Genomic DNA, 53,262 nt, shown 5'->3' on the forward strand with positions numbered 1-53,262 from the left:
CTCCAGATACGCCTCGAACCGCTCCACGGACAGCTCCCGCGACCGGAAGGTATGCGTCCACCGGGCGTCCTCGAAGACGTACTCCACGCGCACCTCGTCCACCCCGTCACCCACGGCGTCCGACGAGAGGATCCGGATGGTGCAGCCCGCGGCCCGGTCCTCCCTCTCCCGGGGCACATCGGAGTGGTAGTCGGCACCTTCGCGCTGGATGAGCACGGCCCCGTCGTCCTTCACATACCTGCGGCAGGTCCCGAGGAGCCCTTCCCTGACCCGGTGATCGCTCGTGTGCACCAGGAACGACCCGAGCACCACGGCGTCGAACCGCTCCTCGCCGAGGTCCAGCGCCTCGATGGGGCTCCGGACCGTGCGCGCTCCGTGGACACGCTCCAGCATCTGCGCGGACTCGTCCACCGCGGTCACGTCGAAGCCCAGGTCGACCAGGGGGTGCGTCACCCTGCCCGCCCCGCAGCCCAGTTCGAGCACGCTCGCCCCCGGGCGCAGCACCGAGGCGATCACGTCGGGTTCACTGCCGGCGGACATGCGTGCGTACAGCTCGACCGCACAGCCGTCCGGTGTGATCGCGCCTGGCCCCGTCCCCGTGTGTCCTTCACGTACCAGTTGTCCGCTCATAGCCGCCAGAACGTACGGACGCGGGGCGGGGTTCCCAGTCGCGCCGCGGACGGCGGCCGTCGGGTTTCCGTCCGCCGCGCCGCGGGGTCATCCTGGAGAGGAGGCGATGCAGATGCGTACCGGAAGTGAACCGTCCACCGCGCGGAGCCCCCTGCGGATGCGGCTCTGGCTGAGTGTCTGGGGCATGATCTGGGCCGTGATCGGCCTGGTGGCCTTCGTGGCGACCGGACGCGTCGGCTGGGCGACGGCCTGCGGCGTGCTGCTGGTGGTCACGGTCACGGACTTCTGCCTGGTCGTCCGCCATATGCGGCAGGGCCCGCACTATCAGCCGGGCAAAGACGTCCCTCCGTACGAACCCGACCGGGGTGGCCGGGGCCGGTGAGGCCCGATGAGCCCCGCCGCCCGGGACCGTCAGGAAGGTTCGTCGAAGCGGGCCGCCCGCAGGTACTCCGGGTTCGGGTCGAGCGCGGCGGCCAGCCGGAAGTGGCGGGTGGCCTGTTCGGGCCGGCCGGCGCGCTGGAAGGTGCGGGCCAGGGCGAAGTGCGCGAAGGCGTTGTCCGGCTCACGCTCCAGGACCAGCTCGAACTCCAGCTCGGCGGGGCGCAGTTGGGCGGCGGCGAAGAAGGCCCTGGCACGCAGCAGCCGGGCAGCCGTGTTCTCCGGGTGGGCCGCTATCACCGAGTCGAGCAGCTTGACCGCACCCCGCGGGTCACGCGCCGCGAGCAGCTGCTCCGCCGCGCGGAAGTCGATCACATGCGTTTCCGGGTTGCTCTCGGGCACGGCCATATCCTTCCCATCGCCTGGCGCTCTTCAACATCCGGCAGGGTGCGCGTATTCCGCCGCACGCCGGGTCAGCCGGTGGCGGCCCGCGCCGTGAGCTCCGACCACACGCCGCGGACCTGGGGTTCCAGATCCTCGAGGGGGCCGTCGTTGTCGACGACGATGTCGGCGACGGCCAGCCGCTCCTCGCGCGTGGCCTGCGCCGCCATGCGGGCGCGGGCGTCGGACTCCGTCATGCCGCGCAGCCGTACGAGCCGGTCGAGCTGGGTGCCGGGAGCGGCGTCGACGACCACGACGAGGTCGTAGACCGGGGCGAGGCCGTTCTCCGTGAGCAGCGGGACGTCGTGGACGACGACCGCGCCGGTCCCGGCGGCCCGTTCCAGCTCGGTGGAGCGGGCCCCGACGAGGGGGTGGACGATGGCGTTGAGCGTGGCCAGGCGTGCGGGGTCGGCGAAGACGATCGAGCCGAGCGCCGGCCGGTTCAGGGCTCCGTCGGGGCCGAGGATTCCGGGACCGAAGGCCTCGACGACGGCGGTGAGCCCGGGGGTGCCGGGCTCGACGACCTCGCGGGCGATCCGGTCGGCGTCGATCAGTACGGCTCCGTAGCGTGCGAGCAGCCGGGACACTTCGCTCTTGCCGGCGCCGATTCCGCCGGTCAGGCCCACTTTCAGCATGTGCCGACCCTAGCCTCCGGCCGGGGCGCGGCCGGAGGTCCCCTCAGGAATCACCCTCACGTTCCGCGAGGAAGCGTTCGAATTCGCGGCCGATCTCGTCCGCCGACGGCAGGTCGGCCGGCTCCGCCACGAGGTTGCCCCGCGTCTCGGAACCCGCGATCGCGTCGTACTGGTGCTCCAGCCCTTCGACGAGCGTGACGAGCTCCTCGTCACCCTGGCCGACCTGCCGGTCGATCTCCGTCTGGGTGCGGTGCGCCTCCGTGCGCAGCGTGTGCGCGACGCTCGGCAGGACCAGCCCGGTCGCCGCGGTGACCGCTTCCAGGGCGGTGAGCGCGGCGTCCGGATAGGCGGACCTGGCGACGTAGTGCGGCACGTGGGCCGCGACGCCGAGGACGTCGTGCCCGGCCTCCATCAGCCGGTACTCGACGAGCGCCTCGACGGAGCCGGGGACCTGGGCCTCGTCGAAGGGGCTGCGGTGTCCGGGCATCAGGTCGACGCGGTTGCCGTGCGGGGTGAGGCCTACGGGGCGGGTGTGCGGGACACCCATGGGGATGCCGTGGAAGCTGACGGCGAGGCGCACACCGAGCCGCTCCACGATCTGTTCCACGGCGGCCGCGAACCGCTCCCACTCGACGTCGGGCTCCGGCCCGGAGAACAGCAGGAACGGGGCGCCCGTGGCGTCCTGGACGACCTTCACGTCCAGGGTGGGTGCCTCGAACGCCGTGTACCGGTCACGCCTGAAGGTCAGCAGGGGGCGGCGTGCCCGGTAGTCGACGAGCCGGTCGTGGTCGAAGCGGGCCACGGTCTGGTGCGGCAGCGTCTCGAGCAGGCCGTCGACGATCTGCTCGCCGGTCTCGCCCGCGTCGATGTAGCCGTCGAAGTGGTAGAGCATGACCAGTCCGGCCGACTCCTGGGCGAGCGCCATGTCGACGACGGCCAGCCCCTTCGGCTCCCATTCGTACAAACTCTGCGGATCAGGCACGGTTACCGCTCCTCCTCGTGTTCCTCGACAAGAACACCCCTCCCGGCCACGGCATTCCCGTCCGCGCCCCCGTCCTCGCGGTTACGCGAGGACCCGGCTGTGCAGAGCCGTGACCGCCTTCCGTGCCGAGGTGAACGCCCCGTGCTGCCAGGCGTCGGTGTGACTGAGGTAGTCACCGGCGAAGTACACATGCCCGGCGGGGCTGTTGAGCGGCGCGAAGGCGGGAGCGTCGGGCCCGCCGGACATGGAGTGCCAGGAGGCCTCGAGGTACGGGGTCTGGCGCCAGTGGTGGGAGAACGACGTGGCGAGTTCCGTGCGGTACTTGTCGCCGTGGATCTTCACACCCTGGGCGACCGCCCGCGCTTCCCTCTCGCGCGGCGTGAGGGCGCCGTAGGCGTCGGCGTTCGAACCGGTGTTGTAGTAGCCGATGATGGTGCCGCGTTCGCCGAGGTGCCCGTAGGACGGGTACCAGATGTGGGAGAGGTCCATGTCCGTCTCGGTGATGCCCCCGAAGATCCGGTGGTCGCTCTCCCACCAGCGGCTCCTGTACTCCAGCCCGATCTTGCCGGCCGAGGACGGCTTGCAGGACTCCAGGGCGCTCTGGACGGCCGGGCCGAGGTTGTGGGGCGTCCTGGCCAGGATGTTGGGCGGGAGTGCGGCGATGCAGTAGTCGGCCTCGATGCGGCGCGTGCGGCCCGCCTGGGTGTAGGTGACGGAGACGCCGTGCGCCGTGTCCGTGATGCCGGTGACGGCCGCTCCGGTCCGGACACGCCGCTCGCCCACCGCCCGGGTGAGCGCCGCGGGTATCCGGTCCATGCCGCCCACCGGCTGGAACATCAGCATTGCCTGGTCGTACTCGAATTCGAAGGAGAAGTAGCGTCCGACGCCGCTGGCGAAGACCTCGGACGCGGTGGGCACGGGGCCGAGTTCCTCACCGGGGGTCCCGGCGGCGGCCGGGTCGACGCGGTAGCCGCGCCGGGAGCTGCCGGTGTAGTCGAGCGTGTCGCCGATGTCACCGAAGTCCTTGAGGAACTCCAGGAGCCGCTCCTGGTCGTCGGCGGTGATCTGCCGGTCGAGGGCGCCCTTGTCGCCGGCCTTGGCGAGGAGTTCGGCGACGTAGCCGTACATGTCGGCCTTGGCGGTGCGGTAGCGCACCGGTGCCTTCATACCGGCCTTCTCGTTGAAGAGGTAGGCGTTGGCGTTCTCGTTGGTGAACACTTCGACGGGTACGCCGAGTTCCCGGCAGTAGTCGAGGGTGACCATCCACTGCGGGATCCGGCCGGGCCCGGCGTTCATGTACTGGCCGTCGCTGAAGCGGGCGGTCTGCCTGTTGCCGTGGGTGTCGGTGGTGGTGTCGCCGCCCCGGACGGTGAAGTTGCGCCCGCCGGTGCGGCCGCGGGCCTCCAGGACCGTACAGTCGTAGCCGGCTTTGCCCAGCTCGTACGCGGCGGCGAGGCCGGCGATGCCTCCGCCGACGACCACGACCTTGGCGGCGGCCTTCCCCTTCAGCGAGAAGTCACCCGGACTCGGCGCCCGGAAGGCGGGTTCGCGGCCCGCCGCGGCGGCGGTGGGCGCGAGCCCGAGAGCGCCCATCGTGGCGAACATGGCACCGGCGCCGCCGGTGAGACCCACGTTGCGCAGAAAGCTTCGGCGGCTGGCGCCTGCCGCCACAGGAGAGTCCTGCGAGACGCGTGAGGTGCTCGACGTGTGTGTCATTCCCTGGCTCCCCTGGTGATCCGGACGTTGCGCGGATCCTGGCAAGCGCTTGTTACGGGCCGTCAGCTACTCGTGTATCCCACACGTTTCTTCCGTCCACCGACCCCGGGACACATTGGTCCAGACCTTGACATGCTCACGCGCCGCCTTTACGGTCACGGGCAGATTCAGCGACTCGCCCGGCATTCACGTACGAGAACGCCTGAACCTCTTCGACGGGAAGGCACCCCATGCGCACCCGCACACTGCTCCCCGCCCTGCTGACAGCCGCACTCGCCGCCGCTGCTCCGCCCCTCGCCGTGGCCGGCCCCGCGCGGGCGGCCGCGGTCGTCGACGTGAGCACCGCGGCGCAGCTCAAGGCCGCACTCGCCGCCGCGGCCCCGGGCGACACCATCCGGCTCGCCGACGGCACGTACACCGGAAACTTCAAGGCGACCGTCCCGGCCACCTCCGCCGCACGGATCACCCTCACCGGATCCCCGGCGGCGGTCCTGACGGCCGGCGGCGGCTACGGGCTGCACCTGGACGGAGCGTCGTACTGGACGGTGTACGGCGTCACCGTCACCGGCGGCCAGAAGGGCATCGTGACCGACGCGGCGAACGGCGTCGTCATCGACTCGGTGACCGTGCACGGCCTCGACATGGAGGGCGTCCACTTCCGCACGTCCAGCCGCGACGGCGTCCTGAAGAACTCCCGGATACACGACACGGGCCGGAACGGCCGGGGCATGGGCGAGGGCGTGTACGTGGGCTCGGCGGGCGACCTCACCGACCGGAGTGACGACGCGCGGATCATCGGCAACACGATCGGCCCGGGGGTCGGCGGCGAGAACATAGACATCAAGGAAGGCACCACCGGCGCGGAGATCATCGGGAACACCTTCGACGGCAGCGGCCTGACCGGCGCCAACTACGACGACTCCTGGGTCGACGTGAAGGGCAACGACGTGCTGGTGGAGAACAACAAGGGCGCCCGCACCACGAACAACGGCTACGAGACACACACCCAGCAGAGCGGCTGGGGCTGCGGCACCGTCTTCCGCGACAACGCCTCGGACCTGACCGGCGCGACCGGTGGCGGGCAGCTCGCCGTCAACGTGACCAACGCGAGCACGAGCTGCCGCACCACCGTGTACGCCTCCAACACGGTCACCGGCGGCAAGGGGCTGACGAACATCGCCGTCACGCCCTGAGGTGCGCGCCGGGGCACGAGTGAAGCCGCGTCCGGACATGAGTGAGACCGTCCGGACATGAGTGAGGCCCGCCCCCGGGAGGGGACGGGCCTCACCTACAGCTCTACAGCCGATGAGCGACTGGGGTCAGAGCGTCAGCTCTGGCCGCCGGCCAGCTTCTCGCGCAGGGCAGCCAGGGCCTCGTCCGACGCCAGGGCGCCGGAGTTGTCCGCGGACTCCGAGGAGTACGAGCCGCCGCCACCGCCACCGCTGCCGCCGGAGGCAGCCGGGGCAGCGCCGGCCGGGGCAGCAGCGCCCTCGGCAGCGGCAGCCTCGTCGGCCTCGCGGGACTTGATGACCTGGGCCTGGTGCTGCTCGAAGCGCGTCTGCGCCTCGGCGTACTGCGTCTCCCAGACCTCGCGCTGAGCCTCGAAGCCCTCGAGCCAGTCGTTGGTCTCGGGGTCGAAGCCCTCGGGGTAGATGTAGTTCCCCTGGTCGTCGTACGACGCGGCCATGCCGTACAGCGTCGGGTCGAACTCGACCGAAGCCGGGTCGCCACCGAAGGCCTCGTTGGCCTGCTTCAGCGAGAGGCTGATGCGACGGCGCTCGAGGTCGATGTCGATGACCTTGACGAAGATCTCGTCGTTGACCTGGACGACCTGCTCCGGGATCTCCACGTGGCGCTCGGCCAGCTCGGAGATGTGGACCAGGCCCTCGATGCCCTCGTCGACGCGCACGAACGCACCGAACGGAACGAGCTTGGTGACCTTACCGGGAACGACCTGCCCGATCTGGTGCGTACGGGCGAACTGCTGCCACGGGTCTTCCTGCGTCGCCTTGAGCGACAGCGACACGCGCTCGCGGTCCATGTCGACGTCGAGGACCTCGACGGTGACTTCCTGGCCGACCTCGACAACCTCGGAGGGGTGGTCGATGTGCTTCCAGGAGAGCTCGGAGACGTGCACGAGACCGTCGACGCCACCCAGGTCCACGAAGGCACCGAAGTTGACGATCGAGGAGACGACGCCGGAGCGGACCTGACCCTTCTGCAGGGTCGTGAGGAACGTCTGGCGGACCTCGGACTGGGTCTGCTCGAGCCAGGCACGGCGGGACAGGACCACGTTGTTGCGGTTCTTGTCCAGCTCGATGATCTTGGCCTCGAGCTCCTTGCCCACGTAGGGCTGGAGGTCGCGGACACGACGCATCTCGACGAGCGACGCCGGGAGGAAGCCACGGAGGCCGATGTCGAGGATGAGACCACCCTTGACGACCTCGATGACGGTACCGGTGACGATGCCGTCTTCTTCCTTGATCTTCTCGATGGTGCCCCAGGCACGCTCGTACTGAGCGCGCTTCTTCGAGAGGATCAGGCGGCCTTCCTTGTCCTCCTTCTGGAGAACCAGGGCCTCGATCTCGTCGCCGACCTTGACGACCTCGTTCGGGTCGACGTCGTGCTTGATCGAGAGCTCGCGGCTCGGGATGACACCTTCGGTCTTGTAACCGATGTCGAGGAGGACCTCGTCGCGGTCAACCTTGACGATGACACCGTCAACGATGTCGCCGTCGTTGAAGTACTTGATCGTCTCGTCGATCGCCGCGAGGAACGCGTCCGCGTCGCCGATGTCGTTGACCGCAACCTGCGGAGTGGTGGCGGTGGTCTCGGTGCTGCTCGTCATGTGGGTAAGGGCTCCGGTACGGACAGTGAGTCGTAGGTACTGCTACGCCGAGAGCCCGTATCGCCTCTGCAGAAGCCGGACAGCCTGGAAAGCACCGATCCGTCAACCGGAAGGTGCCTCGACAACCGAGGGGACATGCAACAGACGCGAGCGCGGCCTGCTAGGTCTGAGGCGCGCAGGCTCGCGACGCAACTTGTAGCATACGGGGGCAGCCGGACAGGGTCAATGCGCGAAGGCGCACACCCGGGGCACAACACCCCAATCCCGGCACAACTCACGTTCACCGAGGCCACATCGGTCGCAGCGGCGTGTCGTGCGCGCACAGGCGCACTCATCCCTGCGGCCCGTGGACCCGCCCGCGCGAGGCGGGTGAAGGCAAACTACAACGACGGGCACGATGAGCCAAGAGATCTACGGGTCCGAACCCGAAGCGACCCGGCGGGAAGCCGGGGAGGCGGAGAGCAGCCGGGCGAGCCGCGGCTGGTGGGACCGGAACGCCGACGAGTACCAGAGCGACCACGGGGCGTTCCTCGGGGACGACCGCTTCGTCTGGGGCCCGGAGGGGCTGGACGAGGCCGAGGCCGCCCTGCTGGGCCCGGCGGCGGAGCTGAAGGGCCTGGACGTCCTGGAGATCGGGGCCGGCGCCGCCCAGTGCTCGCGCTGGCTCGCCGCCCGGGGCGCCCGCCCGGTGGCCCTGGACCTCTCCCACCGCCAGCTCCAGCATGCCCTGCGGATCGGCGACGGCGTCCCCCTCGTGGAGGCCGACGCCGGACGGCTCCCCTTCGGGGACGGCTCCTTCGACCTGGCCTGTTCCGCCTACGGCGCGGTGCCCTTCGTCGCCGACCCCGTGCAGGTGTTCCGCGAGGTGCACCGGGTGCTGCGGCCCGGGGGCCGCTGGGTCTTCTCGGTGACGCACCCGATCCGCTGGGCGTTCCCGGACGAGCCGGGACCCGAGGGCCTCTCCGTCTCCGCGTCGTACTTCGACCGCGTGCCGTACGTGGAGCAGGACGGGAGCGGCGACGCGGTGTACGTGGAGCATCACAGGACGCTGGGCGACCGGGTGCGGGACGTGGTGGCGGGCGGCTTCCGCCTGATCGATCTCGTGGAGCCGGAGTGGCCGGCCTGGAACAACCAGGAGTGGGGCGGCTGGTCCCCGCTGCGCGGCAACCTGATCCCCGGCACCGCGATCTTCGTCTGCGAGCGGGACCACCGGGCCGCGTGAGGGACCACCGGTCCGCCTGAACGGCGGGCGTACGAGACTGGGGGCGTGATCCGTACCGACGCCCTGGACCAGTTGCCCGTACGCACCGCTGTGCCCGCCCTGGAGCGCGCGCTCGACGAGCGGGGGGCCGCGGTGCTGTGCGCGCCGCCCGGGACCGGCAAGACGACCCTCGTGCCCCTGGTCCTCGCCGGGCTGACCGGCGGCGGTCCGGCGCGCCGGGTGCTCGTCGCCGAGCCCCGCAGGATCGCCGCCCGGGCCGCGGCACGGCGGATGGCGTGGCTGCTCGGGGAGCGGCCCGGGGAACGGGTGGGCTTCACGGTGCGCGGGGAGCGCGTGATGGGGCGCGGCACCGTGGTGGAGGTCGTGACCACCGGGGTGCTGCTCCAGCGGCTGCAGCGCGACCAGGAGCTGGCCGGCGTCGACGTGGTGATCATCGACGAGTGCCACGAGCGCCATCTGGACGCGGACACGGCCGCGGCGTTCCTCCTCGACGTACGGGGGACGATCAGGCCCGACCTGCGTCTGGTGGCGGCGTCGGCGACGACGGACGCGGCGGGCTGGGCACGGCTGCTGGGCGACGCCCCGGTGGTCGAGGCGCAGGGGGTGTCCCATCCGGTCGAGGTGGTGTGGGCGCCGCCGGCCGGGCCGGTACGCCCGCCGCACGGCATGAGGGTCGATCCGGCGCTGCTGACGCATGTGGCCGCCGTGGTGCGCCGGGCACTCGCCGAGCACGACGGTGACGTCCTGTGCTTCCTGCCCGGTGTCGGCGAGATCGGCCGGGTGGCCGGTCAGCTCACGGGCGTCGGCGCCGAGGTCCTCCAGGTGCACGGGCGCGCCCCGGCGGCCGTGCAGGACGCGGTGCTGGCGGGACCGTCGGGCGGGCGCCGGGTGGTGCTGGCGACGTCCGTGGCGGAGTCGTCCCTGACGGTGCCCGGGGTGCGGATCGTCGTGGATTCCGGCCTCTCCAGGGAGCCGCGTACCGACCACGCGCGAGGGCTGGGCGCCCTGGCGACCGTACGGGCGTCACGGGCGGCGGGACGCCAGCGTGCGGGCCGTGCGGGGCGCGAGGCCCCGGGCACGGTGTACCGCTGCTGGGAGGAGGCCGAGGACGGGCGCCTGGCCGCGTTCCCCTCCCCCGAGATCAAGGTGGCCGACCTCGCGGCGTTCGCGCTGCAGGCGGCCTGCTGGGGCGACCCGGACGCATCGGGGCTCGCGCTGCTGGACCCGCCGCCCGCCGGCGCCATGGGCGCGGCCCGGGAGGTGCTGACGGCGGTCGGCGCGGTGGACGCCGCGGGGCGCGCGACCGGCCGGGGCGTACGGATGTCCCGGCTGGGCCTGCACCCCCGGCTGGCCCGTGCCCTCCTGGACGGCGCGGACGAGGTCGGAGGCCGCCGCGCCGCGGAGGTCGTGGCGCTGATCGGTGAGGAGCCGCCACGGGAGTACGGCGACGACCTGGCGCACGCGCTGCGCACGGCACGGCGCGGCGGGGACGGTTACGCGGCGCGCTGGCGGCAGGAGGTGCGGCGGCTCTCGCAGTCGCTGGGCTCATCGGCGGACACCGGTACCGGTCCGGACGACGCGGCCGTGGGGCTGGTGGCGGCGCTGGCGTTCCCGGAGCGGGTGGCGCGGGCCCGGGGCGAGGGGGCGTTCCTGATGGTGTCGGGCACGGGCGCGGAGCTGCGGGACAGCTCACGGCTGCGCAGCGCGCCATGGCTCGCGGTCGCCGTCGCGGACCGGCCCGCCCATGCCGCGTCCGCCCGGGTGCGGCTGGCGGCCGTCGTCGACGAGGACACCGCGCGGCTGGCCGCGGGGCATCTGCGGTTCTCCGGGGAGGAGGTCCGGTGGGCTGACGGCGACGTGGTGGCCCGTTCCGTGGAGCGCCTGGGGGCCGTCGAGCTGTCCGTACGCGCGCTGCGCAGGCCGGCCCCGGAGCTGGTGCGCGGGGCGCTGCTGGAGGGGCTGCGCCGGGAGGGCCCGGGGCTGCTGCGGTGGACTCGCGACAGCGAGCAGCTGCGGCTGCGGCTCGCGTTCCTGCACCGGGTGCTGGGCGCGCCGTGGCCCGATGTGTCGGACGGCGCGCTCCTGGCCCGCGCCGACGAGTGGCTGGAGCCCGAGCTGTCCCGCGCCGGCCGCCGCGCGGATCTGGCCCGGATCGACGCCGGGCAGGCGGTGCGGCGGCTGCTGCCGTGGGCGACGGGCGAGGCGGCCCGGCTCGACGAGCTCGCCCCGGAGCGGATCGAGGTGCCGAGCGGGTCCCGGATCCGGGTGGAGTACGGCGGGGAGCAGCCCGTGCTCGCGGTGAAGCTCCAGGAGCTCTTCGGGCTGAGCGAGACGCCCCGGGTGGCGGGGGTGCCCGTCCTGGTCCATCTGCTGTCCCCGGCCGGACGCCCGGCCGCGGTCACGGCGGACCTGGCGTCGTTCTGGCAGGAGGGGTACCGGGGCGTGCGGGCGGAGCTGCGCGGCCGCTACCCGAAGCACCCGTGGCCGGAGGACCCGACGACTGTGGAGGCCACGCGCTACACCTCGGCGCGGCTGCGCCGGGACTGACGAGGTGTCCGGGCCAGGGCTTCCGGCCGGTGCCGGAAGCCCTGGTCCCGTGCGGGTCAGGCCGCGGGGGCCTCGATCTTCAGCTCGACGGTCAGCGTGGCGCCGCTCGCGGTGGTGAGCCGCAGCCTGTAGGTGCCCGCCGTGTCGTCGGCGTAGATCGTCGGGAGTTCGAGGAGTCCGTCGGCACCGGTCCTCAGGGTCAGGACGCGGACGGGAAGGCCGAGCGCGTCCTTGAAGTACGGACCCTTGTCGTTCGCGGTGGGCGTCTCCGCGTCGGTGATCATCGTGGCGGTGACGGCGGTGTCCGCCACCCCCGTGCCCTTGTACGCCGCCTTGACCTCGGGCCGGTCGGCGAACTCGGCGCCGGGGGCGGCCATCAGGACCTTGTCGTCGGTACGGACGAGGGTGTCCGCGATCCGGACCGTGACGCTCGCGAGGTAGCTGACGGTGCGCGGCGTGGTGGCGCCCGCGACCGCGGTCACCCTGAAGGGGCCCGTCTTCTCACCGGCCGTCAGGACGGGGGCGGTGACGGTGCCGTCGGCCCCGGTGGCCAGGGTCACGGTGCGCTTCCCGCCGGTGAAGCGGGTGTCCGTGTCGCCGACGACGGTGAAGGTGACCGGCGTCTTGGCGAGCGGCGCGCCCAGCTTGTTCCTCGCCCGGACCTTGACGCGCTCGGCGAACGCGTCTCCTGCCGTGGCGGTGAGGGCGCCGGTGCCCGCGTTCTCGAGGCTCCCGAAGGTCGCGCCGGGCGGCGGTGTGGTGGGCGGGGGCGTGGTCGGCGGAGTCGTCGGCCCGGTGGACGGAGGCGTCGTGGACGGAGGCGTCGTGGACGGGGGTGTCGTGGCCGGCGGCGTGGTGGCGGGCGGTGTGCTCGGCGACGAGGTGGCCGGCGCAGTGGGCGTGGGGGACGGCGAGGGTGTGCCGGTGTCCGTGTCCTCGGGGAGGACGCCCGTGCCGTCCGGGACCTCGTGGATACCGCGCTTGTAGTAGTCGAACCAGGAGCGCACCGTGCGCAGGTACTCGGTGGAGTGGTTGTAGCTCAGCACCGCCCGGTCGAGGTCCGTGGCGAGCGACAGGTCGCGGGTGCCGGCGCAGAGGTAGCGGCCGGCGGCCAGCGCCGCGTCGTAGACGTTGTTGGGGTCCTTGCGCCCGTCGCCGTTCGCGTCCTGGCCCCAGGTCGCCCAGGTCGACGGGATGAACTGCATCGGGCCGACCGCGCGGTCGTGGGTCGAGTCCCCGTCGTACGCCCCGCCGTCGGTGTCCTTGATCAGCGCGAAACCCTGGCCGTTGAGCGCCGGGCCGAGGATCGGGGAGAAGGTGGTGCCGTTGGCGTCGACCTTGCCGCCGCGGGCCTGGCCTGACTCGACCTTGCCGATCGCGGCGAGGAGCTGCCACGGCAGGCGGCACGCGGCGTCGGTGCTCGCGAGGTCCTGCTCGGCCCTCTTGTACGCGGACAGGACGGTGGCCGGTATGCCCGCCTCGGCACTGCCGGTCACCGGTAGATTCACGGACGTACCGGGCTTGTTGGGCGTATCGAGCGGCGGGAGGTCCGTGTGGTAGGGCGAGTTGCCCGTGGCCGCACTGTCGCCGGGCGGTGTCAGACCGGCCGCGGTCCGGTCGTCCGCGGCACTGTCGGGGTGCGGTGCCGCCGGAGCCTGAGAGGCGGAGAGGGCTGCTACGGCAGCGGCGGCCACCGCGGTGGTGGTGGCCCCCCTGCGCAGCCTGCGGCCGAATTGCGCTGCCATACGTGTCGGTTCCTCCCCGTCGACGGCTGTCCGCGCTCCCCGCGCGAGAACTCAGGCGACCCTACGACAACTCCCGCCGCCCGAACACTGGTCCCGCCCGGTTCTTACCGCTTTCTCAGCTTCACGGCCGTCAAGTCACCTGGGCGCCCCTGCGGATGACACGGGCTCACGCATACTTGCCGCCATGCCGTTCACGCTCAGCCACGCCGCAGCCGTGCTCCCGGGAATCCGCAGGTCCGGCACAGGCCGTGGGCCCCTCGTCGCCTCCGCGCTCGTCGCCGGGTCGTTCGCTTCCGACCTCACCTACTACGCGGACACGGTCGTGCCGGGGGCGATGGAGTTCGGCGAGGTGACACACGCCGTGTGGGGAGTGTTCACCGTGGATGTCCTCATCACCGGCGCCCTGCTGGCACTCTGGCTGCTGCTGCGCGAACCGCTCGTCGCGCTGCTGCCCGTGGCGGCGCGGGGGCGCGCGCACACCTTCGTACGGGGGCGCCGCCGTGAGCCGGGCCGCCCGGCCCTCCCCGAGGCGGTGTGGTTCGTCGTGTCCGCCGTCATCGGCTCGGGGACCCACGTCGTGTGGGACGCCTTCACGCATCACGACCGGTGGGGCACGGAGCTGATCCCCGTCCTCGGCCGGAGCGTCGGCGGCCACCCGGTGTTCCAGATCGTCCAGTACGGCAGCTCGGCCGTGGCCCTGGTGCTCCTGGCCTGGTTCACGTACACGGGCCTGCGGCGCACCGGGCCCGCCCCGGTCCCGGCGTCCGTGCCGGTGCTGAACCGCGCCGAACGCGGGTGGGCCGGTGCGCTCCTGGTGCTCTGCGCCCTCCTGAGCGTCGTCCACCGGTGTGCCCGCTGGTACGCCTACTTCGGGCGCGTCGACACGCCCCTCGACATCATCCCGACCGCGTGCTTCGGCGCCGGGGCGGGCCTGGCCGCCGGCCTGGTGCTGTACGGGGCGTGGGCGCGGCTGCTGCGGAGACCGCCCGGGCCCCGGCCGGCGGACGGGCCCCGTGCGGACACCGCAGGGGGCCGCCCGGCCGGCCGGGAAGCCGGCTGAGCACGGCTCCCGGGAAGGAACTCAGTGCGCGGCCGTCTCCCAGTCCTTGCCGACGCCGACCGAGACGTCCAGCGGCGCACGGAGCTCGACCGCCGAGGACATCTCCCGGCGGAGGATCTCCTCGACCTGATCCCGCTCGCCCTTCGCGATCTCCAGGACGATTTCGTCGTGGACCTGGAGCAGCATCCGTGACGTCAGCTCCGCCTCCCGCAGCGCCCGGTCCACGTGCAGCATCGCGACCTTCACGATGTCGGCGGCCGTCCCCTGGATCGGGGCGTTGAGCGCCATCCGCTCGGCGGCCTCGCGCCGCTGGCGGTTGTCACTGTTCAGGTCCGGGAGGTAGCGGCGGCGGCCGAGGATCGTCTCCGTGTACCCGGTGGCCCTGGCCTCCTCCACGACCCGGTGCAGATAGTCGCGCACCCCGCCGAACCGCAGGAAGTAGGTGTCCATCAGCCCGCGCGCCTCGCCGGCCTCGATGTTCAGCTGCTGGGAGAGACCGAACGCGGAGAGCCCGTAGGCCAGCCCGTACGACATCGCCTTGATCTTGCGGCGCATCTCCGCGTCGACGGCCGACTTCTCGACGCCGAACACCTGCGAGGCGACCGTCGTGTGCAGGTCCTCCCCGGAGGTGAACGCCTCGATCAGGCCGGCGTCCTCCGAGAGGTGGGCCATCACACGGAGCTCGATCTGGCTGTAGTCGGCCGTCATCAGCGTCTCGAAGCCCTCGCCCACCACGAAGCCCCGGCGGATCGCCCGCCCCTCGTCCGTACGCACGGGGATGTTCTGCAGGTTCGGGTCGGTGGACGAGAGCCGGCCCGTCGCCGCGACCGTCTGGTTGAACGTGGTGTGGATACGGCCGTCCCCACCGATCGTCTTGATCAGGCCCTCGACCGTGACCCGCAGCTTCGCCTGCTCCCGGTGGCGCAGCATGATGACCGGCAGCTCGTGCTCGGTCTGCGCGGCCAGCCAGGCCAGCGCGTCCGCGTCGGTCGTGTAGCCCGTCTTCGTCTTCTTCGTCTTCGGCAGGGCCAGCTCACCGAAGAGCACTTCCTGGAGCTGCTTGGGCGAGCCGAGGTTGAACTCACGGCCCACCGCGGCGTGCGCCTCCTTCACCGCCTGCTGCACCGCACCGGCGAACTGCTGCTCCATGCCCTCCAGATGCGCCCGGTCGGCGGCGATGCCGTGCCGCTCCAGACGGGCCAGCATGATCGAAGTCGGCAGCTCCATGTCGTGCAGCAGTCCGGTGGCGCCGACCTCCTTCAGACGCGTCGTGAACGCGTCCCCCAGGTCCAGCACCGCGCGGGCCTGCGCCATCAGGGCGTCGGCCTCCGCACGGTCGTCCGCGCCGAAGGCCAGCTGCCCGTCGGACGCGGGGGCCGGGGCCAGCTCACGGCCGAGGTACTCCACGGCCAGGGCGTCCAGGGCGAAGGAACGACGGCCCGGCTTGACGAGGTAGGCGGCGAGCGCGGTGTCCATGGTGATGCCCTCCAGCCGCCAGCCCTGCTCGGGGAAGACCCGCAGGGCGTTCTTGGCGTTGTGCAGGACCTTGGGCCGCTCCGGGTCCGCGAGCCAGGCCGCGAGAGCCTGCTCGTCGGCCTCGTCGAGCTCGGCCGGGTCCAGCCAGGCGGCGGCCCCGTCGGCGGCGGCGAGCGCGATCTCCGCGACCGTGCCCGTCCCCAGCGACCAGGTGTCGACGGTCATCACACCGAGCGGCTGCCCGCCGTGGGCCTCCAGCCACGGAGCGACCTCGCCCGACCCCAGCACCGAGCCGTCCAGCTCGATACCGGCCAGGGGCTCCGGCGGACCGGCCTCCTCCGCACCCGGGTCGACGGCGAGCAGCCGCTCGCGCAGGCTCGGGTTACGGATCTCCAGGATGTCCAGCACACCCGTGACCGCCGTGCGGTCGTACGGAGCGCGCTCGAGCTCTGCCGGGGCCTTCGGCAGCTCCACGTCACGGACCATCTCGGTCAGCACACGGTTCATCTTCACCGCGTCCAGGTGGTCCCGGAAATTCTGGCCGGCCTTGCCCTTGACCTCGTCGGCCCGCTCGATCAGCTCCGCGAACGAACCGAACTGGTTGATCCACTTCGCCGCCGTCTTCTCACCCACACCGGGGATACCCGGAAGGTTGTCCGACGGGTCGCCCCGCAGCGCCGCGAAGTCCGGATACTGCGCGGGCGTGAGCCCGTACTTCTCCTGGACCTTCTCCGGGGTGAAGCGCGTCAGCTCCGAGACGCCCTTCGTCGGGTAGAGCACCGTCACGTTCTCCGTGATCAGCTGGAACGAGTCCCGGTCGCCCGTGACGATCAGCACCTCGTAACCCGCCGCCTCGGCCTGCGTGGCCAGCGTCGCGATGACGTCGTCGGCCTCGAAACCGTCCACCGCGAACCGGTCCGCGTGCATCGCGTCCAGAAGCTCGCCGATCAGCTCGACCTGCCCCTTGAACTCGTCAGGGGTCTTCGAACGATTCGCCTTGTACTCGGGGAACTCCTGCGCACGCCACGTCTTGCGGGACACGTCGAACGCCACCGCGAAATGAGTGGGCGCCTCGTCGCGCAGCGTGTTCGCCAGCATCGACATGAAGCCGTACACGGCATTCGTCGGCTGCCCCGTCGCCGTCGTGAAATTCTCCGCGGGCAGGGCGAAGAACGCCCTGTACGCCAGGGAGTGCCCGTCCATCAGGAGCAGGCGCGGTCGGTTGTCTGCCGTCTTCTTCGATGCCGTCTCAGCCACGCCCCCGATCCTGCCACGGACCACCGACAATCCGGACCGGCCGCCGCCACCGCCCCGGCCCGGGACACCCCTACCACACCCTCCGGAGCGGCCTCCCCGCCCCCGCGCTTCCCGCGGAGGGACCCGGAACGCGTGCGTGACAGGATCGAAGGGCTGTCAAGGCGCAAGAAGAAGACACAGGACGCCACGGGCCCCGCCGGACGCGACACACGCGCCCGCACGGCACCCGGAGGCGGCCGAAGGCTCGAAGGGGAGCACCATGGCCACCAAGCCCCCGACCGGTGACCCGGTCCAGGACGCCCCGCGGATCGACGCGGTCCAGCACGCCGCCGCCGGACTGCCCGCCGTCGCCCACACCCTGCGCGTCGCCCAGCAGCAGATGGGCGTCCGGCGCACCGCGCAGACCCTCCTCAAGGTCAACCAGAAGGACGGCTTCGACTGCCCCGGCTGCGCCTGGCCCGAGGGCGACAAGCGCCACACCGCCGAATTCTGCGAGAACGGCGCCAAGGCCGTCGCAGAGGAAGCGACCCTGCGCCGCGTCACCCCCGACTTCTTCGCCGCCCACCCCGTCGCCGACCTCGGCACCCGCAGCGGCTACTGGCTCGGCCAGCAGGGACGCATCACGCAACCTGTGTATCTGCCCGAGGGCGCCGACCGGTACGAGGCCGTGACCTGGGAACGCGCCTTCGAGATCATCGCCGAGGAGCTGACCGCGCTCGCCTCCCCCGACGAGGCCCTCTTCTACACCTCCGGACGCACCAGCAACGAGGCGGCCTTCCTCCTCCAGCTCTTCGCCCGCGAGTTCGGCACCAACAACCTGCCCGACTGCTCCAACATGTGCCACGAGTCGTCCGGCTCCGCCCTCACCGAGACCATCGGGATCGGGAAGGGGAGCGTCAGCCTGGAGGACCTCCACCAAGCCGACCTGATCATCGTCGCCGGACAGAACCCCGGCACGAACCACCCCCGGATGCTCTCCGCCCTCGAACAGGCCAAGAACGCCGGGGCGAAGATCATCTCCGTGAACCCGCTGCCCGAAGCCGGCCTCGAACGGTTCAAGAACCCCCAGACCGCCCACGGCATGCTCAAGGGCGCCGCCCTCACCGACCTCTTCCTCCAGATCCGCATCGGCGGCGACCAGGCACTCTTCCGCCTCCTCAACAAAATGATCATCGAGGCCGACGGCGCCGTCGACACCGCCTTCATCGCCGAACACACCCACGGCTACGAGGAATTCGCCCAGACCGCCCGCGCGGCCGACTGGGACGACACCCTCACCGCCACCGGCCTCGACCGCGACGCCATCGAACAGGCACTCGCCATGATCCTCGCGTCGGAACGCACCATCGTGTGCTGGGCCATGGGCCTCACCCAGCACAAGCACTCCGTGCCGACCATCCGCGAAGTCGTCAACCTCCTCCTCCTGCGCGGCAACATCGGCAGGCCGGGCGCCGGCGTCTGCCCCGTACGCGGCCACTCCAACGTCCAGGGCGACCGCACCATGGGCATCTTCGAACGGCCCTCCACCGCCTTCCTCGACGCCCTCGACCAGGAATTCGGCATCACCTCACCCCGGCACCACGGCTACGACGTCGTACGGTCCATCCAGGCACTCCGCGACGGCGACGCCAAGGTCTTCTTCGCCATGGGCGGCAACTTCGTCGGCGCCACCCCCGACACCGCCGTCACCGAAGCCGCCATGCGCCGCGCCCGGCTCACCGTCCACGTCTCGACCAAACTCAACCGCTCCCACGCCGTCACCGGCACCCGCGCCCTGATCCTTCCCACCCTCGGCCGCACCGACAAGGACGTCCAGGCCGGCCGGAAGCAGTTCGTCACCGTCGAGGACTCCATGGGCAAGGTCCACTCCTCACGCGGCAACCTCACCCCCGCGAGCCCCCACCTGCTCTCCGAACCCGCGATCGTCGCCCGCCTCGCCCGCGCCGTCCTCGGCCCCGCCTCCACCACCCCCTGGGAGGACTTCGAGAAGGACTACGGCACGATCCGCGACCGCATCTCCCGCGTCGTCCCCGGCTTCGAGGACTTCAACACCCGCGTCGCGCACCCCGACGGCTTCACACTCCCCCACGCCCCCCGCGACGAACGCCGCTTCCCCACCACCACCGGCAAGGCCAACTTCACCGCCGCCCCCGTCGAATACCCCGCACTCCCCGAAGGCAGGCTGCTGCTCCAGACCCTGCGCTCCCACGACCAGTACAACACCACGATCTACGGCCTCGACGACCGCTACCGCGGCATCAAGGGCGGCCGCCGCATCGTCATGGTCAACCCCGACGACGCCCACGCCCTCGGCCTCACCGACGGCGCCTACACCGACCTCATCAGCGAATGGAAGGACGGCGTCGAACGCCGCGCCCCCGGCTTCCGCGTCGTCCACTACCCCACCGCCCGCGGCTGCGCCGCCGCGTACTACCCGGAGACCAACGTGCTCGTCCCCCTAGACGCCACCGCGGACACCAGCAACACCCCCGCCAGCAAATCGGTCGTCGTCCGGTTCGAAACGGCCTGAGCGCCCCTAAGCGCACGCTCAGCCGTCTGATAAGAACAGTGCACACAGCAACGAACGACCGCACACGATCGGAGCCGGACCCCATGGGCGAGCACACCGCACCCACGTTCCCCCAGGAGATCATCGACGAGTACGCGGCACTCGGCGTCGACCTCCCCGCACTCTTCTCCGCCGGACACCTCGGCGAGCGCATGGGCGTCACGATCGTCGAGGCCTCCGCCGACCGCGTCGTGGGCACCATGCCCGTCGAGGGCAACACCCAGCCCTACGGACTCCTCCACGGCGGCGCCTCCGCCGTCCTCGCCGAGACCCTCGGCTCCATCGGCTCCATGCTCCACGGCGGCGCCTCCAAGCTCGCCGTCGGCGTCGACCTGAACTGCACCCACCACCGCGGCGCCCGCAACGGCCTCGTCACGGGCGTCGCCACTCCCGTGCACCGCGGCCGCTCCACCGCCACGTACGAGATCGTCATCACCGACGAGCACGACAAGCGGGTCTGCACCGCCCGCCTCACCTGCCTGCTCCGCGACGCACCCGGCACCGCCGCCGGCTGACCCTCACTCCTCAACACCCCCTGCCCGGCCGGAAAGCACACCGCTATCCGGACCGGGCAGACCCATATCCGAAGCCCGAGCGGGAAGTTGACGGACACGGAGGGTCAACACCCTTGACCGTCACTCCCGTTCCATGAGCCACTTCAACAGCAACACCACTCTCACGACGCATCACACATATCCCACACATGTAACACTGCGTAACATGTGTGCAATACACGAAAAACGTCGCCCGACCCACCCCACGCCCCCGGCCGGCATCCCCGCATGCCCCTTGCGCCCCGATTCGCGCGACAGCACCAAGATCACCCCAAGCCCCTTAGCAGAGCTGCGGGTTCTCACCATGCGGTCACTTCACCGCCCGGGCAAAAGCCGTACACCTCCACACTGCGGCCAACAAGCCTTCCCCACGGCATAACAAGACAGTCACATCATCACCGGACCCATCCCGCACCCCCTCACCTGCCCTTAGAGTCACGGCCAGTCACCGCGCCGCCGGGCGCGTCTGCTGCACGGCCCTGTATCGACCAGTACGGCCCGGCGATCGTCACGGCACCTCAGCAGAGGAGGCCGCGCCAGGGAAAGGACCTTTCGTGCGACACCGTTCTTTGCTCATACTCACCACAGTGCTCACCACAGGCGCACTGACTCTCACCGCCTGCGGATCGCGCGACGACGACTCCAAGAGCAGCGGCGGCGGCGACACCCAGACCGTCGTCATCGGTGTCGACGCACCCCTGACCGGCGACCTCTCCGCCCTCGGTCTCGGCATCAAGAACTCCGCCGACCTCGCCGTGAAGACCGCCAACGCGGACAAGACCGTCCCCGGCATCAAATTCGAACTCCAGGCGCTCGACGACCAGGCCCAGCCCTCCGTCGGCCAGCAGAACGCCCAGAAGTTCATCGGCAACAAGGACCTCCTCGGCGTCGTCGGCCCCCTGAACTCCGGCGTCTCCCAGTCGATGCAGAAGCCGCTCAACGACGCCAACCTCACCCAGGTCTCCCCCGCCAACACCGGCACCGAGCTGACCCAGGGCAACAACTGGAAGACCGGCGACAAGAAGCGCCCCTTCAAGACCTACTTCCGCACCGCCACCACGGACGCGATCCAGGGCGCCTTCGCCGCGAACTACCTCTTCAAGAACGCCAAGGTCAAGGACGTCTACCTCATCGACGACCAGAAGCCCTACGGCGCAGGCCTCGCCGCCTCCTTCAAGACGACCTTCACCGAGCTCGGCGGCAAGATCGTCGGAACCGACCACATCAACCCCGACGACCGCGACTTCAACTCCGTCGTCACCAAGGTCAAGCGCTCCGGCGCCAAGGCCGTCTACTACGGCGGTGAGTACCCCGCCGGCGCCCCCCTGAGCCAGCAGCTCAAGGACAGCGTCCAGATCCCCCTCATGGGCGGCGACGGCATGTACAGCGCCGACTTCATCAGCCTCAACAAGAAGGCCGAAGGCGACATCGCCACCTCCGTCGGCAAGCCCGTCGAGGAACTCGACTCCGCCAAGAAGTTCATCGCCGACTACAAGACGGCCGGATACAAGGACGCCTACGAGGCCTACGGCGGCGGCACCTACGACGCCACCTGGTCCATCATCGAGGCCGTCAAGGCCGTCGCCGCCGACAACGACGGCAAGCTCCCCGAGGACGCCCGCATCCAGGTCCTCGAAGCCATGAGCCAGGTCAAGTTCGACGGTGTCACCGGCCCCGTCTCCTTCGACGAGTACGGCGACACCACCAACACCATGATGACCGCATACCAGGTCACCAGCGGCAAGTGGGCCTCCAAGCTCAGCGAGGCCGTCAAGTAGGTCTTTCGTTTGGGTCAGGCTGGATCAGGGTGCGGTGCCAGGGCACGCGAGCCCAGCCTGACCCAAACGAGAGGCCCTAGGTCCACCACGGACCCCACGGCCACAGCGCACTCACACAAGACCGCGCGGGAGCGCTACGAGCACTCCCGCGCGGTGCCATATCCGAACCACTCCACGGAGGCCCTGCGGTGCACGAACTGCCGCAACAGCTGGCCAATGGACTCATCCTCGGCGCGATGTACGGTCTCATCGCGATCGGATACACGATGGTCTACGGAATCATCCAGCTCATCAACTTCGCACACGGCGAGATCTTCATGATCGGGGGCTTCGGAGCCCTCACGGTCTACCTCGGGCTTCCGTCCGGACTCTCCCTGCTCGCTGCGATACCCCTCATGATCGCCGGCGGAGTCATCTGCTCCGTCGCCGTCAGCGTCGCCGCCGAACGCTTCGCCTACCGGCCACTGCGCACGGCGCCACGCCTCGCCCCCCTCATCACCGCCATCGGCCTCTCCCTCGCACTCCAGCAGGCCGTATGGATGTGGTACCCCGACGCCACCAAGGACCGCTCCTTCCCCCAGTTCAAGGGTGAGGCGATCGACATCTTCGGCGCCCACATCCAGCGCGGCGACCTCTTCGTCCTCATCGCCGCACCCATCTGCATGCTCGCCCTCGGCCTCTTCGTCTCCAAGACACGCGCCGGCCGCGGCATGCAGGCCACCTCCCAGGACCCCGACACCGCCAAGCTCATGGGCATCAACACCGACCGCATCATCGTCATGGCCTTCGCCATCGGTGCCGCGTTCGCCGCCGTCGCCGCCGTCGCCTACGGGCTCAAGAACGGCCAGATCGGCTTCCGCATGGGCTTCATCATGGGCCTCAAGGCCTTCACCGCAGCCGTCCTCGGCGGCATCGGCAACATCTACGGCGCCATGCTCGGCGGAGTCGTCCTCGGCGTCGCCGAAGCCCTCGCCACCGGCTACATGAGCGACGTACCCGGCATGGAACTCTTCGGAGGCGGCGCCTGGAAGGACGTATGGGCCTTCGTGCTCCTCATCCTCGTCCTCCTCATACGCCCGCAAGGCCTGCTGGGCGAACGCGTCGCGGACAGGGCGTGATACCGATGACCACCAACAACGCCCTGATCCCCCTGCCCACCGCGGCAGCACGCGCCGCCACCACCACCGGCGCCGCACTCGCCCTCATCGGCACCTTCCTCGCCTGGACCTACACCGACACCTTCCCCGGCGACCTCACCGTCACCGGATACCCCGGCGGACTCCAGGTCCTCACCCTCATCAGCGCAGCACTCACCCTCCTCTTCGCCCTCTCCGGATACGGCGTCAAGGGCCTGCGCTGGCTCACCCCCGGCGGCACCAACAGCCCCACCAGGCTCCTCGCCCTCGGCACCCTCCTCACCACCGCCTACACCGTCATCGCCGTCATCGTCACCAAGGACGACAACGGCAACCTCCTCGGACTGATCGAGCTCGAACCCGGAGCCTGGGTCAGCCTCGCCGGCGCGATCATCGCCACCATCGCCGCCCTCGGCCTCCCCAACGACAAGCCTTTCGACGACCCCACACCCAGCGCACTCAACCGCTTCCTCCACAGCCTCCGCGCACCGGCACCCGCCCGCACCAAGGCACTCCCCGCCTGGGCCGAAATCCTCATCATCGCCGCCGCCTTCGGCGTCGCCCTCGAGGTCTTCACCTACGGCATCGACACCGAATACGCCGAACTCTTCATCGGCTACGTCATCGCCGTCGCCTTCGGATTCACCGCACTCACCCGGGCCGGACTCATCGCCCGCGTCACCGCGCTGACCTCCAAGCACCGCAACGTCACCCTGTGCGCCGCACTCGTCGCAGCCTTCTGCTTCCCCTTCACCCAGCAGAACGAGGAATACGCCCTCATCGGCGCCAACATCCTCATCTTCGCGACCGTCGCACTCGGCCTCAACGTCGTCGTCGGCCTCGCCGGCCTCCTCGACCTCGGCTACGTCGCCTTCCTCGGCGTCGGCGCCTACGCCGCAGCACTCGTCTCCGGCAGCCCCCTCTCCCCCGTCGGCGTCCAGTTCCCCTTCTGGGCCGCCGTCCTCACCGGAGCCGCGGTCTCACTCGTCTTCGGCGTCGTCATCGGCGCCCCGACACTCCGCCTCCGCGGCGACTACCTCGCCATCGTCACCCTCGGATTCGGTGAGATCTTCCGCCTCACCGTCAACGCCCTCAACGGCGTCAGCGGCCCCGACCTCACCAACGGCTCCCAGGGCATCCCCAGCATCCCCGACCTCAACCTCTTCGGCTTCGACTTCGGACTCAGCCACGACCTCGGCGGCATCACCCTCGGCAGGTCCGCCAACTACTACCTGCTGATGCTCCTCTTCACCGCCGTCGTCGTCCTCGTCTTCCGACGCTCCGGAGAATCCCGCATCGGCCGAGCCTGGGTCGCCATCCGCGAGGACGAAACAGCGGCCACCGCCATGGGCATCAACGCCTTCCGGCTCAAACTGCTCGCCTTCGCCCTCGGCGCCACCCTCGCCGGCCTCGCCGGAACCGTGCAGGCACACGTCTCCTACACGGTCACCCCCGAGCAGTACCAGTTCGCCGGATCCGTACCCCCGAACTCCGTGTTCCTCCTCGCCGCCGTCGTCCTCGGCGGCATGGGAACCCTCAGCGGACCCCTCGTCGGCGCCGCACTGCTCTACCTCATCCCGGCCAAACTGCAGTTCATGCAGGACTACCAGCTCTTCCTCTTCGGACTCGCACTCATCCTCCTGATGCGCTTCCGCCCCGAAGGGCTCGTCGCCGACCGCAGGAAGCAGCTCGAATTCCACGAGACCGGCCAACTCGACGTACCACCGGACACACCACTCACCGACACAGCCGCCGGCACCACGAAGGCGGGGGCGTGACCACCATGACCAAGACAGACGCACCCACCGGCACCACCGTCCTCGACGCCAGCGGCGTCACCATGCGCTTCGGCGGCCTCACCGCCGTACGAGGCGTCGACCTCACCGTCAACGCCGGCGAGATCGTCGGACTCATCGGACCCAACGGCGCCGGCAAGACCACCTTCTTCAACTGCCTCACCGGCCTCTACGTCCCCACCGAAGGCAAGGTCAGCTACAAGGGCACCGTCCTGCCGCCCAAGCCCCACCTCGTCACCCAGGCAGGCATCGCCCGCACCTTCCAGAACATCCGCCTCTTCGCCAACATGACCGTCCTGGAAAACGTCCTCGTCGGACGCCACACCAGGACCGAAGAAGGCCTCTGGTCCGCCCTCCTGCGCCTCCCCGGCTACAAGAAGGCGGAGAACGCCAGCCGCGAACGCTGCATGGAACTCCTCGAGTTCATCGGCCTCGCCGACAAGGCCGACCACCTCGCGCGCAACCTCCCCTACGGAGACCAGCGCAAGCTGGAAATCGCCCGCGCCCTCGCCAGCGACCCCGGCCTCCTCCTCCTGGACGAGCCCACCGCCGGCATGAACCCCCAGGAAACCCGCGTCACCGAAGAACTCATCTTCGCCATCCGGGACCAGGGCATCGCCGTACTCGTCATCGAGCACGACATGCGGTTCATCTTCAACCTCTGCGACCGCGTCGCCGTCCTCGTCCAGGGCGAAAAACTCGTCGAGGGCACCGCCCCCGTCGTCCAGGGCGACGAACGCGTCGTCGCCGCCTACCTCGGCACCCCCTTCGAAGGCGCCCCCGGCGCCGAGGAAGCCGCCGAGGTCGCAGCCGCCGAAGCCACGGCAGCCGGCACAGCCAAGCCCACCACCACCGAGGAGGAGGACCCCCGATGACCGCACTGCTCGAGGTCGAAGACCTCCGCGTCGCCTACGGCAAGATCGAAGCCGTCAAGGGGATCTCCTTCAGCGTCGAAGCCGGCCAGGTCGTCACCCTCATCGGCACCAACGGCGCGGGCAAGACCACCACCCTGCGCACCCTCTCCGGACTGCTCAAGCCCGCCGGCGGCCGCATCCTCTTCGAGGGCAAGCCACTGACAGGCATCCCGGCACACAAGATCGTCTCCCTGGGCATCGCCCACTCCCCCGAGGGACGCCACATCTTCCCCCGGCTGACGATCGCCGAGAACCTCCTCCTCGGCGCCTACCTCCGCAACGACAAGGCAGGCATCGAGAAGGACATCCAGCGCGCCTACGACCTCTTCCCCATCCTCGGGGAACGACGAAAGCAGGCCGCCGGAACGCTCTCCGGAGGCGAGCAGCAGATGCTCGCCATGGGACGCGCACTCATGTCCCAGCCCAAGCTGCTCATGCTCGACGAGCCCTCCATGGGCCTCTCCCCGATCATGATGCAGAAGATCATGGAGACCATCGTCGAGCTCAAGGCGTCGGGCACCACGATCCTGCTCGTCGAGCAGAACGCCCAGGCCGCGCTCTCCCTCGCGGACCACGGCCACGTCATGGAGGTCGGCAAGGTCGTCCTCTCCGGCACCGGCGCCGACCTCCTCCACGACGAGTCGGTCCGCAAGGCCTACCTCGGCGAGGACTGAGCACCCCGGCACACGGGAAGGGCCCGCCTCCGGATGATCCGGAGGCGGGCCCTTCCCGTACGTGCGTACCGGCTACTCCGCAGCCTTCTTCTTCTCCTCGGCGTCCTCGATCAGCGCCTCCGCCAGCTGCTGCATCGACATCCGGCGGTCCATCGACGTCTTCTGGATCCAGCGGAACGCCGCCGGCTCGGAGAGCCCGTAATCCGTCTGCAGAATGCTCTTCGCCCGGTCCACCAGCTTCCGGGTCTCCAGCCGCTGCGAGAGATCCGCGATCTCGCTCTCCAGCGCCTTCAGCTCCGCGAACCGGGACACGGCCATCTCGATGGCCGGGACCACGTCGCTCTTGCTGAACGGCTTCACCAGATACGCCATCGCACCGGCGTCCCGGGCCCGCTCGACCAGATCCCGCTGCGAGAACGCCGTCAGCATCAGGACCGGGGCGATGGACTCCTCGGTGATCTTCTCGGCCGCCGAGATCCCGTCGAGTACCGGCATCTTCACATCGAGGATCACGAGGTCCGGGCGGTGCTCCCGGGCCAGCTCGACGGCCTGCTGCCCGTCCCCGGCCTCGCCGACGACCGAGTAGCCCTCTTCCTCCAGCATCTCTTTGAGGTCGAGGCGGATCAGCGCCTCGTCCTCGGCGATGACGACGCGGGTCGTCAGCGGCGGGACGTGCGACTTGTCGTCGTCGACGGCGTCTACGGGCTGGGGCGACTCGGGGGTGGTCACGGGGCTCCTTGGTCAAGACAGGGGTGCAGCTCCCAAGAGCCTACCTAGTTACGGTATGTTTGAGGCACGGAGGGTCTTCCGCGTCCTTCGTTTCGAAGGAGCCCCGGTAGCCCAGTGGCAGAGGCGATGGATTCAAAACCCATTCAGCGTCGGTTCGAATCCGACTCGGGGCACTTCTCCTTCATTTCCAAGGTTGGATCGCTCATTGGCGATCTTCATCCTTGCCGGTGAAGGCTCCTTCGAACCTGCCAGATTTCTGCGAAGGTCGCACAAGACTTCGCCTCATGGGACAGCACAATCCATCGATACGCGACGAAGCTCTCGCGCTCCTGCGGAGCGGGATCACCAATCGAGCAGCTTCCGAGCTTCTCAACGTTCCGCGCGGAACAATCGGCTGGTGGCTGTACGAGGACCGCAAAAGCCGCGGAGTCCAGTACACCCAGCCCACCGACTGTCCGGTCTGCAGCGACCGCGATTTCGATCGCGTCGCCTATGCATATCTGCTAGGGCTGTACCTGGGCGACGGCCACATCATCTCCAAGCCAAAGCAGCACCACCTGTCGATCTTCTGCGGGGACGACTGGCCCGGGCTGATCGACGAGGCTGAATCAGTGATGCGCAGGGTGATGCCCATGCCACGCACCGGGCGGCGACACAAGCGCGGATGTGTCGAGGTCAAGTCCTTCACCAAACACTGGACATGTCTCTTCCCGCAGCACGGCCCGGGCAAGAAGCATGAGCGTCCGATCATCCTCGAAGCCTGGCAGCAGGAGATCGTGGACACTCATGCATGGGAATTCATCCGGGGACTCATCCACTCCGACGGCTGCCGAACCATGAATTGGACCACGCGCACGGTGGGCGGAAACCGAAAGCGGTACGAGTACCCCCGGTATTGGTTCACCAATGTCTCCGACGACATCCGCCGGCTCTACACCGACACCTTGGACAAGCTCGGCGTCGAGTGGACGCACTGCACCCGTGCAGGCAAGGAGTACAACATCTCCGTAGCCCGACGGGCGTCCGTCGCCCTCATGGACGCTCACGTCGGGCCGAAGTACTGACGACCGTTACTGCTCCGGGCTGTCGTCCTCGCCGATGTGGTGCACCCGTACCAGGTTCGTCGAGCCCGCCACCCCGGGCGGTGAGCCGGCCGTGATGACCACGATGTCGCCCTTCTGGCAGCGCCCGATCCGCAGCAACTCCTCGTCCACCTGCGCCACCATCGCGTCCGTCGACTCCACGTGCGGCCCGAGGAACGTCTCGACGCCCCACGTCAGGTTCAGCTGCGCGCGGGTGGCCTGGTCCGGGGTGAAGGCGAGGAGCGGGATCGGGGAGCGGTAGCGGGAGAGGCGCTTGACGGTGTCGCCGCTCTGGGTGAAGGCCACCAGGAACTTGGCCCCGAGGAAGTCGCCCATCTCGGCTGCCGCGCGGGCGACCGCGCCGCCCTGGGTGCGGGGCTTGTTCCGATCGGTGAGGGGCGGGAGGCCCTTGGCGAGGATGTCCTCCTCGGCCGCTTCGACGATGCGCGCCATGGTGCGGACGGTCTCGACGGGGTACTTGCCGACGCTGGTCTCGCCGGAGAGCATCACGGCGTCCGTGCCGTCGATGACGGCGTTGGCGACGTCGGAGGCTTCGGCGCGGGTGGGGCGGGAGTTGTCGATCATCGAGTCGAGCATCTGGGTGGCGACGATGACCGGCTTGGCGTTGCGCTTGGCGAGTTTGATGGCGCGCTTCTGGACGATCGGGACCTGTTCCAGGGGCATTTCGACGCCGAGGTCGCCGCGGGCGACCATGATGCCGTCGAAGGCGGCGACGATGTCGTCGATGTTGTCGACGGCCTGGGGCTTCTCGACCTTGGCGATGACGGGGAGGCGGCGGTCCTCCTCGTCCATGATGCGGTGGACGTCGTCGATGTCGCGTCCGCTGCGCACGAAGGAGAGGGCGATGACGTCGGCGCCGGTGCGGAGGGCCCAGCGGAGGTCTTCGATGTCCTTTTCGCTGAGCGCGGGGACGGAGACGGCGACGCCGGGCAGGTTGAGTCCCTTGTGGTCGGAGACCATGCCACCTTCGATGACGGTGGTGTGGACGCGGGGTCCGTCGACTTCGGTGACTTCGAGGGTGACGCGGCCGTCGTCGATGAGGATGCGTTCGCCGGCGGTGACGTCGGAGGCGAGGCCGTCGTAGGTGGTGCCGCAGGTGGTGCGGTCGCCTTCCATGGGTTCGACGGTGATGGTGAAGTCGTCGCCGCGTTCAAGGAGTACGGGGCCTTCGGCGAAGCGGCCGAGGCGGATCTTCGGGCCTTGAAGGTCGGCGAGGATTCCTACGCTGCGGCCGGTTTCTTCGGAGGCTTTGCGTACGCGGTGGTAGCGCTCTTCGTGTTCGGCGTAGGTGCCGTGGCTGAGGTTGAGGCGGGCGATGTCCATTCCCGCTTCGACGAGTGCCTTGATCTGCTCGTATGTGTCGGTTGCGGGGCCCAGGGTACAAACGATTTTTGCTCGGCGCATGGTTCGAGCCTAGACCTTACCTGCGGGTAGGTAATTGTCTCTGCATGACTGTCCAACAGCCTTTCGGTGAAGGGTTATTGACAAGTGTTGAATTGTGCGGCGGGCCGCTCCGATGAGCGTCCGGGGGTGTGTGCCGACGGGGTGGCGGGCGTGGGGGTGGAGCCGCTGGTCACCAGATCGAAACCTGTTGGGGGTGTTGCGGAGCGTGGTGCCTGGGCCAGAATCTACGCGCGTTGTTCGCTCGAACGAGGAGTCAAGGATGCCGTTGAACCGTAGGACGTTTCTGGGCCGTTCGGCTGTCGCCGGTGCGGGTGTGGCACTGGCGGGAGGGGTCGGCGCGGGTCCTGCTGCGGCCTCCGAGTCGAAGGGGCACGGTCACGGCCGTCCGCCGAGGCGGTACTCGTTCACGGTGATGGGGACGACGGACCTGCATGGGAACGTCTTCAACTGGGACTACTTCACGGACAAGGAGTTCGACGACTCGGCGCACAACGATGTCGGGCTGGCGAAGATCTCGACGCTGGTGGACCGGATCCGTGAGGACCGGGGCCGTGGGAACACCCTGTTGATCGATGCGGGTGACACGATCCAGGGCACGCAGTTGTCGTATTACTACGCGAAGATCGATCCGATCACGGCGAAGCGTGGTCCGGTGCATCCGATGGCGCAGGCGATGAACAAGATCGGTTATGACGCGGCGGCGCTCGGGAATCATGAGTTCAACTACGGCATTCCGGTGTTGCGGAAGTTCGAGCAGCAGTGTGATTTTCCGCTGCTGGGTGCGAATGCGCTGGATGCGAAGACGTTGCGGCCGGCGTTCGCTCCGTATGTGATCAAGCGGGTGCGTACGCCGCATGGCCGTGATGTGCGGGTGGCGGTGCTGGGGTTGACGAATCCTGGTATCGCGATCTGGGACAAGGCGAATGTGGGCGGGAAGATGGTGTTCCCGGGTCTTGAGGAGCAGGCGGCGAAGTGGGTGCCGAAGCTTCGTTCGATGGGTGCGGATGTGGTGATCGTTTCGGCGCATTCGGGTTCGTCGGGTACGTCGTCGTACGGGGATCAGTTGCCGTATGTGGAGAATGCGGCGGGTCTGGTGGCGGAGCAGGTGCCGGGGATCGATGCGATTCTGGTGGGTCACGCGCACTCGGAGGTTCCTGAGTATTTCGTGACGAACAAGGAGACGGGGAAGAAGGTTGTTCTCTCGGAGCCGTTGAAGTGGGGGCAGCGGTTGACGCTGTTCGACTTCGACCTGGTGTGGGAGAAGGGCCGCTGGGTGGTCGAGAAGGTCGGCGCTTCGGTGCTGAACTCGAACACCGTGCCGGAGGACCCGCGGATCACGTCGTTGCTCGGGGACGAGCACACGAAGGTCGTGGCGTATGTGAACCAGGTGATCGGTACGTCGGTGGCGGCGATGTCGACGGCGGAGGCGCCGTGGAAGGACGAGCCGGTCATCGATCTGATCAATCTGGTGCAGGCGGAGACGGTGAAGGAGGCGCTGGCGGGTGGTGAGTATGCGGCGTTGCCGGTGCTGTCGCAGGCGGCGTGCTTCTCGCGTACGGCGTCGATCCCTGCGGGTGAGGTGACGATCAAGGATGCTGCGGGGCTGTATCCGTTCGAGAACACGCTGGAGGCGCGGCTTCTGACGGGTGCGCAGCTGAAGGATTATCTGGAGTACTCGGTGAGGTACTACGTGCAGACGGCTGCGGGGACGCCGGTGGATACGTCGAAGTTGACGAATGCGGAGAATATTCCGGATTACAACTATGACGTGGTGTCGGGCGTGACGTATGACGTCGATATCGCGAAGCCGGTGGGTTCGCGGATCGTGGGGTTGTCGTTCGAGGGGGCGCCGGTGGATCCGGCGGCGCAGTTCGTGTTCGCGGTGAACAATTATCGGGCCAGTGGTGGCGGTAACTTCCCGCATGTGCCGGGTGCGAAGCAGTTGTGGGCGAATTCGGATGAGATCCGGAACACGATCATCGGGTGGGTTCGGGCGAAGGGTTCGGTGGATCCGGCGGAGTTCGCGTCGGTGGACTGGCGTCTGACGCGGGATGGTGTGCCGGTGTTCTAACTGGTGGTGGCGTGTGGGGCGGCCGTTCTCCTTGGGGAGGGCGGCCGCTTTCGTGTGGTCAGTGGTCCTGGGTTAGGGGGGTGAGTGTGGTGCTTTGTCCGGGGACGGCGGGGGTGGGGTGGGGGGTGAGGCCGAAGGTGGTGAAGGCGGTGCGTTGTGGGAGGGGGTAGGGGGTGGTGGCGGTGAGGTTGTTGAGGATGGTGGCGCTGCGCCAGGCGGCGAGTCCGAGGTCGGGGGCGCCGACTCCGTGGGTGTGGCGTTCGGCGTTCTGTACGTAGATGTTGCCTGTGATGGTGGGGTCGAGGTCGAGGCGGAAGTCGGTGTGGATGCGGGGGCGTCCTTGGGTGTCGCGGTTGATGTGGGGGGCGATGCCGGTGAGGAGGGTGTCGAGGGGGCGTTCGCGGTAGCCGGTGGCGAGGACGACGGCGTCGGTGGTGAGGCGGCTTCGGGTGGTTTGTTGGGTGTGTTCGAGGTGGAGTTCGATGCGGTTGCCGCTGCCGGAGAGGCGGCCTGCGGTGCGGACGCTGACGCCGGGGGTGAGGGTGGCGTCGGGCCAGCCGCCGTGGAGGGTGCGGCGGTAGAGCTCGTCGTGGATGGCGGCGATGGTGTCGGTGTCGATGCCTTTGTGGAGTTGCCATTGCTGGGGGACGAGGGTGTCGCGTACGTGTTCGGGGAGTGCGTGGAAGTAGTGGGTGTAGTCGGGGGTGAAGTGTTCGAGGCCGAGTTTTGAGTACTCCATGGGTGCGAAGGCCTGGGTGCGGGCGAGCCAGTGGATCTTTTCGATGCCGCGGGGGCGGGCGCGGAGGAGGTCGAGGAAGATTTCGGCGCCTGACTGGCCTGAGCCGATGACGGTGATGTGGTCGGCGCGGAGGAGGTCTTCGCGGTGGTGGAGGTAGTCGGCGGAGTGGATGACGGGGGTGCCGGGGGCTTCTGCGAGGGGGCGGAGGGGTTCGGGGATGAAGGGGGCGGTGCCGACGCCGAGGGCGATGTGGCGGGTGTGGGTGTGGCCGAGTGCTTGGGCTTCGCCGTCGGGGTCGAGTTGGGTGTAGTCGACTTCGAAGTGGGAGTGGTCGGTGTTCCAGCGGATGGCGTCGACCTGGTGGTTGAAGTGGATGGTGGGGAGTTGTTCGCTGACCCAGCGGCAGTAGGCGTCGTATTCGGCGCGGTGGATGTGGAATTGCTCGGCGAAGTAGAAGGGGTAGAGGCGGTCGCGGGTGCGGAGGTAGTTGAGGAAGGTCCAGGGGCTGGTGGGGTCGGCGAGGGTGGTGAGGTCGGCGAGGAAGGGGACTTGGAGGGTAGCGCCGTCGATGAGGAGGCCGGGGTGCCAGTGGAAGGCGGGGCGTTGTTCGTAGAAGGCGGTGGTGAGGGGGGTGTGGCCGGGGGTGGTGGGGATGCCGTCGGCGAGGGCGGCGAGGGAGAGGTTGAAGGGGCCGAGGCCGATGCCGAGGAGGTCGTGGGTCCGGGCGCCGGCGGGGGTGGTCCGGTCGGTCATCGGGGGGTGCTGCCTTCCGTGGTGGCGTGGGCGTGGGTGATGAGGGTGAGGAGCTGTTGGAGGTCGTCGGGGGTGGTGTGGGGGTTGAGGAGGGTGGCTTTGAGCCAGAGGCGGTCGTCGGCGCGGGCGCGGCCGAGTACGGCGTGGCCTTGGTCGAGGAGGGTGCGGCGGATGGTGGCGACGGTGGTGTCGTCGGTGTGGGTGGGGCGGAAGAGGACGGTGCTGATGGTGGGGCGGTCGTAGAGCTCGAGTGCTGGGTCCTGGTCGATGAGGTCGGCGAGGTGGTGGGCGGTGGCGATGGTGCGGTCGATGAGGTCGGCGAGTCCGTCGCGGCCGAGTGCTTGGAGGGTGACGGCGATTTTGAGGGCGTCGGGTCGGCGGGTGGTGCGGAGGGAGCGGCCGAGGAGGTCGGGGAGGCCTGCTTCGGTGTCGTCGTCGGCGTTGAGGTAGGGGGCGTGGTGGTGGAGGGGGTTGAGGTCGTGGTGGTGGGGGACGGCGAGGATGCCGGCTGATGCGGGTTGCCAGCCGAGTTTGTGCAGGTCGAGGGTGACGCTGTGGGCGCGGTGGAGGCTGCGGAGGGTGTGGCGGTGGGTGGGGCTGAAGAGGAGGGGGCCGCCGTAGGCGGCGTCGATGTGTAGGTCGGCGCCGTGGGTGGTGGTGAGGTCGGCGATGTCGGTGAGGGGGTCGATCTGGCCGCTGTCGGTGGTGCCTGCGGTGGCGGTGACGAGGAGGGGGCCGTCGTTGCGGATGAGGGCGTCGCGGAGTGCGTTGGGGTCCATGACGCCGGTGGGGGCGGGGATGACGACGGGTTGTGGGAGGCCGAGGAGCCAGGCGGCGCGGGTGATGCTGTGGTGGGCGTTGGCGGCGCAGATGGTCTGTACGGGGCCGTGGCGTTCGCGGGCGAGGAGGAGGGCGAGTTGGTTGGCTTCGGTGCCGCCGGTGGTGATGAGTGCGTCGGGGTGGGGGCGGTGGGGGTAGATCTCGGCGGCGAGGGCGGTGGTGAGGACGGCTTCGAGGGCGGAGGCGGCGGGGGCCTGGTCCCAGGAGTCCATGGAGGGGTTGAGGGCTGATGCGGCGAGGTCGGCTGCTGCGGCGAGTGCGAGGGGCGGGGTGTGGAGGTGGGCGGCGCAGTGGGGGTGTGCGGGGTCGGCGGCGCCTTCTGTGAGTGCGGTGACGAGGGTGCGGAGGGCGTGGTGGGCGCCGGTGCCGTGGTCGGGGATGAGGGGGCCGGTGGTGTGGTGGAGTTTCGCGGTGACGGTGTCGGGGCCGCCGGCGGGGAGGGGGCCGTTGCGGCGGGTGGCGCCGTCGTGGAGTGCGGTGAGGACGGTGTCGATGAGGGGCCGCAGGTGGGCGGGGCCTGCGGTGCCTCCGGCGAGGGGCGGGGTGGGCATGGGTGGTGTGGTCCTTCGGGTGCGCGGGGGCGGTCGTGCCAGCTTGTCCGGATTGCGGAGGAGGCGGCCGAAGAGCCCAACGATCTCAACCCGAAAGGGGTACTGCGGTCCGGTGCGGGGGTGTTGGGGTCGCCCGGCCTGGTATAGGCGTTCGTTGTTCGCATGACTGTGCCCGGCTCCTGCGGTGAGGGGCCGGGCACGGTGGTGGCGGGTGGTGCGCGTGGGGTGTGGGGCCCCTGGGGGCGTGGGTCAAAGGGCGTTGCGTACGGCGAGGGCGCGGCGGACGTCGTCGAGCTGGTCGGTGAGTTTGCGGCGGAGGGCGGGGGTGAGTGCGGGGTTGGTGAGGGCCTGGTCGCCGAGGTGGATGCTGTCGGGGTCGATGGCGTGGGCGGGGAAGGCGTGGCGTCCGGCGGCTTCGGCGATGGCGGGGCCGCGGCGTGCGGCGAGTGCGATGGCGTCGGGGTAGTAGCGGGCGATGTAGGGGTGGGTGAGTTCGCTCTGTTCGGGTTGCCAGAAGCCTTGGGCGGTGGCGGTGAAGAGGTAGTTCGACAGGTTGTCGTCGGTGAACATGGTGTGCCAGGCGGCTGCTTTGGCTTCGGGGGTGGGGAGGGCGGCGCGGCAGCGGGCGGCGCCTTCCTGTCCGGTGGCGCTGGGGTCCTTGGCGAGTTCGTGTTCGATGGCGGTCTCGTCGGTGGCGCCGAGGATGGCGAGGCGGGTGAGGATGCGCCAGCGGAGTTCGGGGTCGAGTTCGGGTCCGCCCGGGACGGTGCCTTCGCGGAGCCAGTCCTGGATGGTGTCGGGCTGGGTGGCGGCGTCGATGAACTGGCGTACGGCGGTGAGGCGGAGGCCGGGGTCGGGGCTCCCGGGTGTGGTGGTGCCGGGGCTCCGGTCCCAGTCCTTGGCGGTGAGGCCTTCGGTGCGGCGGAGGAGGTCGCGGCAGAGGGAGGTGAGGGTGGCGAGGGCGGTGGGCCGGTCCTCGGGTGTGAGGTAGCGGTCGGCGATGTGGGTGGCGGCGAAGCCGAGGACGCCGTGGACGAGGGCGAGGTCGGTTTCGTAGGGGAGGTGGGTGCGGGCGGCGGTGAGGTGGACGGAGGGGTGGAGTGCGCCGTCGCGGACCATGTCGCGGGCGGTGTTCCAGATGACGGCGCGGGTGAGGGGGTCGGGGATGCCGGAGAGGTGGGTGAGGGCGGTGTTCCAGGAGTCGGGGTCGAGGCGGATCTTGGCGTAGGTGAGGTCGTGGTCGTTGAGGACGACGAGGTCGGGGCGGTGGCCGGGCTGGGTGGTGGGGGTGCCGTCCTGGGGGATGTCGAGTTCGAAGCGGTTGCGCAGGGTGAGCTGGTCGGTGCCGGTCTGGGTGTCGAGGCTGTGGTCGTAGGTGCCGACGGTGATGCGGTGGGGGCGGGTGCCGGCGCGGTCGACGGTGAGGTTCCAGCTGTTGCCGGTGGTTTCGGTGTGGGCGGTGAGGGTGTCGATGCCGGTGGTGCGGAGCCAGGTGGCGGCCCAGGCGTGGACGTCGCGGTCGGTGGCGGTGGCGAGGTTGTCGATGAAGTCGGCGAGGGTGGCGTTGGCGAATTTATGGCGGGCGAAGTGGGTGTTGATTCCGGCGAGGAAGTCCTTTTCGCCGAGCCAGGCGACGAGTTGGCGGAGTGCGGAGGCGCCCTTGGCGTAGGAGATGCCGTCGAAGTTGAGGAGGGCGGATTCGGTGTCGGGGACGGCGTCGGGGTCGGGGGCGACGGGGTGGGTGGTGGGGCGCTGGTCGGCGTCGTAGCCCCAGCCCTTTCGGGAGACGCCGAATTCGACCCAGGTGTCGGGGTATGGGGTCTCCCCTGCTCGAACGGAGTTGAGAGCTCGGGGAAGGGTGGCTTCGGTGAGGGTCTGGTAGCCCATGTATTCAGCGAAGGACTCGTTGAGCCAGATGTCGTCCCACCAGGTGAGGGTGACGAGGTCGCCGAACCACATGTGGGCCATTTCGTGGGCGATGACCATGGCGCGGGTCTGGCGTTCGGTGTCGGTGACGGCGGAGCGGTAGATGAATTCGTCGCGGAAGGTGACGAGTCCGGGGTTCTCCATGGCGCCGGCGTTGAATTCGGGGACGAAGGCCTGGTCGTAGGAGTCGAAGGGGTAGGGCTCGTCGAATTTCTCGTGGTAGCGGTCGTAGCAGGCGCGGGTGATGTCGAGGATCTCGTCGGCGTCGGCGTCGAGGTGGGGGGCGAGGGAGCGGCGGCAGTGGATGCCGAAGGGGAGGCCGGCGTGGTGGGTGGTGACCGAGTGCCAGGGGCCTGCGGCGACGGCGACGAGGTAGGTGGAGATGGGTGGGGTGGGGGCGATGGTCCAGCGGCCTTCGGTGGCCTGGGTGGTGGTGCCGTTGCCGAGGATGGTCCAGCCGGTGGGTGCGGTGACGGTGAGGTCGAACACGGATTTGAGGTCGGGCTGGTCGAAGGCGGCGAAGACGCGTTGGACGTCTTCCATGAAGAGCTGGGTGTAGACGTAGGTCTCGCCGTCGGCGGGGTCGGTGAAGCGGTGCATGCCTTCGCCGGTGCGGGAGTAGCGCATGGTGGCGTCGACGGTGAGTTCGTGGGGGCCTGCGGTGAGGCCGTCCAGGGGGTAGCGGTTCTGGTCGAGGCGCTCGGGGTCCAGGGGCTGTCCGTCGAGGCTGAGTGAGCGCAGGGTTTCCGGCTTGATCTCGACGAAGGTGTCTCCGGCCGTGTGGGCGGTGAACCGGATGGCGGTGCGGGAGCCGAAGGTCTCCTCGCCCATGGTGAGGTCGAGGTCGACCGTGTACCGGTGTACGTCGAGGAGCTGGGCGCGGGTCTGCGCTTCGTTGCGCGTCAGTACGGACATGGCGCCCATGCTGCCGTACGGGTCCGGGGCTGTGCAGCGGGGTTCTCGCAGGGCTGACGGCGCGTGGCGGGGGCTCTGCGGCGCGCTGCCGCGCGGCCCCGCGCCGGCCCTGGGGCGGCGCGGGGCCGGGGGCGATGGCGGGGTCAGGTGGTGGGGCCCGCGGTTTCCTCGGCGATGCGCTCGTGGTGGCGGATGACCTCGGCGACGATGAAGTTCAGCAGCTTCTCGGCGAAGGCCGGGTCGAGCTTGGCGCTCTCGGCGAGCTGCCGCAGCCGGGCGATCTGGCGGGCCTCGCGGGCGGGGTCGGCGGGCGGCAGGTGGTGTTCGGCCTTGAGGTGGCCCACCTGCTGGGTGGCCTTGAAGCGCTCGGCGAGCATGTGGACGACCGCGGCGTCGATGTTGTCGATGCTCTCGCGCAGGCGGTTCAGTTCGGTGGTGACGTACTCGTCGATGTCGCTCGTGGTCATGGTCAGCGAGCTTAGACGCACCGGTCGTGGGGTGGTCGACGGTGGGTGGCCGGCGGCTTCGTGGTAACCGGGCCCGGGGGCTCCCGTTGCGGCGGGAGCCCCCGGGGCCGGTGCGTAGGTGGGTGGTGTCAGAGGGTGGCGGCGGCCGCGGCGATGGCGGAGGCGAAGGTCGACACCTGGGTGTAGACGCCGGGGTAGCCGGCCCGTGCGCAGCCCTCGCCCCAGCTGACGATGCCGACCTGGGTCCAGGCTCCGGCGTTGTCCTTGCGGAACATGGGGCCGCCGGAGTCGCCCTGGCAGGTGTCGACGCCGCCGGTGCTGACGTATCCGGCGCAGATCTCCTCGCTGGGGACGAGGTCGCTGCCGTAGGCCTGCCGGCAGGTGGTGTCGGAGACGTAGGGGACGGTGGCCTTGAGGAGGTAGCGCTGCTGGCCGCCGCCCTCGGTTGCGGCGCCCCAGCCGGCGATGGTGAAGGTGCCGGTGTCGTAGGCGGTGGTGGTGGCGATCTTCAGGGTGGGCTGGTTGATGGGCTGGGCGAGTTTGATCAGTGCCCAGTCCTTGCCGACGCCGTTGTAGCCGGGTGCCTGGAGGACCTTGGTGGAGCGGACCTTGACCGCGGAGGACGACTGGAGGTCGACGGCTCCCGCGGTGGCGGTGATGGAGGTGTTGTTGCCGGATCCGTCGACGCAGTGTGCGGCGGTGAGCACGACGGTCTGGCTGTAGAGGGCGCCGCCGCAGCCCATGGAGAGCCGGACCATGAAGGGGAATTCGCCCTGGGCGGCGCGGGTTCCGCCGACGACGGGTGCGGGGGCGGCGGAGGCGTTCGACGGCTGGAGGCTGATGGTGGCGAGGGCTACCGCGGCTATGACGGAGCATCTCTTGAGGGCGCGCAGGAGCTGTTTCACGGGTGTGCCTGCTTTCGTGTGGGGGGTGACGGGGAGGGGTGCTGGGTGCAGGCGTGCGGGCGTGCGTGTCCTGGTCAGGGGCACGGAACCAGCAATTCTCGGCATGCCCGCGACAAGAACGATCCGATTATCGGGAAGCGATCACCGCTGTCACAAGGTGGAGTTTCCGGCCAAGATCATCGGTTGTCCCCGGCCGGTTCCCGTCGGATCGGCCTAGAGTGAGGGTCCGTTGAGCGCCATTGATGGGGGTTCGGTCGTGAGCGACGGCAGTAACGGAAGCGGCGGCGGTCCGGTCGTCCACGGGTTCCCGCATCTCGACGCCGTCCGGTCCGCCATCACCGCGCTCTACCGGCGGGTCTCCCCCGACGGTGTGCGCGCCTACGCCACGAGCCTCGCCCCGGCCGACGCCGCCTTCTCCGATGTGGACGATCTGCATCTGGGCGCCCAGCGGGTGGCCGGTGCCCTGGTGCAGCATCTGCGTCTGCCACAGGCCCGTATCGTCGTCGGCTTCCGGCGGATGGAGCACGCCGCGAGCGTCGAACTCACCGCCGGCCCGGAGTACTTCATCGAGCTCAACGACCGTTTCCGAACGCACCGCAGGGACATCGGGGCGGCCCTGGCGCACGAGATCACGCATGTGCTGCTGCACCGGCTGGGGCTGGAGCTCCCCGGCACCCGCGACAACGAGATCCTCACGGACACGGTGACGGCCTATCTCGGCGCGGGGTGGCTCCTGCTGGACGCCTTCCGTCAGGACGCGGTCTCCAGTCAGAAACTCGGCTATCTCACGCCTGAGGAGTTCGGGTACGTACTCGCCAAGCGCGCGCTGGTCTTCGACGAGGACCCGTCGGTGTGGTTCACCAGCCCTCAGGCGTACACGGCGTACACCAAGGGGCGGGCCGAGGCCCTGCGCGACCTGCAGCGTCCTCCGCTGACGGCCGCGGGGTGGGCGGGCAGGCGCCGTTACGCCAAGGACCGCCGCCACGCCGGGGACCACCCGGGAGCCGCCCCCGACCCGTCCGTCCCGTACGCCTTCGAGGGCGGCGCGGACGGGCTGCGGGTCTCGTTCGCCTGCCCCACCTGCCACCAGCGGGTCCGGGTCCCGGTCAGGGGCCGGACGCGGGCCCGGTGCGGCCTGTGCCGCACGGTCCTGGAGTGCGACACCTGAGAAACCGTCCCGGTCCGGGCGCGTCGTAGGGTCGGTGTATGACGAATGGTCCGGTTGGGGGTGCCAGCAGCCTCTTCGAGGCGTTGTACACCGATGAGGACGCCGTCGTACGGGCGCTCCGTGCGTGCGCGTCCGCCGAGTCGAGCGACGAGGAGGGGACGACCGCGCTCTATCTGGCGTCCGTGCAGGACCTGCCCGGCGCGGTCCGGCTGCTCCTGGCGGCGGGCGCGGACCCGAACAGGGCCAGCGGCCCGGAGGCCGGCGATCTGCCGCTCTGCGGGGCGGCGTGCGGCGGGCACGCGGAGGTCGTCGGAGCGCTCCTGTCTGCCGGGGCCGAGCCGGATCTGAGCGAGGAGTTCGGCTTCACGGCGCTGCGCTGGGCGGCGGGCCTGGGTCACGCCCGGGTCGCGGAGACGCTCCTGGCCCATGGCGCCGACCCGGACCTGCCCGGCCCGCAGGGTGAGACGCCGCTGGTGGTGGCGGCCCGGCGGGGGTCGGTGCACACCGTAAGGGCCCTGCTCCGGCACGGCGCCCGCGACCTGTCCCCCGCTCTGGAGGAGGCCAGGCGCATGCTCACGCTGGACGTGGAGCGGGAGTTGCGTGACGCGCTGCGGCGTATGTACGGGGACGAGGGCCACGAGAGCGCGGTGCGCCGCGCACCGGTGGACGGCGGGGCGACCGTCACGGTCGAACTGCTGCGGGGCGGGGAGCTGTTCGCGTCCCAGGACCTGCAGACGGGGCACGGGGCGATCGCGACGCTCCTGGAGAGCGAACTGGGCCTGCGGGCCCCGTTCGAGGAGCTGGCCGCCCGGGCGCTGCGGGAGGGTGACCCCGGGCTGGACAACTGGCTGATGGCCGTGGGGGTGCTGTGCCGGCGCGGCGACGAGGAGACGTTCCAGGCGGCGGCAGCGTGGACGGCGAGCGAGGATCCGCTGCGGCAGGCGTTCGGTGTGGAGGTGATGGCGCGGCTCGGATTCCGTGGCGGCGACAGGCCGTTCGCCGACCGGGCGGTGCCGCTGCTGCGGGAGCTGGCCAGGACGGCGGCCCCGGCGCCGGCCGAGGCGGCCGTGCGGGCGCTCGACGAGTACGAGGGCGGGCCCGGAACCGCGCGCGACCAGTACGAGGGCGGGCCCGGGGTCTGAGGCCCGGGCACCACTGCGGTGAGGCCGGGCGACGGGTGCGGTGACCGGCAGGACCGGTCACCGCACCCTGTGGTTACGCCGCCCTGCGGCCACGGCCGGGAGCGCTGCCGCGCCCGGTGGAGCCGGCCCGGCCGGCACCGGCACCGCGCGCGGATCCGCCCGCGCCGCCCGCACCACCACGGGCCGCACCGCCGGCGGAGCCGCCACGCGCGCCGCCGGCGCCGCCCTGTGCGGCGCCGGAGCCCGCGCCCGTTCCGCCGCGCCGGCCGCGTCCGCGGCTGCCCGAGCGGAACGATCCGCCGGCTGCCGAACCGGTGCCGCGCGTACGGGGCTTGGGCTGGGTCGGCTGCGGCACCTCGATGACGATCGCGACGCCGGACGGCTCACGGGCACCCGTGATCCGGCTGAGCTCGTCGTCGCCGGACTTGATCCGGGTGGTGCGCGGCGCGATGCCCGCGTCCTGCATCAGCCGGGTCATCTCGCGCTTCTCCTCAGGCAGCACGAGCGTGACGACGCTGCCGGACTCCCCGGCGCGCGCGGTGCGCCCGCCACGGTGGAGGTAGTCCTTGTGGTCGGTCGGCGGGTCCACGTTGACGACCAGGTCGAGGTCGTCGATGTGGATGCCACGGGCCGCCACGTTCGTCGCGACGAGCGCGGTGACCTGCCCGTTCTTGAACTGGTCCAGCGTCCTGTTGCGCTGCGGCTGGGACCGGCCGCCGTGCAGGGCCGCGGCCCGCACGCCGCTGGCGAGGAGCCGCTTGGCGAAGCGGTCGGCGGCACGCTTGGTGTCGACGAACATGATCACGCGGCCCTCACGGGCTGCGATCTTCGTGGCGACGGCCTTCTTGTCCGTCTCGTCCAGCACGTGGAGCACGTGGTGCTCCATCGTGGTGACCGCGCCGGCGGACGGGTCCACGGAGTGCACGACCGGGTCGGTGAGGAACATCTTGACCAGCCGGTCGATGTTCTTGTCGAGGGTCGCGGAGAACAGCATCCGCTGGCCGTCCGGCTCGACCTGCTTGAGCAGCGCGACGACCTGCGGCATGAAGCCCATGTCGGCCATCTGGTCGGCCTCGTCGAGGACCGTGATCGCGACCTGGTCGAGCCGGCAGTCGCCGCGCTCGATGAGGTCCTTGAGCCGGCCCGGAGTGGCGACGAGTACCTCTGCACCGCGGCGCAGCGCGCCGGACTGCCTGCTGATCGACATGCCGCCGACGACGGTGGCGACACGCAGGTTGACGGAGGTGGCGTACGGGGTCAGCGCGTCGGTGACCTGCTGGGCGAGCTCGCGGGTGGGGACGAGGACGAGTGCCAGCGGTGCGTGCGGCTCGGAGCGGCGTCCGGCGGTGCGGGCGAGGAGTGCCAGGCCGAAGGCCAGGGTCTTGCCCGAGCCGGTGCGGCCGCGGCCGAGGATGTCCCGGCCGGCCAGCGAGTTCGGCAGGGTGGCGCCCTGGATGGGGAAGGGGTCGGTCACGCCCTGTGCGGCGAGGGTCTTCAGCAGCGCGGCGGGCATGTCCAGGTCGGCGAAGGCGTCGACGGCGGGCAGCGCGGGGGTCAGGGTCTCCGGCAGGGCGAACTCGCCGCCCTGGGCGGGCGCGGTCCTGCGGCGGGCCGGTGCCTTGCCGGATCCACGGGTGTTCGCCTGCGGCCGGTCCGTGCCGCGGCCCCTTATCGGGCGGTTGCGGGCGGGTCGGTCCTGGCGTTCGGAGCGGGTCATACGGAATTGCCCTCCTGGGGGATTCCTGGGGTTACTGCCGACTGCTGTGGACTGCTTGATGTGCGCCCCAGGATGCAAGCACAGAGCAGGTGTCCCGGTTGCGGAACCGAACCGGGAAAGGATGAGTCGGAAACAGCACAAACCGGGGCCCGCACCTTCACGGTGCGGGCCCCGGTTGCGAGGTACGCGTCCGGCAATTAGGCCGGGACGATGTTCTCCGCCTGCGGGCCCTTCTGGCCCTGCGTGACGTCGAAGGAGACCTTCTGGCCCTCCTGGAGCTCACGGAAGCCCTGGGTGGCGATGTTCGAGTAGTGGGCGAAGACGTCGGCGCCGCCGCCGTCCTGCTCGATGAAGCCGAAGCCCTTTTCCGAGTTGAACCACTTCACGGTTCCAGTAGCCATGTCATTCTCCTAAAAGAGGTGCAGTGCCGGAAATCCGCACTTTACGAATTCCAAGTCGCCGCATTGAGCCCCATCCGGAGAAAGCCGGAAAACAATAAAGCGCCTGAGGAGGGTTCCCGTCAGGCGCACATAAAGTTCATGGGTACCAAAACTGCAACTCGGCAACCGTAGCACGTTCTGTCGGCGGGCGGCAGATCCCTCCGCCCCCGACGCGCCGGAAGATCTGCTGACCAGCAGGGTGGCGGGGACCGTTCATGACCGGTTCCGGAATCGTTCCCGGTTGCTTCCTGCCCCGTTCCCCCAAGGGCGGGGCGCCCTCCGGCGGGCATCGGAAGGCGCCGTTCGGCCGGCGGTCCGTGAGGTGCCCGGCGCTCCCGGCCGGGAGTGGGGGTTTCACCCGGATGCCGTAGCGGCGCGCTTCGGGCCCGCGCGTCGCCCGGCAGCCGGATCCGTGGCCGGGGGTTACGCCGAACGGGTAGCCGCCCCGTGGTGAGCCGCGTCAGCCCTCTCGTACCGGACTGTCGTCGTTGCCCCTGCGCAGGGTGCGCAGGGGGTGGCCGGGGCGCCAGACCTGTACGACGATGTCGTCGCCGTCGATCGCGGTGCGGACCACCTCGGTGGGTTCGGCGCGGAAGAGGAGGAAGGGCTCGGGCGGGGCCGCCTCCTCGACGAAACTTGCCAGCACGGCGGCGTCGGTGATCTCCACGGCCCGCCCGGAGATACGGACGTCACCGTCGGCCATCTCCGCGTCGGGCCCCGGATTGGCATGGACGGCGAAGCGCGGGTCCCGCCGCAGGTCCAGTGCCTTGCGGGAGCCGGGCATCATGCCCAGCCACAGGGCGTCCATGCGGAAATCCACCTCCAGGCCGGTGACCCGGGGGGAGCCGTCCACGCGCAGGGTCGCCAGGACGTGGTGCTTGTACAGCTGGAACCGGTTCCGCACGGTGTCGGCGAAGGCCGGTTCCGCCGTGCGGAAGTCCTGCCACGAAGCGGGTGTCACGTTCGGTGTCATGGGTTCCATCGAACCCCGTAACGCGGACATCCTCTGTCGTGTTTTTTCGCGTGTCACCGGATCGGACGCCGCCCGGCCCGGCTGCACCGCCGGGGGGGGCACCGGGTGCGGGTCCCCCGGCCCCAGGTGTGCCCCCACTCACCCGCGTTCGCTATCTTGAGCGCCGCCGCCCCCCTGCGGCCCTCCGTCCACGAATGAAGGAGCCGGCCATGACGGCCGCCGCCACCACGTGTTATCGCCACCCGTCGAACGAGACGTACGTGCGCTGCACGCGTTGCGACCGGTACATCTGCCCCGACTGCATGCGTGAGGCGTCCGTGGGGCACCACTGCGTGGAGTGCGTGAAGGAGGGGCAGCGTTCGGTCCGGCAGGCCCGCTCGCCGTTCGGCGGGGCGGTGCCGAGCGCCGCGACGCCGGTCGTGACGTACGTGCTGATGGTGCTGAACATCGCGGCGTACGTCGTCGAGGTCGTGCGGTCCGGGACGGTGGACCGGTTCGGGATGCTCGGGGCGGCGCTGGTCGGGCCGGACGGCGAGCTGTACGTCTACGGGGGCTGGACCGCTCCCGGCTTCGAACTGACAGGGGTGGCGGACGGGGAGTGGTACCGGCTGCTGACGGGCGCCTTCCTGCACCTCCCGCCCGACGCGTCGTTCGGTGTGATGCACCTGGTCTTCAACATGCTCGCGCTGTGGAATCTGGGCCGGGTCGTGGAGGGGCAGCTCGGCCGGGCACGGTATCTGGCGTTGTATCTGCTGTCCGCGGTGGGCGGTTCGGTGCTGGTGTACCTGATCTCGCCGGAGACACCGGCGGTCGGCGCGTCGGGCGCGATCTTCGGCCTGGCGGCGTCCTTCTACGTCATCAGCCGGCGTCTGGGCAGGGACATGCGGGCGGTCAACCGCTTCATGGCGGGGTTCCTGCTCTGGATGGTGATCTCCGCCGTGTTCACCTCGTGGGAGGGCCACCTGGGCGGGCTGCTGACCGGCGGTCTGGTGACCTACGGGCTCGCGTACGCGCCGGCGAAGCTGCGGACGTCCGCGACGCAGCTGGCCGGCGGGGCGGTCCTGGTCGTACTGCTGGCGGCGGTGGTGGCCGTACGCACAGCCGCTCTGACGGGCGCCGGCTGACGGGTACGGGCTGACGCGAACTCGCCGGTCCATGAACTGATTCCACTTTCTGAGACCATCGTCCCATGATGAGAGAGGTGTCCGGGGGGTCCGCGCAGGCAGGGGACGACGGGCCGGCTGAAGGCCCCGGTGGCGGCCTCAGGCGGCTGCACCCGCTCGACTGGCTCGCGGGCGCTCTGCTGGTCCTGGGGCTCCTCGCGGTGGTGACGGGGCTGCTGCCCTCGGAGCCCGCCGCGGAGGAGATGCGGCGTGTCGGTCCGCTGGTGGTGTTCCTGGGCACCGTGATCGTGATGGCCGAACTGACGGGCCGGGCCCAGGTCTTCGATGTGGTGGCGGCCTGGGTGGCCCGGGCGGGGCGGGGACGCTATCCGCTGCTCTTCGGGCTGTGCGTGGCGTTCGCCTCGCTCACCACGATCGCGCTGAATCTGGACACGACGGCGGTGCTGCTCACCCCGGTCATGCTGGCGCTGGCCGCCCGGGTGGGGATCGCGGCGGTGCCCCTTGCGATGACGACGGTGTGGCTGGCCAACACGGCGAGTCTGCTGCTGCCGGTCTCGAACCTGACGAACCTGCTGGCGGCGGACCGGGTGGCGCTCTCGCCGTCCGGCCTCGCCGCGGTGATGTGGCTGCCCCAGCTCGCCTCGATCGCTGTGACGGCGGCCTGCCTGTGGGTCTTCTACTGGCGGCGTGGCCGGCGCGGCGAGGGCCAGGACCGGTACACCCCGCCGGAAGCGCCGGTGGCCGGGGATCCCGTCCTGCTGCGGATCTGCGCGGTGGCCTGTGGGGGTTTCCTGCTGGCGATCCTGGTGGCGGACGTTCCGCTCTGGTCGGTGTCGCTGACGGGCATGGTGGTGGTCGTGGTGGCGTTCGCCGTGCGGCGCAGGCAGGAGCTGCGGCTGTCGCTGGTGCCGTGGCGGCTGCTGGTGCTGGTCCCGGGGATGTTCCTGGTCGTGGAGACGGTCGACGCGCACGGCCTGCACGAGCTGCTGGAGTCGGCGCTGGGCTCCGACAACGGCTTCCTGGGAATGTTGCGGTCGGCGGCGGTGGGGGCGGGGCTGTCGAACGTCCTGAACAACCTGCCGGCCTATCTGGCGGGCGAGGCCGTCGTCCCGGCGGAGAACCACGAGCAGTTGCTGGCCCTGCTGATCGGCGTCAATGTGGGGCCGCTTGTCACCCCGTGGGCGTCCCTGGCGACGCTGCTGTGGTTCGAGCGGTGCCGCCGGCACGGGACGCGGATCGCCATGGGCCGTTTCGTGGGGACCGGTCTGCTGCTGTCGGTGACGGGCACACTGGCCGCCGTGTCCGCGCTGGCGCTGGTCGGCTGAGCCCGGCGGCGTGCGGACGCGCCGCGGCGCCCGCCCTTGTCCGGTCGGGGACGGGGGCGGGCGCCGCGTTCAGTTCCGTACGCCGTTGTACGGGACGTCTGTGTGCCGCGGTCAGACCATCAGGGAACGGTCCGTCGGGCGGATCGGGGCGTGCAGGGCACTGGTCCCGGTCAGGAAGCGGTCCACGCCGCGCGCCGCGGAGCGGCCCTCGGCGATGGCCCAGACGATGAGGGACTGGCCGCGGCCCGCGTCGCCGGCGACGTAGACGCCGTCGACGTTGGTCGCGTAGTCCTCGTCGCGTGCGATGTTGCCGCGCTCGTCGAGGTCGAGGCCGAACTGCTGGACGAGGCCGTTGGCCTGGTCGGTGCCGGTGAAGCCCATGGCCAGGGTGACGAGCTGGGCGGGGATGACGCGCTCGGTGCCGGCCTTCTGCTCCAGCTTGCCGTCCTTGAACTCCACCTCGATGAGGTGGAGGGACTGGACGTTGCCGTCCTCGTCGCCCTCGAAGTGGGTGGTGGAGACGGAGTAGATCCGCTCGCCGCCCTCCTCGTGCGCGGAGGTGACCTTGTAGAGCATCGGGAAGGTGGGCCAGGGCTGGTTGGCGTTACGCTCCTCGCCCGGCTGCGGCATGATCTCCAGCTGGGTGACGGAGGCCGCGCCCTGCCGGTGGGCGGTGCCGACGCAGTCGGCGCCGGTGTCGCCGCCGCCGATGACGACGACGTGCTTGCCCTCGGCACTGATCGGGGAGACCGTGAGGTCGCCCTCCTGCACCTTGTTGGCGAGCGGGAGGTACTCCATCGCGAAGTGCACGCCGTTGAGGTCACGGCCCGGGACGGGCAGGTCGCGGGAGACGGTGGCACCGGCGGCGATGACGACCGCGTCGTAGCGGCGGCGGAGCTTGGCGGCGTCGATGTCCTTGCCGATCTCCACCTCCGTGCGGAACTTGGTGCCTTCCGCGCGCATCTGCTCGATGCGGCGGTTGATGTGCGACTTCTCCATCTTGAACTCGGGGATGCCGTAGCGGAGGAGTCCTCCGATGCGGTCCGCGCGCTCGAAGACGGCGACGGTGTGGCCGGCGCGGGTCAGCTGCTGGGCGGCGGCGAGCCCCGCCGGGCCGGAGCCGATGACCGCGACGGTCTTGCCGGAGAGCCGCTCGGGCGGCTGCGGGGTGACGTCGCCGCTGTCCCACGCCTTGTCGATGATGCTGACTTCGACGTTCTTGATGGTGACGGCCGGCTGGTTGATGCCGAGGACGCACGCCGACTCGCAGGGAGCGGGGCACAGGCGGCCCGTGAACTCCGGGAAGTTGTTCGTGGCGTGCAGGCGCTCGGACGCCGCCGACCAGTCCTCGCGGTAGGCGTAGTCGTTCCACTCGGGGATGAGGTTTCCGAGCGGGCAGCCGTTGTGGCAGAACGGGATGCCGCAGTCCATGCAGCGGCCGGCCTGCTTGCTGATGATCGGGAGCAGCGAGCCCGGAACGTAGACCTCGTTCCAGTCCTTGACACGCTCGCCGACGGGGCGGGTCTCGGCGACCTCGCGTCCGGTGGTCAGGAAGCCCTTGGGGTCAGCCATTGGTCGCCGCCTCCATCATCTTCTCGGTGGTCTCCTGCTCGGAGAGACCGGCGAGCTCAGCGGCGTCCTTGGCGGCGAGCACTGCCTTGTAGGTGGACGGGATGATCTTGCTGAAGCGGGCGACCGCGGAGTCCCAGTCGGCCAGCAGCTTCTCGGCGACCGTGGATCCGGTCTCCTCCTGGTGGCGGCGCACGACGTCGTGCAGCCACTGCCTGTCGGTGTCGTCGAGGAGCTCGACGGCGGCGACGTTGCCGGTGTTGACGTTGTCGAGGTCGAGGTCGATGACGTACGCGATGCCGCCGGACATGCCTGCGGCGAAGTTGCGTCCGGTCTCGCCGAGGACGACGGCGTGGCCGCCGGTCATGTACTCGCAGCCGTGGTCGCCCACGCCTTCCGAGACGACCGTGGCACCGGAGTTACGGACGCAGAAGCGCTCGCCGGTCCGGCCGCGGAGGAAGAGCTCTCCGCCGGTCGCACCGTAGCCGATCGTGTTGCCGGCGATGGTGGAGTACTCGGCGAGGTGGTCGGCGCCGCGGTCCGGGCGGACGATGACGCGGCCGCCGGAGAGGCCCTTGCCGACGTAGTCGTTGGCGTCGCCCTCCAGTCGCAGCGTCACACCGCGCGGTACGAACGCGCCGAAGGACTGGCCGGCGGACCCGGTGAAGGTGATGTCGATGGTGTCGTCGGGCAGGCCCGCACCGCCGAACTTCTTGGTCACCTCGTGGCCGAGCATGGTGCCGACGGTCCGGTTGATGTTGCGGATCGCGATCTGCGCCCGGACGGGCTGGGCGGCCTCGGCGCTGTCGGCGCCCAGGGCGTCGGCGGCGAGCTTGATCAGCTCGTTGTCGAGGGCCTTGGCCAGTCCGTGGTCCTGCTCGGCGATCTGGTGACGCACCGCGCCCTCGGGGAGCTCGGGCACGTAGAAGAGGGGCTCGAGGTCGAGGCCCTGTGCCTTCCAGTGGGTGACGGCCCGCTCGGTGTCGAGGAGTTCGGCGTGGCCGACGGCCTCCTCGATCGTGCGGAAGCCGAGCTCGGCGAGGATCTCGCGGACCTCTTCGGCGATGAACTCGAAGAAGTTGACGATGTACTCGGCCTTGCCGGAGAACCGTTCGCGGAGGACGGGGTTCTGCGTGGCGATGCCGACCGGGCAGGTGTCGAGGTGACAGACGCGCATCATGACGCAGCCGGAGACGACGAGCGGGGCGGTCGCGAAACCGAACTCCTCGGCGCCCAGCAGTGCGGCGATGACGACGTCGCGGCCGGTCTTGAGCTGGCCGTCGGTCTGGACGACGATGCGGTCGCGCAGGCCGTTGAGCAGCAGGGTCTGCTGGGTCTCGGCGAGGCCGAGCTCCCAGGGGCCGCCCGCGTGCTTGAGCGAGGTGAGCGGCGAGGCGCCCGTGCCGCCGTCGTGGCCGGAGATGAGGACGACGTCCGCGTGGGCCTTGGAGACACCCGCGGCGACCGTGCCGACGCCGACCTCGGAGACCAGCTTCACGTGGACGCGGGCCGCCGGGTTGGCGTTCTTGAGGTCGTGGATCAGCTGAGCCAGGTCCTCGATGGAGTAGATGTCGTGGTGCGGCGGGGGCGAGATCAGGCCGACGCCCGGGGTGGAGTGCCGGGTCTTGGCGACCCACGGGTAGACCTTGTGGCCGGGCAGCTGGCCGCCCTCGCCGGGCTTGGCGCCCTGCGCCATCTTGATCTGGATGTCGTCCGCGTTGACCAGGTACTCGCTGGTGACACCGAAGCGGCCGGAGGCGACCTGCTTGATGGACGAGCGGCGGGCCGGGTCGTAGAGACGCTCGGCGTCCTCGCCGCCTTCACCGGTGTTGGACTTGCCGCCCAGCTGGTTCATGGCGACGGCGAGCGTCTCGTGCGCCTCCTGGGAGATGGAGCCGTACGACATGGCGCCGGTGGAGAAGCGCTTGACGATGTCGGCTGCGGACTCGACCTCGTCGATGGAGATCGGCTCGCGGCCGCTCTTGAAGCCGAAGAGTCCGCGGAGCGTCATGAGTCGCTCGGACTGCTCGTTGACCCGGCCGGTGTACTTCTTGAAGATGTCGTACCGGCGGTTGCGGGTGGCGTGCTGGAGGCGGAAGACCGTCTCCGGGTCGAACAGGTGCGGCTCGCCCTCGCGGCGCCACTGGTACTCGCCGCCGATCTCCAGCGCGCGGTGCGACGCGGAGATGCCGGAGGCGGGGTACGCCTTGGTGTGCCGGGCGGCGACCTCCTTGGCGACGACGTCGAGTCCGGCGCCGCCGATCTTGGTGGCGGTGCCGTTGAAGTACTGGGCGACGAAGGCGTCGTCGAGGCCGACGGCCTCGAAGACCTGGGCTCCGCGGTAGGACGCGACGGTCGAGATGCCCATCTTGGACATGACCTTCAGGACGCCCTTGCCGAGGGCGTAGATCAGGTTGCGGATGGCCAGCTCGGGCTCGATGCCCTCGATGAACGTGCCGGCGCGGACGAGGTCCTCGACGGACTCCATCGCGAGGTACGGGTTGACCGCGGCGGCGCCGTAGCCGATGAGCAGCGCGACGTGGTGGACCTCGCGGACGTCGCCGGCCTCGACCAGCAGGCCCACCTGGGTGCGCTGCTTGGTGCGGATGAGGTGGTGGTGGACGGCCGAGGTGAGCAGCAGCGAGGGGATCGGTGCGTGCTCGGCGTCGGAGTGCCGGTCGGACAGGACGATGAGGCGGGCGCCGTCCTCTATGGCGGCGTCGACCTCGGTGGTGATCTGCTCGATCCGTGCGGCGAGTGCCTCGCCGCCGCCGCTGACGCGGTAGAGGCCGGACAGGGTCGCGGCCTTCATTCCCGGCATGTCGCCGTCGGCGTTGATGTGTATGAGCTTGGCCAGCTCGTCGTTGTCGATCACCGGGAAGGGCAGGGTGACGGCACGGCACGCGGCGGGGCTCGGTTCCAGGATGTTCCCCTGGGGGCCGAGCGTGGAGCGCAGCGAGGTGACGAGCTCCTCGCGGATGGCGTCCAGCGGCGGGTTGGTGACCTGGGCGAAGAGCTGGGTGAAGTAGTCGAAGAGCAGCCGGGGGCGCTCGGAGAGCGCGGCGATCGGCGAGTCGGTGCCCATGGAGCCGAGGGGTTCGCCGGCGGTGCGGGCCATCGGGGCGAGGAGGACGCGGAGCTCTTCCTCGGTGTAGCCGAAGGTCTGCTGGCGGCGGGTGACCGAGGCGTGGGTGTGGACGATGTGCTCGCGCTCGGGGAGGTCCTCGAGCTCGATCTCGCCGGTTTCCAGCCACTCCTCGTACGGGTTCTCGGCGGCCAGGGACGCCTTGATCTCGTCGTCCTCGACGATGCGGTGCTCGGCGGTGTCGACGAGGAACATCCTGCCGGGCTGGAGGCGGCCCTTGCGGACGACCTTGGCCGGGTCGATGTCCAGGACGCCGACCTCGGAGGAGAGGACGACGAGGCCGTCGTCGGTGACCCAGTAGCGGCCGGGGCGCAGTCCGTTGCGGTCGAGGACCGCGCCGACCTGGGTGCCGTCGGTGAAGGTGACGCAGGCCGGGCCGTCCCAGGGCTCCATCATCGTGGAGTGGTACTGGTAGAAGGCGCGGCGGGCCGGGTCCATGGAGGCGTGGTTCTCCCATGCCTCGGGGACCATCATCAGCACCGAGTGCGGCAGGGAGCGGCCGCCGAGGTGGAGCAGCTCCAGGACCTCGTCGAAGGAGGCGGAGTCGGAGGCGTCCGGGGTGCAGACGGGGAAGATCCGGTCGAGCTGCGCCTCGCCGAAGAGGCTGGAGGCGAGCTGGGACTCGCGGGCCTTCATCCAGTTGCGGTTGCCCTTGACCGTGTTGATCTCGCCGTTGTGCGCGACGAAGCGGTACGGGTGGGCGAGCGGCCAGCTGGGGAAGGTGTTGGTGGAGAAGCGGGAGTGGACCAGCGCGACCGCGGTGGCGAAGCGGCGGTCGGAGAGGTCCGGGAAGAACGGCTCCAGCTGTCCGGTGGTGAGCATGCCCTTGTAGACGATCGTGCGTGCGGAGAGCGAGGGGAAGTACACCCCGGCCTCACGCTCGGCCCGCTTGCGCAGGACGAATGCCTTGCGGTCCAGGACGATGCCGGTGCTCTCGCCGTCGGCGACGATCAGCTGGCGGAATTCGGGCATCGTGGCGCGGGCGCCCTTGCCGAGGATGTCAGGCGTGACCGGGACCTCGCGCCAGCCGAGGACGTCGAGGCCCTCTTCGGCGGCGATCTTCTCGATCTTCTTGACGGAGTCCGTGGAGTCGTCCGCGGGGAGGAACGCGATGCCGACGGCGTAGGAGCCGGCCTCGGGGAGCTCGAACGCGGCCTCTTCGCGGAGGAAGGCGTCCGGGACCTGAAGGAGAATGCCGGCGCCGTCGCCCGAGTCGGGCTCGGATCCGGTGGCGCCGCGGTGTTCGAGGTTGCGCAGTACGGTCAGCGCCTGCTCGACCAGCTCATGGCTGGCCACACCGGTCAGAGTGGCCACGAACCCGACACCACAGGCGTCGTGCTCGTTACGGGGGTCGTACATCCCCTGCTGGACAGGGCGACCGTCCATGGGCGACCAGGCGTCGGAACGCATTGGCTCTCCCGTCGTCGTCGTGGCATGTGCTGTGCCGAGGGACGACGCTGGCCCTCTGCGAAATTTCGTGCAGGTTACATGATGGAACGCTTCTCAAAAAGCGAACAGCTCGTTCCAGCATGCGGACACCACGGAGACGTGGTGCGGGTGGGTCACGATCGGAAGGATCATTGTGGATCACTGTCCGGGGAGACCGCAGAGAGCAGGCGTCGTTGCCCGCGAGTGTCTACGGCTCTTGCCCGGCGGTCACGGAATCGAAACCGCCGAGTAACGGCTACTTATGTGTAGCGCTGCATAGCGTCTCATTTTACGGTGGGCATACCCGATCCGCCCAGTGACGTGCGTCAAGACGTACGTCACACCGGTGCAACACCGCGGGGTGGGGCGGGATAAAACCAGCGCGCGCGCGGGGTTTGGGGGGGCCCCCCCGGGGGGGGGGCCGGCGCCGCCCCCCCCACTCCCGCGCCGGCCCCCGGGGGGAGAGGCGC

38 protein-coding genes and 1 tRNA gene (1 of these 39 only partly in view) are annotated in these 53,262 nt (G+C 70.1%); 19 read left to right on the plus strand and 20 right to left on the minus strand.

All coding sequences use genetic code 11. The annotated features are described in order from the left end of the window. A protein-coding gene (locus ACIQM3_RS22175) for a class I SAM-dependent methyltransferase (protein ID WP_401626853.1) crosses the window boundary here: on the minus strand, positions 1–630 show its 5' portion. Its footprint begins 75 nt before the window's first position; the window shows 630 of its 705 coding nt (coding positions 1–630); its start codon is at positions 628–630; its stop codon lies beyond the left edge, outside the window. Between the two features lie 112 nt (positions 631–742). Between ACIQM3_RS22175 and ACIQM3_RS22180 the strand changes: the two genes are divergently transcribed. Further along, positions 743–1,012 (plus strand): DUF6343 family protein, encoded by a 270-nt coding sequence (locus tag ACIQM3_RS22180; RefSeq protein ID WP_401626855.1) that lies wholly within the window; start codon positions 743–745, stop codon positions 1,010–1,012. Between the two features lie 29 nt (positions 1,013–1,041). Here ACIQM3_RS22180 and ACIQM3_RS22185 read toward each other — a convergent pair whose 3' ends face one another. From ACIQM3_RS22185 to ACIQM3_RS22200, 4 genes are all read right to left on the minus strand, one after another. Then, entirely contained in the window at positions 1,042–1,410 is a 369-nt protein-coding gene (locus ACIQM3_RS22185) for a tetratricopeptide repeat protein (protein WP_362938786.1), read from the minus strand. Positions 1,411–1,481: 71 nt separating this feature from the next. Beyond that, positions 1,482–2,084 carry a dephospho-CoA kinase gene (gene coaE, locus ACIQM3_RS22190; RefSeq protein ID WP_401626857.1) on the minus strand — a complete coding sequence of 201 codons (603 nt, stop codon included), beginning with the start codon at positions 2,082–2,084 and terminating at the stop codon, positions 1,482–1,484. Positions 2,085–2,127: 43 nt separating this feature from the next. Beyond that, positions 2,128–3,066 carry a PAC2 family protein gene (locus ACIQM3_RS22195; protein ID WP_401626858.1) on the minus strand — a complete coding sequence of 313 codons (939 nt, stop codon included), beginning with the start codon at positions 3,064–3,066 and terminating at the stop codon, positions 2,128–2,130. An 81-nt stretch (positions 3,067–3,147) separates the two neighbouring features. Then, positions 3,148–4,671: a flavin monoamine oxidase family protein gene (locus tag ACIQM3_RS22200; protein ID WP_401627432.1), complete on the minus strand. Its 1,524-nt coding sequence runs from the start codon at positions 4,669–4,671 to the stop codon at positions 3,148–3,150. Positions 4,672–5,012: 341 nt separating this feature from the next. Between ACIQM3_RS22200 and ACIQM3_RS22205 the strand changes: the two genes are divergently transcribed. Further along, a complete protein-coding gene (locus ACIQM3_RS22205; protein WP_401626859.1) occupies positions 5,013–5,975 on the plus strand; it encodes a right-handed parallel beta-helix repeat-containing protein in 963 nt (320 codons plus the stop codon). 134 nt (positions 5,976–6,109) lie between these two features. Here the strand turns inward: ACIQM3_RS22205 and rpsA are convergent, their stop codons facing one another. Next, positions 6,110–7,630 carry a 30S ribosomal protein S1 gene (rpsA, locus tag ACIQM3_RS22210; RefSeq protein WP_401626861.1) on the minus strand — a complete coding sequence of 507 codons (1,521 nt, stop codon included), beginning with the start codon at positions 7,628–7,630 and terminating at the stop codon, positions 6,110–6,112. A gap of 397 nt (positions 7,631–8,027) precedes the next feature. On the opposite strand from rpsA, the gene ACIQM3_RS22215 reads away from it, so the two are divergent. Next, on the plus strand, positions 8,028–8,852 hold the full coding sequence (locus ACIQM3_RS22215) for a class I SAM-dependent methyltransferase (protein ID WP_401626863.1): 825 nt from the start codon (positions 8,028–8,030) through the stop codon (positions 8,850–8,852). Positions 8,853–8,897: 45 nt separating this feature from the next. Then, positions 8,898–11,399 (plus strand): ATP-dependent helicase HrpB, encoded by a 2,502-nt coding sequence (gene hrpB, locus ACIQM3_RS22220; protein WP_401626865.1) that lies wholly within the window; start codon positions 8,898–8,900, stop codon positions 11,397–11,399. Between the two features lie 56 nt (positions 11,400–11,455). Here hrpB and ACIQM3_RS22225 read toward each other — a convergent pair whose 3' ends face one another. Further along, positions 11,456–13,144 (minus strand): lytic transglycosylase domain-containing protein, encoded by a 1,689-nt coding sequence (locus ACIQM3_RS22225; protein WP_401626867.1) that lies wholly within the window; start codon positions 13,142–13,144, stop codon positions 11,456–11,458. 184 nt (positions 13,145–13,328) lie between these two features. Between ACIQM3_RS22225 and ACIQM3_RS22230 the strand changes: the two genes are divergently transcribed. After that, the gene (locus ACIQM3_RS22230; protein WP_401626869.1) at positions 13,329–14,204 is read left to right on the plus strand and encodes a DUF4184 family protein; all 876 of its coding nucleotides are present in this window, start codon (positions 13,329–13,331) and stop codon (positions 14,202–14,204) included. Between the two features lie 21 nt (positions 14,205–14,225). Here the strand turns inward: ACIQM3_RS22230 and polA are convergent, their stop codons facing one another. Further along, complete coding sequence (polA, locus tag ACIQM3_RS22235; protein WP_401626871.1) at positions 14,226–16,937, minus strand: DNA polymerase I; 2,712 nt, start codon at positions 16,935–16,937, stop codon at positions 14,226–14,228. 259 nt (positions 16,938–17,196) lie between these two features. Here polA and ACIQM3_RS22240 point away from each other — a divergent pair, with 259 nt between their 5' ends. From ACIQM3_RS22240 to ACIQM3_RS22270, 7 genes are all read left to right on the plus strand, one after another. Continuing rightward, positions 17,197–19,467: an FdhF/YdeP family oxidoreductase gene (locus ACIQM3_RS22240; RefSeq protein WP_401626873.1), complete on the plus strand. Its 2,271-nt coding sequence runs from the start codon at positions 17,197–17,199 to the stop codon at positions 19,465–19,467. Positions 19,468–19,550: 83 nt separating this feature from the next. Further along, positions 19,551–20,021 (plus strand): PaaI family thioesterase, encoded by a 471-nt coding sequence (locus tag ACIQM3_RS22245; RefSeq protein WP_401626875.1) that lies wholly within the window; start codon positions 19,551–19,553, stop codon positions 20,019–20,021. Between the two features lie 608 nt (positions 20,022–20,629). Beyond that, positions 20,630–21,838 carry a branched-chain amino acid ABC transporter substrate-binding protein gene (locus tag ACIQM3_RS22250; protein WP_401627434.1) on the plus strand — a complete coding sequence of 403 codons (1,209 nt, stop codon included), beginning with the start codon at positions 20,630–20,632 and terminating at the stop codon, positions 21,836–21,838. A gap of 188 nt (positions 21,839–22,026) precedes the next feature. Next, a complete protein-coding gene (locus ACIQM3_RS22255; RefSeq protein ID WP_362941926.1) occupies positions 22,027–22,956 on the plus strand; it encodes a branched-chain amino acid ABC transporter permease in 930 nt (309 codons plus the stop codon). 5 nt (positions 22,957–22,961) lie between these two features. Next, positions 22,962–24,752: a branched-chain amino acid ABC transporter permease gene (locus ACIQM3_RS22260; protein WP_401626877.1), complete on the plus strand. Its 1,791-nt coding sequence runs from the start codon at positions 22,962–22,964 to the stop codon at positions 24,750–24,752. Positions 24,753–24,757: 5 nt separating this feature from the next. Next, positions 24,758–25,645, plus strand: a complete 888-nt coding sequence (locus ACIQM3_RS22265; protein ID WP_401626879.1) for an ABC transporter ATP-binding protein — start codon at positions 24,758–24,760, stop codon at positions 25,643–25,645. Further along, positions 25,642–26,358: an ABC transporter ATP-binding protein gene (locus tag ACIQM3_RS22270; protein WP_401510281.1), complete on the plus strand. Its 717-nt coding sequence runs from the start codon at positions 25,642–25,644 to the stop codon at positions 26,356–26,358. The genes ACIQM3_RS22265 and ACIQM3_RS22270 overlap by 4 nt, the downstream gene beginning before the upstream one ends. A 72-nt stretch (positions 26,359–26,430) precedes the next feature. Here the strand turns inward: ACIQM3_RS22270 and ACIQM3_RS22275 are convergent, their stop codons facing one another. Next, positions 26,431–27,087, minus strand: a complete 657-nt coding sequence (locus ACIQM3_RS22275) for an ANTAR domain-containing response regulator (RefSeq protein ID WP_104789892.1) — start codon at positions 27,085–27,087, stop codon at positions 26,431–26,433. A 100-nt stretch (positions 27,088–27,187) separates the two neighbouring features. On the opposite strand from ACIQM3_RS22275, the gene ACIQM3_RS22280 reads away from it, so the two are divergent. Together ACIQM3_RS22280 and ACIQM3_RS22285 are read left to right on the plus strand one after the other, a co-directional pair. Next, positions 27,188–27,260 (plus strand) — tRNA-Leu (locus ACIQM3_RS22280). A gap of 111 nt (positions 27,261–27,371) precedes the next feature. Further along, positions 27,372–28,151 (plus strand): helix-turn-helix domain-containing protein, encoded by a 780-nt coding sequence (locus ACIQM3_RS22285; protein ID WP_401626882.1) that lies wholly within the window; start codon positions 27,372–27,374, stop codon positions 28,149–28,151. 6 nt (positions 28,152–28,157) lie between these two features. Here ACIQM3_RS22285 and pyk read toward each other — a convergent pair whose 3' ends face one another. Continuing rightward, entirely contained in the window at positions 28,158–29,594 is a 1,437-nt protein-coding gene (gene pyk / locus ACIQM3_RS22290) for a pyruvate kinase (RefSeq protein WP_401626883.1), read from the minus strand. Between the two features lie 259 nt (positions 29,595–29,853). Here pyk and ACIQM3_RS22295 point away from each other — a divergent pair, with 259 nt between their 5' ends. Then, positions 29,854–31,665, plus strand: coding sequence for a bifunctional metallophosphatase/5'-nucleotidase (locus tag ACIQM3_RS22295; RefSeq protein ID WP_401626885.1), 1,812 nt, complete (start codon positions 29,854–29,856; stop codon positions 31,663–31,665). A 58-nt stretch (positions 31,666–31,723) separates the two neighbouring features. Here the strand turns inward: ACIQM3_RS22295 and ACIQM3_RS22300 are convergent, their stop codons facing one another. From ACIQM3_RS22300 to ACIQM3_RS22320, 5 genes are all read right to left on the minus strand, one after another. Then, positions 31,724–33,157 carry a lysine N(6)-hydroxylase/L-ornithine N(5)-oxygenase family protein gene (locus ACIQM3_RS22300; RefSeq protein ID WP_401626887.1) on the minus strand — a complete coding sequence of 478 codons (1,434 nt, stop codon included), beginning with the start codon at positions 33,155–33,157 and terminating at the stop codon, positions 31,724–31,726. Beyond that, positions 33,154–34,548, minus strand: a complete 1,395-nt coding sequence (locus ACIQM3_RS22305) for a pyridoxal phosphate-dependent decarboxylase family protein (protein WP_401626889.1) — start codon at positions 34,546–34,548, stop codon at positions 33,154–33,156. The genes ACIQM3_RS22300 and ACIQM3_RS22305 overlap by 4 nt, the downstream gene beginning before the upstream one ends. 249 nt (positions 34,549–34,797) lie before the next feature. Continuing rightward, entirely contained in the window at positions 34,798–37,389 is a 2,592-nt protein-coding gene (gene pepN / locus ACIQM3_RS22310; RefSeq protein ID WP_401626891.1) for an aminopeptidase N, read from the minus strand. Between the two features lie 143 nt (positions 37,390–37,532). Further along, a complete protein-coding gene (locus ACIQM3_RS22315; protein ID WP_401626893.1) occupies positions 37,533–37,856 on the minus strand; it encodes a chorismate mutase in 324 nt (107 codons plus the stop codon). 128 nt (positions 37,857–37,984) lie between these two features. Further along, the gene (locus ACIQM3_RS22320) at positions 37,985–38,761 is read right to left on the minus strand and encodes a S1 family peptidase (protein WP_401626895.1); all 777 of its coding nucleotides are present in this window, start codon (positions 38,759–38,761) and stop codon (positions 37,985–37,987) included. A gap of 256 nt (positions 38,762–39,017) precedes the next feature. Here ACIQM3_RS22320 and ACIQM3_RS22325 point away from each other — a divergent pair, with 256 nt between their 5' ends. Continuing rightward, positions 39,018–39,929 (plus strand): hypothetical protein, encoded by a 912-nt coding sequence (locus tag ACIQM3_RS22325; protein ID WP_401626897.1) that lies wholly within the window; start codon positions 39,018–39,020, stop codon positions 39,927–39,929. Positions 39,930–39,967: 38 nt separating this feature from the next. Beyond that, positions 39,968–41,071 (plus strand): ankyrin repeat domain-containing protein, encoded by a 1,104-nt coding sequence (locus ACIQM3_RS22330; protein WP_401626898.1) that lies wholly within the window; start codon positions 39,968–39,970, stop codon positions 41,069–41,071. A 73-nt stretch (positions 41,072–41,144) separates the two neighbouring features. On the opposite strand, the gene ACIQM3_RS22335 is transcribed toward ACIQM3_RS22330, so the two are convergent. The 3 genes from ACIQM3_RS22335 to ACIQM3_RS22345 form a co-directional block, all read right to left on the minus strand. Beyond that, positions 41,145–42,788 carry a DEAD/DEAH box helicase gene (locus tag ACIQM3_RS22335; protein WP_401626900.1) on the minus strand — a complete coding sequence of 548 codons (1,644 nt, stop codon included), beginning with the start codon at positions 42,786–42,788 and terminating at the stop codon, positions 41,145–41,147. Between the two features lie 197 nt (positions 42,789–42,985). Continuing rightward, positions 42,986–43,189: a cold-shock protein gene (locus tag ACIQM3_RS22340; RefSeq protein WP_015607926.1), complete on the minus strand. Its 204-nt coding sequence runs from the start codon at positions 43,187–43,189 to the stop codon at positions 42,986–42,988. A gap of 499 nt (positions 43,190–43,688) precedes the next feature. Continuing rightward, positions 43,689–44,231, minus strand: a complete 543-nt coding sequence (locus ACIQM3_RS22345) for a pyridoxamine 5'-phosphate oxidase family protein (protein ID WP_401626902.1) — start codon at positions 44,229–44,231, stop codon at positions 43,689–43,691. 179 nt (positions 44,232–44,410) lie between these two features. On the opposite strand from ACIQM3_RS22345, the gene ACIQM3_RS22350 reads away from it, so the two are divergent. Continuing rightward, a complete protein-coding gene (locus tag ACIQM3_RS22350) occupies positions 44,411–45,325 on the plus strand; it encodes a rhomboid family intramembrane serine protease (RefSeq protein WP_401626903.1) in 915 nt (304 codons plus the stop codon). A 65-nt stretch (positions 45,326–45,390) separates the two neighbouring features. Beyond that, on the plus strand, positions 45,391–46,650 hold the full coding sequence (locus ACIQM3_RS22355; protein WP_401626905.1) for an SLC13 family permease: 1,260 nt from the start codon (positions 45,391–45,393) through the stop codon (positions 46,648–46,650). Between the two features lie 111 nt (positions 46,651–46,761). Here ACIQM3_RS22355 and ACIQM3_RS22360 read toward each other — a convergent pair whose 3' ends face one another. Both ACIQM3_RS22360 and gltB read right to left on the minus strand, forming a co-directional pair. Further along, positions 46,762–48,222, minus strand: coding sequence for a glutamate synthase subunit beta (locus tag ACIQM3_RS22360; RefSeq protein WP_401626907.1), 1,461 nt, complete (start codon positions 48,220–48,222; stop codon positions 46,762–46,764). Continuing rightward, positions 48,215–52,774 carry a glutamate synthase large subunit gene (gene gltB, locus ACIQM3_RS22365; protein WP_401626909.1) on the minus strand — a complete coding sequence of 1,520 codons (4,560 nt, stop codon included), beginning with the start codon at positions 52,772–52,774 and terminating at the stop codon, positions 48,215–48,217. Before gltB ends, ACIQM3_RS22360 begins: the two co-directional genes overlap by 8 nt. Positions 52,775–53,262 lie beyond the last annotated feature (488 nt).

The organism is Streptomyces sp. NPDC091271 (genome assembly GCF_044757505.1).
GTDB lineage: Bacteria > Actinomycetota > Actinomycetes > Streptomycetales > Streptomycetaceae > Streptomyces.

Bases quoted from the DNA above. Each gene is read 5' to 3' on its own strand.
- ACIQM3_RS22295 (WP_401626885.1), top strand. From the start codon at position 29,854: ATGCCGTTGAACCGTAGGACGTTTCTGGGCCGTTCGGCTGTCGCCGGT.
- ACIQM3_RS22260 (WP_401626877.1), top strand. From the start codon at position 22,962: ATGACCACCAACAACGCCCTGATCCCCCTGCCCACCGCGGCAGCACGC.
- ACIQM3_RS22245 (WP_401626875.1), top strand. From the start codon at position 19,551: ATGGGCGAGCACACCGCACCCACGTTCCCCCAGGAGATCATCGACGAG.
- ACIQM3_RS22335 (WP_401626900.1), bottom strand. From the start codon at position 42,788: ATGACCCGCTCCGAACGCCAGGACCGACCCGCCCGCAACCGCCCGATA.
- ACIQM3_RS22180 (WP_401626855.1), top strand. From the start codon at position 743: ATGCGTACCGGAAGTGAACCGTCCACCGCGCGGAGCCCCCTGCGGATG.
- ACIQM3_RS22360 (WP_401626907.1), bottom strand. From the start codon at position 48,222: ATGGCTGACCCCAAGGGCTTCCTGACCACCGGACGCGAGGTCGCCGAG.
- ACIQM3_RS22230 (WP_401626869.1), top strand. From the start codon at position 13,329: ATGCCGTTCACGCTCAGCCACGCCGCAGCCGTGCTCCCGGGAATCCGC.
- ACIQM3_RS22315 (WP_401626893.1), bottom strand. From the start codon at position 37,856: ATGACCACGAGCGACATCGACGAGTACGTCACCACCGAACTGAACCGC.
- ACIQM3_RS22350 (WP_401626903.1), top strand. From the start codon at position 44,411: ATGACGGCCGCCGCCACCACGTGTTATCGCCACCCGTCGAACGAGACG.
- ACIQM3_RS22200 (WP_401627432.1), bottom strand. From the start codon at position 4,671: ATGTTCGCCACGATGGGCGCTCTCGGGCTCGCGCCCACCGCCGCCGCG.
- ACIQM3_RS22285 (WP_401626882.1), top strand. From the start codon at position 27,372: ATGGGACAGCACAATCCATCGATACGCGACGAAGCTCTCGCGCTCCTG.
- pyk (WP_401626883.1), bottom strand. From the start codon at position 29,594: ATGCGCCGAGCAAAAATCGTTTGTACCCTGGGCCCCGCAACCGACACA.
- ACIQM3_RS22345 (WP_401626902.1), bottom strand. From the start codon at position 44,231: ATGTCCGCGTTACGGGGTTCGATGGAACCCATGACACCGAACGTGACA.
- ACIQM3_RS22340 (WP_015607926.1), bottom strand. From the start codon at position 43,189: ATGGCTACTGGAACCGTGAAGTGGTTCAACTCGGAAAAGGGCTTCGGC.
- ACIQM3_RS22330 (WP_401626898.1), top strand. From the start codon at position 39,968: ATGACGAATGGTCCGGTTGGGGGTGCCAGCAGCCTCTTCGAGGCGTTG.
- ACIQM3_RS22265 (WP_401626879.1), top strand. From the start codon at position 24,758: ATGACCAAGACAGACGCACCCACCGGCACCACCGTCCTCGACGCCAGC.
- ACIQM3_RS22300 (WP_401626887.1), bottom strand. From the start codon at position 33,157: ATGACCGACCGGACCACCCCCGCCGGCGCCCGGACCCACGACCTCCTC.
- ACIQM3_RS22225 (WP_401626867.1), bottom strand. From the start codon at position 13,144: ATGGCAGCGCAATTCGGCCGCAGGCTGCGCAGGGGGGCCACCACCACC.
- ACIQM3_RS22240 (WP_401626873.1), top strand. From the start codon at position 17,197: ATGGCCACCAAGCCCCCGACCGGTGACCCGGTCCAGGACGCCCCGCGG.
- ACIQM3_RS22215 (WP_401626863.1), top strand. From the start codon at position 8,028: ATGAGCCAAGAGATCTACGGGTCCGAACCCGAAGCGACCCGGCGGGAA.
- rpsA (WP_401626861.1), bottom strand. From the start codon at position 7,630: ATGACGAGCAGCACCGAGACCACCGCCACCACTCCGCAGGTTGCGGTC.
- pepN (WP_401626891.1), bottom strand. From the start codon at position 37,389: ATGTCCGTACTGACGCGCAACGAAGCGCAGACCCGCGCCCAGCTCCTC.
- ACIQM3_RS22355 (WP_401626905.1), top strand. From the start codon at position 45,391: ATGATGAGAGAGGTGTCCGGGGGGTCCGCGCAGGCAGGGGACGACGGG.
- coaE (WP_401626857.1), bottom strand. From the start codon at position 2,084: ATGCTGAAAGTGGGCCTGACCGGCGGAATCGGCGCCGGCAAGAGCGAA.
- gltB (WP_401626909.1), bottom strand. From the start codon at position 52,774: ATGCGTTCCGACGCCTGGTCGCCCATGGACGGTCGCCCTGTCCAGCAG.
- ACIQM3_RS22270 (WP_401510281.1), top strand. From the start codon at position 25,642: ATGACCGCACTGCTCGAGGTCGAAGACCTCCGCGTCGCCTACGGCAAG.
- ACIQM3_RS22305 (WP_401626889.1), bottom strand. From the start codon at position 34,548: ATGCCCACCCCGCCCCTCGCCGGAGGCACCGCAGGCCCCGCCCACCTG.
- ACIQM3_RS22205 (WP_401626859.1), top strand. From the start codon at position 5,013: ATGCGCACCCGCACACTGCTCCCCGCCCTGCTGACAGCCGCACTCGCC.